The 57,671-nt window shown below is 40.2% G+C and carries 49 protein-coding genes and 2 pseudogenes (1 of these 51 running past the window's edge); 25 read left to right on the top strand and 26 right to left on the bottom strand.

The window, feature by feature from the left end:
* The 6 genes from ptsP to EHQ62_RS08170 form a co-directional block, all read right to left on the bottom strand.
* A protein-coding gene (gene ptsP / locus EHQ62_RS08195; RefSeq protein ID WP_135641767.1) for a phosphoenolpyruvate--protein phosphotransferase crosses the window boundary here: on the bottom strand, window positions 1–292 show its 5' end (the start). Its footprint begins 1,436 nt before the window's first position; the window shows 292 of its 1,728 coding nt (coding positions 1–292); its start codon is at window positions 290–292; its stop codon lies beyond the left edge, outside the window.
* Window positions 293–354: 62 nt separating this feature from the next.
* Window positions 355–1,263, bottom strand: coding sequence for a UDP-3-O-acyl-N-acetylglucosamine deacetylase (gene lpxC, locus EHQ62_RS08190; RefSeq protein ID WP_135641766.1), 909 nt, complete (start codon window positions 1,261–1,263; stop codon window positions 355–357).
* A gap of 177 nt (window positions 1,264–1,440) precedes the next feature.
* The gene (mce, locus tag EHQ62_RS08185) at window positions 1,441–2,214 is read right to left on the bottom strand and encodes a mammalian cell entry protein Mce (RefSeq protein ID WP_135641765.1); all 774 of its coding nucleotides are present in this window, start codon (window positions 2,212–2,214) and stop codon (window positions 1,441–1,443) included.
* 32 nt (window positions 2,215–2,246) lie between these two features.
* Window positions 2,247–3,035, bottom strand: a complete 789-nt coding sequence (locus EHQ62_RS08180; RefSeq protein WP_135641764.1) for an ABC transporter ATP-binding protein — start codon at window positions 3,033–3,035, stop codon at window positions 2,247–2,249.
* An 8-nt stretch (window positions 3,036–3,043) separates the two neighbouring features.
* Complete coding sequence (locus EHQ62_RS08175; RefSeq protein ID WP_135641763.1) at window positions 3,044–3,820, bottom strand: MlaE family ABC transporter permease; 777 nt, start codon at window positions 3,818–3,820, stop codon at window positions 3,044–3,046.
* Window positions 3,817–5,226 (bottom strand): hypothetical protein, encoded by a 1,410-nt coding sequence (locus EHQ62_RS08170; RefSeq protein WP_135641762.1) that lies wholly within the window; start codon window positions 5,224–5,226, stop codon window positions 3,817–3,819. The genes EHQ62_RS08175 and EHQ62_RS08170 overlap by 4 nt, the downstream gene beginning before the upstream one ends.
* A gap of 47 nt (window positions 5,227–5,273) precedes the next feature.
* On the opposite strand from EHQ62_RS08170, the gene EHQ62_RS08165 reads away from it, so the two are divergent.
* On the top strand, window positions 5,274–6,323 hold the full coding sequence (locus tag EHQ62_RS08165) for a D-alanine--D-alanine ligase (protein ID WP_135641761.1): 1,050 nt from the start codon (window positions 5,274–5,276) through the stop codon (window positions 6,321–6,323).
* Here EHQ62_RS08165 and EHQ62_RS08160 read toward each other — a convergent pair.
* The 5 genes and pseudogenes from EHQ62_RS08160 to EHQ62_RS08140 form a co-directional block, all read right to left on the bottom strand.
* Window positions 6,292–7,692: pseudogene (locus tag EHQ62_RS08160) on the bottom strand (high affinity choline transporter 1). The gene EHQ62_RS08165 and the pseudogene EHQ62_RS08160 overlap by 32 nt on opposite strands.
* A 3-nt stretch (window positions 7,693–7,695) precedes the next feature.
* Window positions 7,696–7,971: an exodeoxyribonuclease VII small subunit gene (locus tag EHQ62_RS08155; protein WP_135641760.1), complete on the bottom strand. Its 276-nt coding sequence runs from the start codon at window positions 7,969–7,971 to the stop codon at window positions 7,696–7,698.
* Window positions 7,972–7,979: 8 nt separating this feature from the next.
* Window positions 7,980–9,257: an exodeoxyribonuclease VII large subunit gene (gene xseA / locus EHQ62_RS08150; RefSeq protein WP_135641759.1), complete on the bottom strand. Its 1,278-nt coding sequence runs from the start codon at window positions 9,255–9,257 to the stop codon at window positions 7,980–7,982.
* Entirely contained in the window at window positions 9,258–10,367 is a 1,110-nt protein-coding gene (locus EHQ62_RS08145) for an AI-2E family transporter (protein WP_135641758.1), read from the bottom strand. It abuts the gene before it with no gap.
* Window positions 10,368–10,369: 2 nt separating this feature from the next.
* Window positions 10,370–10,798, bottom strand: coding sequence for a hypothetical protein (locus tag EHQ62_RS08140; protein WP_135641757.1), 429 nt, complete (start codon window positions 10,796–10,798; stop codon window positions 10,370–10,372).
* 90 nt (window positions 10,799–10,888) lie between these two features.
* Between EHQ62_RS08140 and EHQ62_RS08135 the strand changes: the two genes are divergently transcribed.
* Genes EHQ62_RS08135 through clpA form a run of 5 tightly spaced genes read left to right on the top strand, consistent with a single transcriptional unit; the run spans window position 10,889 to window position 18,490 of the window.
* Window positions 10,889–11,530, top strand: a complete 642-nt coding sequence (locus EHQ62_RS08135; protein ID WP_135641756.1) for a DedA family protein — start codon at window positions 10,889–10,891, stop codon at window positions 11,528–11,530.
* 27 nt (window positions 11,531–11,557) lie between these two features.
* A complete protein-coding gene (locus tag EHQ62_RS08130) occupies window positions 11,558–14,707 on the top strand; it encodes a SpoIIE family protein phosphatase (RefSeq protein ID WP_135641755.1) in 3,150 nt (1,049 codons plus the stop codon).
* 15 nt (window positions 14,708–14,722) lie between these two features.
* On the top strand, window positions 14,723–15,886 hold the full coding sequence (locus EHQ62_RS08125; RefSeq protein WP_135641754.1) for a GNAT family N-acetyltransferase: 1,164 nt from the start codon (window positions 14,723–14,725) through the stop codon (window positions 15,884–15,886).
* Window positions 15,886–16,221: an ATP-dependent Clp protease adapter ClpS gene (gene clpS / locus EHQ62_RS08120; RefSeq protein ID WP_015678154.1), complete on the top strand. Its 336-nt coding sequence runs from the start codon at window positions 15,886–15,888 to the stop codon at window positions 16,219–16,221. Before EHQ62_RS08125 ends, clpS begins: the two co-directional genes overlap by 1 nt.
* Before the next feature lies 1 nt (window position 16,222).
* Window positions 16,223–18,490 (top strand): ATP-dependent Clp protease ATP-binding subunit ClpA, encoded by a 2,268-nt coding sequence (gene clpA / locus EHQ62_RS08115; protein ID WP_135641753.1) that lies wholly within the window; start codon window positions 16,223–16,225, stop codon window positions 18,488–18,490.
* A gap of 58 nt (window positions 18,491–18,548) precedes the next feature.
* On the opposite strand, the gene EHQ62_RS08110 is transcribed toward clpA, so the two are convergent.
* Together EHQ62_RS08110 and EHQ62_RS08105 are read right to left on the bottom strand one after the other, a co-directional pair.
* Entirely contained in the window at window positions 18,549–19,100 is a 552-nt protein-coding gene (locus EHQ62_RS08110) for a hypothetical protein (protein ID WP_135641752.1), read from the bottom strand.
* Window positions 19,097–19,555, bottom strand: coding sequence for a RidA family protein (locus EHQ62_RS08105; protein WP_135641751.1), 459 nt, complete (start codon window positions 19,553–19,555; stop codon window positions 19,097–19,099). Before EHQ62_RS08105 ends, EHQ62_RS08110 begins: the two co-directional genes overlap by 4 nt.
* 153 nt (window positions 19,556–19,708) lie before the next feature.
* On the opposite strand from EHQ62_RS08105, the gene EHQ62_RS08100 reads away from it, so the two are divergent.
* Both EHQ62_RS08100 and EHQ62_RS08095 read left to right on the top strand, forming a co-directional pair.
* Window positions 19,709–20,152 carry an Hsp20/alpha crystallin family protein gene (locus tag EHQ62_RS08100; RefSeq protein WP_135641750.1) on the top strand — a complete coding sequence of 148 codons (444 nt, stop codon included), beginning with the start codon at window positions 19,709–19,711 and terminating at the stop codon, window positions 20,150–20,152.
* A gap of 12 nt (window positions 20,153–20,164) precedes the next feature.
* The gene (locus tag EHQ62_RS08095; RefSeq protein WP_135641749.1) at window positions 20,165–20,566 is read left to right on the top strand and encodes an Hsp20/alpha crystallin family protein; all 402 of its coding nucleotides are present in this window, start codon (window positions 20,165–20,167) and stop codon (window positions 20,564–20,566) included.
* 106 nt (window positions 20,567–20,672) lie between these two features.
* On the opposite strand, the gene hisC is transcribed toward EHQ62_RS08095, so the two are convergent.
* Genes hisC through EHQ62_RS08080 form a run of 3 tightly spaced genes read right to left on the bottom strand, consistent with a single transcriptional unit; the run spans window position 20,673 to window position 24,700 of the window.
* Complete coding sequence (gene hisC / locus EHQ62_RS08090; RefSeq protein ID WP_135641748.1) at window positions 20,673–21,767, bottom strand: histidinol-phosphate transaminase; 1,095 nt, start codon at window positions 21,765–21,767, stop codon at window positions 20,673–20,675.
* A gap of 3 nt (window positions 21,768–21,770) precedes the next feature.
* Window positions 21,771–23,288, bottom strand: a complete 1,518-nt coding sequence (locus EHQ62_RS08085) for a 2-isopropylmalate synthase (protein WP_135641747.1) — start codon at window positions 23,286–23,288, stop codon at window positions 21,771–21,773.
* 17 nt (window positions 23,289–23,305) lie between these two features.
* The gene (locus EHQ62_RS08080; RefSeq protein ID WP_244241692.1) at window positions 23,306–24,700 is read right to left on the bottom strand and encodes a hypothetical protein; all 1,395 of its coding nucleotides are present in this window, start codon (window positions 24,698–24,700) and stop codon (window positions 23,306–23,308) included.
* 3 nt (window positions 24,701–24,703) lie between these two features.
* On the opposite strand from EHQ62_RS08080, the gene EHQ62_RS08075 reads away from it, so the two are divergent.
* Window positions 24,704–25,072 (top strand): VOC family protein, encoded by a 369-nt coding sequence (locus tag EHQ62_RS08075; protein WP_341866972.1) that lies wholly within the window; start codon window positions 24,704–24,706, stop codon window positions 25,070–25,072.
* Here EHQ62_RS08075 and EHQ62_RS08070 read toward each other — a convergent pair.
* Together EHQ62_RS08070 and EHQ62_RS08065 are read right to left on the bottom strand one after the other, a co-directional pair.
* Window positions 25,057–25,821 (bottom strand): glycerophosphodiester phosphodiesterase, encoded by a 765-nt coding sequence (locus EHQ62_RS08070; protein WP_135641784.1) that lies wholly within the window; start codon window positions 25,819–25,821, stop codon window positions 25,057–25,059. The two genes, EHQ62_RS08075 and EHQ62_RS08070, sit on opposite strands and share 16 nt — an antisense overlap.
* Before the next feature lie 4 nt (window positions 25,822–25,825).
* Entirely contained in the window at window positions 25,826–26,536 is a 711-nt protein-coding gene (locus tag EHQ62_RS08065) for a queuosine precursor transporter (RefSeq protein WP_135641746.1), read from the bottom strand.
* Window positions 26,537–26,680: 144 nt separating this feature from the next.
* On the opposite strand from EHQ62_RS08065, the gene EHQ62_RS08060 reads away from it, so the two are divergent.
* On the top strand, window positions 26,681–28,267 hold the full coding sequence (locus tag EHQ62_RS08060) for a glycosyl hydrolase family 18 protein (protein ID WP_135641745.1): 1,587 nt from the start codon (window positions 26,681–26,683) through the stop codon (window positions 28,265–28,267).
* 1 nt (window position 28,268) lies between these two features.
* Window positions 28,269–29,267, top strand: coding sequence for an L-threonylcarbamoyladenylate synthase (locus tag EHQ62_RS08055; protein ID WP_135641783.1), 999 nt, complete (start codon window positions 28,269–28,271; stop codon window positions 29,265–29,267).
* Between the two features lie 125 nt (window positions 29,268–29,392).
* Here the strand turns inward: EHQ62_RS08055 and EHQ62_RS08050 are convergent, their stop codons facing one another.
* Window positions 29,393–31,024 (bottom strand): S49 family peptidase, encoded by a 1,632-nt coding sequence (locus EHQ62_RS08050; protein ID WP_135641744.1) that lies wholly within the window; start codon window positions 31,022–31,024, stop codon window positions 29,393–29,395.
* Window positions 31,025–31,065: 41 nt separating this feature from the next.
* Between EHQ62_RS08050 and uvrA the strand changes: the two genes are divergently transcribed.
* Both uvrA and EHQ62_RS08040 read left to right on the top strand, forming a co-directional pair.
* A complete protein-coding gene (gene uvrA / locus EHQ62_RS08045; protein ID WP_135641743.1) occupies window positions 31,066–33,957 on the top strand; it encodes an excinuclease ABC subunit UvrA in 2,892 nt (963 codons plus the stop codon).
* Window positions 33,958–33,962: 5 nt separating this feature from the next.
* Window positions 33,963–35,009, top strand: a complete 1,047-nt coding sequence (locus EHQ62_RS08040; RefSeq protein WP_135641742.1) for an acyl-CoA dehydrogenase — start codon at window positions 33,963–33,965, stop codon at window positions 35,007–35,009.
* A gap of 84 nt (window positions 35,010–35,093) precedes the next feature.
* On the opposite strand, the gene EHQ62_RS08035 is transcribed toward EHQ62_RS08040, so the two are convergent.
* From EHQ62_RS08035 to EHQ62_RS08025, 3 genes are read right to left on the bottom strand one after another with little or no spacing between them, the layout of a single operon-like run.
* Entirely contained in the window at window positions 35,094–36,077 is a 984-nt protein-coding gene (locus EHQ62_RS08035; RefSeq protein ID WP_135641741.1) for a cation diffusion facilitator family transporter, read from the bottom strand.
* A complete protein-coding gene (locus tag EHQ62_RS08030; RefSeq protein ID WP_135641740.1) occupies window positions 36,070–37,134 on the bottom strand; it encodes an OmpA family protein in 1,065 nt (354 codons plus the stop codon). The genes EHQ62_RS08035 and EHQ62_RS08030 overlap by 8 nt, the downstream gene beginning before the upstream one ends.
* Window positions 37,121–37,693, bottom strand: coding sequence for a hypothetical protein (locus EHQ62_RS08025; RefSeq protein ID WP_244241691.1), 573 nt, complete (start codon window positions 37,691–37,693; stop codon window positions 37,121–37,123). The genes EHQ62_RS08030 and EHQ62_RS08025 overlap by 14 nt, the downstream gene beginning before the upstream one ends.
* A 185-nt stretch (window positions 37,694–37,878) precedes the next feature.
* Here EHQ62_RS08025 and mgtE point away from each other — a divergent pair, with 185 nt between their 5' ends.
* Window positions 37,879–39,282: a magnesium transporter gene (gene mgtE, locus EHQ62_RS08020; RefSeq protein ID WP_135641738.1), complete on the top strand. Its 1,404-nt coding sequence runs from the start codon at window positions 37,879–37,881 to the stop codon at window positions 39,280–39,282.
* A 62-nt stretch (window positions 39,283–39,344) separates the two neighbouring features.
* Window positions 39,345–39,980, top strand: coding sequence for an LA_2219 family laminin/E-cadherin/plasminogen-binding protein (locus tag EHQ62_RS08015; protein WP_135641737.1), 636 nt, complete (start codon window positions 39,345–39,347; stop codon window positions 39,978–39,980).
* A 42-nt stretch (window positions 39,981–40,022) separates the two neighbouring features.
* Here the strand turns inward: EHQ62_RS08015 and EHQ62_RS08010 are convergent, their stop codons facing one another.
* Both EHQ62_RS08010 and EHQ62_RS08005 read right to left on the bottom strand, forming a co-directional pair.
* Window positions 40,023–40,997 carry an LEA/WHy family protein gene (locus EHQ62_RS08010; RefSeq protein ID WP_135641736.1) on the bottom strand — a complete coding sequence of 325 codons (975 nt, stop codon included), beginning with the start codon at window positions 40,995–40,997 and terminating at the stop codon, window positions 40,023–40,025.
* A 33-nt stretch (window positions 40,998–41,030) separates the two neighbouring features.
* Window positions 41,031–41,801, bottom strand: coding sequence for an exodeoxyribonuclease III (locus tag EHQ62_RS08005; protein ID WP_135641735.1), 771 nt, complete (start codon window positions 41,799–41,801; stop codon window positions 41,031–41,033).
* Between the two features lie 50 nt (window positions 41,802–41,851).
* On the opposite strand from EHQ62_RS08005, the gene EHQ62_RS08000 reads away from it, so the two are divergent.
* From EHQ62_RS08000 to EHQ62_RS07965, 8 genes are all read left to right on the top strand, one after another.
* Complete coding sequence (locus tag EHQ62_RS08000) at window positions 41,852–44,677, top strand: adenylate/guanylate cyclase domain-containing protein (RefSeq protein WP_135641733.1); 2,826 nt, start codon at window positions 41,852–41,854, stop codon at window positions 44,675–44,677.
* Between the two features lie 5 nt (window positions 44,678–44,682).
* Window positions 44,683–46,806, top strand: coding sequence for a FecR domain-containing protein (locus EHQ62_RS07995; protein WP_135641731.1), 2,124 nt, complete (start codon window positions 44,683–44,685; stop codon window positions 46,804–46,806).
* 19 nt (window positions 46,807–46,825) lie between these two features.
* Window positions 46,826–47,977, top strand: coding sequence for an LIC11435 family protein (locus tag EHQ62_RS07990; RefSeq protein ID WP_341866973.1), 1,152 nt, complete (start codon window positions 46,826–46,828; stop codon window positions 47,975–47,977).
* 43 nt (window positions 47,978–48,020) lie between these two features.
* A complete protein-coding gene (gene hisD / locus EHQ62_RS07985) occupies window positions 48,021–49,313 on the top strand; it encodes a histidinol dehydrogenase (RefSeq protein WP_135641727.1) in 1,293 nt (430 codons plus the stop codon).
* A complete protein-coding gene (gene panC, locus EHQ62_RS07980; RefSeq protein ID WP_135641725.1) occupies window positions 49,310–50,167 on the top strand; it encodes a pantoate--beta-alanine ligase in 858 nt (285 codons plus the stop codon). Before hisD ends, panC begins: the two co-directional genes overlap by 4 nt.
* A 3-nt stretch (window positions 50,168–50,170) precedes the next feature.
* A complete protein-coding gene (gene mfd, locus EHQ62_RS07975; protein WP_135641723.1) occupies window positions 50,171–53,593 on the top strand; it encodes a transcription-repair coupling factor in 3,423 nt (1,140 codons plus the stop codon).
* 100 nt (window positions 53,594–53,693) lie between these two features.
* Window positions 53,694–54,371 (top strand): lipoprotein LipL31, encoded by a 678-nt coding sequence (locus EHQ62_RS07970; RefSeq protein WP_135641721.1) that lies wholly within the window; start codon window positions 53,694–53,696, stop codon window positions 54,369–54,371.
* Between the two features lie 6 nt (window positions 54,372–54,377).
* On the top strand, window positions 54,378–55,217 hold the full coding sequence (locus tag EHQ62_RS07965) for an undecaprenyl-diphosphate phosphatase (RefSeq protein ID WP_135641719.1): 840 nt from the start codon (window positions 54,378–54,380) through the stop codon (window positions 55,215–55,217).
* Here the strand turns inward: EHQ62_RS07965 and EHQ62_RS07960 are convergent.
* Both EHQ62_RS07960 and EHQ62_RS07955 read right to left on the bottom strand, forming a co-directional pair.
* Window positions 55,150–56,721 (bottom strand): annotated as a pseudogene (locus EHQ62_RS07960) (SpoIIE family protein phosphatase); the annotation flags it as partial. The gene EHQ62_RS07965 and the pseudogene EHQ62_RS07960 overlap by 68 nt on opposite strands.
* Window positions 56,624–56,872, bottom strand: a complete 249-nt coding sequence (locus tag EHQ62_RS07955; RefSeq protein WP_244241690.1) for a hypothetical protein — start codon at window positions 56,870–56,872, stop codon at window positions 56,624–56,626. The pseudogene EHQ62_RS07960 and the gene EHQ62_RS07955, both read right to left, overlap by 98 nt.
* Before the next feature lie 57 nt (window positions 56,873–56,929).
* Between EHQ62_RS07955 and EHQ62_RS07950 the strand changes: the two genes are divergently transcribed.
* Both EHQ62_RS07950 and EHQ62_RS18700 read left to right on the top strand, forming a co-directional pair.
* Window positions 56,930–57,532: a hypothetical protein gene (locus EHQ62_RS07950; protein ID WP_208720648.1), complete on the top strand. Its 603-nt coding sequence runs from the start codon at window positions 56,930–56,932 to the stop codon at window positions 57,530–57,532.
* A 46-nt stretch (window positions 57,533–57,578) separates the two neighbouring features.
* On the top strand, window positions 57,579–57,671 hold a 93-nt coding region (locus tag EHQ62_RS18700; protein WP_244241696.1), incomplete at its 3' end, for a hypothetical protein.

Below are 57,671 nucleotides of genomic sequence, written 5' to 3'. Positions count from 1 at the left end.
CGATACGTTCAAAGACACGCGCGCGAAAGAGTGGGTCATTTAGGAAAACAATTTGGGATTCGAGGATCTGGGAGAGTTCTTCGTTTTGTTTTGATTTCTGGACCAGATCCGCCAAATCATCTTCTGTTTTTTGAAGGCCTTTTTTTAAGAGGTCCACTTCCTCTTTGATTTCCTCCGGGCTTAGGTCTGTACGGTCTTCTCGTTTCCTTTTGGTTTGTTTCCAACGGAATACTTTGCCGTAAACTGTTCCTGGGTAAGCAGAAATGCCTTTAAATGTGGTTTTTTCTTCCATCCGAACCTATGCCAAAAATACTTTTGTTTTGGCCTGGTTTGGAAAGTAAAAAACGGTTTTGTTTACTTTGCGGCTTCTTTTTTGGAGAAAAGAGGGATTCGTTTGCTTTTGTACTGGGTGAGTTCGTTCCCCGTAAACTGGCTCATGATGCACTTCGCAAGTGAAATGTCTAGGGCATGGCCTGCTTTCGATGCAATGAGATGGCCTCGGAACGGACGCCCCATGACCGCTAGGTCACCCACTAAGTCCAGGATCTTATGGCGGACACATTCGTTGTCATAACGCAGGTGGTCGTTTAGATACCCGTCGTCTGTGAGCACCACAGCATTGTCGAGAGACCCTCCCATGGCAAGTCCACGAGCCTGGAGCGCTTCTACATCCTTTAAAAACCCAAAGGTTCTCGCAGGTAAGATATCAGATCCCAAAATGGATTCATCTAGTGTCGTGGTGTAGGATTGTCCCCGAAGGAGTGGGTGGTTAAAATCAATGCTATACGTGACTTTTAATTCATCCGAAGGGAGCATCACTAGGTATTTGTCACCGTCTACCACCCAAATTGGGTTTGTGATGGTAATGGGCTCTATGGTTTCCTCAAGCACTCGAATGCCGGCGGAACGAATCCCTTCCCAAAAAGGGAGGGAGGACCCGTCCATAATGGGAACCTCAACCGAATCAATTTCAAAAATACAATCTGTTATGCCTAGGGTGTGCACCGCTGCGAGCAAATGCTCAATGGTTTGGACCCGGTTGGAACCGCCATCGCCGATGGTTGTGGCATTGCTTGTGTCGACGACATGGTCGAGAGAGACAGGAATTCTGATTTTTTGGATGCCTTTATAAAGATAGAAGATAAGTCCCGTATTCGCCTCGGCTGGATGGAGGCGGAGTGTCACCACTTTTCCAGAATGTACGCCAATACCCTTTAAAGTGACAGAGTTTTGGATCGTTTTTCGATGGATCACCGTTTGCATAATCAATTCCTACTTACAAATTTGTAGGAATCGGCCCATGGACAATTCCAAAACCGAAACCAGAAGTCAAAAAAATGTCTCTTTTTTACAACAGTGTGGTGGAATTGTGACGCTCAGGGAAAAGGGGTAATTTGAAGAAATTCCGCTACAAATGGGACCGTATTCTCCGTGTTAGCACTAAAAAGCACTCAGTGCAGAACGAATGAAACTCGTCACAGGGGCTTGTTCTCTGGTGTCTTCTAGACCCTCCCTCAGTTCCTTTAAGACCACTTGCGCATCCCCGAGGGTGGTGTTCACCGATTTGTGAACATCACTTTCATTGATGAGTTTTCCGAGGGTCCCTTGGCCTTCATTGATCTTTCCTGTGATACTTGCAATGTTTTGCACGGTCTTACGAATATCAGAACGGTTCTCGGCGATGAGCTCAGATAAGGAAACGAGTGGGTCTTGGGTGACCTTTCCTTGGATGGGGAGGAGTTTTCCTGACCTCGGAGCAATTTCAATTTGGCTCATCGGGGCTTCTGTCATCAGGTATTCTTTCGTTTTGGGATCGACTGGGAATTTAGAACCAGGATCGAGAGCCACTACGCGGCCTGATAACAAACTTTCGTTTTTGATCGTGATTTCGTAATTGGAGAACAGTTGGACTTTCCCTTTGAGGAGTAAGGTGAGTTCCACTTTGGTTCCAATCCCCGTTTCTCCTTCTGGCAAAAGATTTCCCATTTCATCAATCTGTACCAATCGGATTTTGGATACGTACCCAAAAGGAACTCCGTGGATGGTGACCTTATTTCCAATTTTAATCCCTTCCGCATCGGGAAAGTAAACTGGGAGTTGGTAACCTGTCTTTTGGAAAGGACCACCTTCTGTAACAATGGTGAAGTACCCAACTGCTACGAGAGAGAAAACAAATAATAAACCAACAATGAGAGCGCGACCTATGGTAGGCATTCTCTAAAATTCTCCTTGGATTGTGAACAAAGTCAATTTGATTTTCCTTTTTTTAATTCCGAGTGATCGAGGATCATTGGCCCTGCCGTATTCCCGTGGATGAACTGTTGGATGACAGGATCCTTGGAGGATTGGATCTCTTCTGAAGTGCCACAAAACTGCACTCGGCCTTCATACAAAAAACTGATCCGATCGGCGATCCGGTATGCTGAATTCATATCATGTGTGACCACAATGGAAGTTAGACCTAACTCCTTTTGCAATCGGATGACGAGGTCATTGATCACATTGGACATAACCGGGTCAAGGCCTGAGGTTGGTTCATCATACATCACAATTTTAGGTTGTGAGGTGAGAGCTCGCGCAAGGCCCACACGTTTTTTCATCCCCCCTGAAATATTACTGGGCAAAGTGTCTTTGGCAGGCACTAAGTCTAACCACTGTAATTTTTCCATTACGATCCGATCGAGTTCAGTCCCGTGTGCAATTTTATGTTCTCTCAGTGGTAAGGCTACATTTTCATACACAGTGAGCCAATTGATCAGGGCTCCTGATTGGAAGAGAACTCCTAACTTCGATCGTAGTTCTTCTCTTTTTTTTTCGTTCGCATGGACGATGGATTCCCCAAAGATAAAACAATCCCCTTCGTCAGGGTCAAGAAGGCCCGTGATGTGTTTGAGACTCACCGATTTTCCCGTACCTGAGGGTCCGAGGATGACCATGGTTTCCCCTTGTTTCACTTGTAAGTTCATACCACGTAAGATCTTACGTTTGCCGAAGGCTTTGTGAACATTTTTCATTTCAATGGCAAATGGTTCCATATTGTCCTTTATTTGTAAAAGAGTGCCGTGAGCACATAACCGGAAAAAATGACCATAAGGAATGAGGTCACAACAGCCTTTCTTGTCGTTTGGCCCACACCGATGGCACCACCTTCGGTTCGGAGTCCTTGGCTACAAGAGATGGTAGCAATCGACAATCCAAAAACATAACCTTTGAGTAAACCGACATATAAATCCTTTAGCCCAGGCACAGAGGAGATGCGGTAGTAAACATCTTGGAAATAACTGATCATATCAATTCCCAATTGGAAATGGCCAACAATCCCTCCACCTAATATCCCAAGTGCTGCCGAATACACACAAAGTACAGGCACCATAATCGAAAAACCTACGATACGAGGCATGACAAGGTAGCGAACAGGGCTTATGGACATGACTTCCAAGGCATCAATTTCTTCAGATACTTTCATGGTACCAATTTCAGCGGCCATCGCTGATCCAACAGATGCGGCAAGGATGAGAGAGGTCATAAAAGGTGACATCTCTCTTGTGAGTGTGATGGTGAGTAAGAGTCCAATTTGACCTTCCGCTCCAAAGTCTCGTAACCCAAGTCCAGTATTCAATCCAAGGATCATACCAGTGAAAATGGAAACGATGGAAACCACAAATAAAGAACCAACACCAGCGATAAACATCTGTTCTAAGATTTCACGCCTTTTGAAATACAAATGGTGGGATTGGCCTATGGCTCGAAACAGAAGTAAAACAGTATACCCAATGGCATAGAGGAATGGTTCCACGGTTTTACGATACAATCGGATCATATTTCCCACCAAAAGAATTTGTAATGATTGGTATCTTCCCTTGTATCGATCCCAAGTAAACCATAAGCAAATTCATACCGAAAACCTGATTTTGATTTTGAATATTCCATTAGAATAGGGATGTGGATATGTGTTTCATCCTCTGTCCATCTTTGTGTATAAAGTCTTGTAATTAGGTGCAATCGTTTTTCTCCATTAGATGACCTTTTGTATTCAATGAGAGAGAAGATTGGTTCCCAAACATCTTCCATCACTTCAAAACGAACCGGGATGATGGCTAAAGTATTCCATCCAAAATTCCCTTCTGGGTCTTTATGGTATCGAAAGAGTGGCCAAAGTTTCCAATAATAATCCTCTCGTCCGGTTTGGACATACTCATTTTTCATATGAGAATAAAATGGCAAAAGGAAATGGGATGTAGATTTTAAATGGGAAGTATTTTGCGATAAACGGATGTAAAACGGTGTGATGAACTCAGCTTCTTTATTGGCAAAATAGGAATACCCATACAAGGGAAAAAATACAAGTTTTTCAGTGTCTTTTTTTGTAGAAGTTGTGTATTGGAATAAAATGAAAAGGGCAGTGTAGTTGGTTTGTCCCGTTTTTTTGTCATACCCATAGGAAAATAGGGAATTGATCAATGGAAACCATAGGAAGGCTCTACTTTTCATATTCCCATCGAGGGAATCTTTTTGGTTGTAAAACGGAAAATAAATTTGGTAAGTAGTAGGTTCTTTTTTATCCAAACGTTCTTCTCCCCATTGGAAAAAAGGCCATAAGACCGAATAACGCCTGTACTTCCCTTCATGCTCTTTTTTAGAATAAAAAGGAAACACCCTAAAATCATCTCTAGTTTCTGATCCTCCCCACATCACGAATGGCCAGAGTATAGACTTTGCTTTGTAAGTTTTGTATTTCCATTCCGAGTAAATGGGAAAGAGTACGTAATTGAGTTCTTGGTAGGAAAGTTTGTTACGGATTTTTCCATAGATGGGAAAGATACTATAATAATTTTCTCGTTGTGATTCCCCTTTTCCCCATAAAAAAAGTGGAGTGATGAGTATGTCTTCGTCTTCATCCCCTTCCACATGTTTGAATCCAGTCCCACTGAAAAAAAATAAAGAGGACCAAGTGTACCAGTAATTGGTTTCTTCTTTGTAATAAATGGGTGAAAGGTAACTTCGGAATTGAAAGGCGTACGACCTATCGGTGAAACTCATATAAAATGGACGAAAGGCAAAAAAGTTTTGTCGTCCACGAGATTCCGCTTCATATAAAAACCAAAATTGTGAATATTTGGATTTGGTATCTTCGGTGAATGAATTTGGAATTTTGGCCTGTAAAGAGGAACAGAGAAAGAGGAAAGAAAAAACAATTCCGAATTGAATTTTAAAGCGGGAATCCACGTAATTTCAATATCGTTCACTTTCACGAAAAGGAATCAAGTGATTTCATGCCCAAAACCAAAATAGCATTGCTTTTCGGAGGAGTCTCCGGAGAACATATCATTTCTGTTCGTTCTTCCTCTTTTATTTTTGCTACGATTGATAGGGAAAAATACGATGTTTGTCCCATTTACATCGACTCCAATGGTAAATTTTGGATCCCTAAAAATGAAGGTCCCATTTATCCCGATCCTACTGGAAAAAATGAAACTGAATTTTCACAAGAATTTAATACTGCCAATGGGATTACCTCACATAGCCTCCCAGGTGAACTAGGGAAATTAGGTCTTTCTTCCGCCTTTCTTGGATTACACGGTGGTGCCGGAGAAGATGGCAGGATCCAAGGCTTTTTAGATATCATGGGTATCCCACATACAGGATCTGGGGTTCTTTCATCAGCCCTTGCCATGGATAAATATAGAGCCAATCTTTTGTTCCAGACAATTGGCATTCCTGTGGCACCTTTTTTGGAATTGGAAAAGGGAAAATCTGATTCCAGAAAAACCTTACTCAATTTACCATTTTCTTACCCCGTTTTCATAAAACCTACGTTAGGTGGATCTAGTGTAAACACTGGTATGGCAAAAACAGCCGAAGAAGCGATGACTTTAGTGGATAAAATCTTTGTTTCGGAAGACCGAGTGCTTGTGCAAAAATTAGTAACGGGAACGGAAGTATCGATTGGTGTCCTGGAAAAACCTGAAGGGAAAAAACGAAATCCTTTTGCCTTAGTGCCAACAGAAATCCGTCCGAAATCAGAATTTTTTGATTTTGAAGCCAAATACACAAAAGGTGCCAGTGAAGAAATCACACCCGCGCCAGTTGGGGAAACCATCACAAAGACCTTACAAGAATATAGTTTGTCTTGCCATCAGATACTTGGATGCAAGGGTTATTCCAGGACAGATTTTATCATCTCCGATGGAATTCCATATGTTTTGGAAACCAATACATTACCTGGCATGACTGGCACAAGCCTCATCCCTCAACAAGCCAAGGCACTTGGGATCGAGATGAAGGATGTATTTACGTGGTTACTTGAGATTTCTCTTTCTTAGGAAAAAGATACATCCCCACAAGGATCGCAATTAGGCTTGCGATGGTTCCATAGAAGTGGCTCGTCATATCATCACCATACACTTCTAAAACAAGCCATGTCCCAATACCAACAAATAACGAAAATAAAGCAGATCTTTCATCTGCACGTTTACTCATAAGGCCAAACACCATGGGGATAAACAAAGTGACGAGGGAGATCCCACCTGAGTCTTCAACAAGAGCATAAATGGATGGTTTACCTACTGCTAGGACAAACGATATACCGGCAATGATAAGAACAGAAACCCTTGAGAGGAGTAATAATTTTTTATCATTCATATTCTTAAATGCGTATTTTAGTATATTCTCAGATAAGATGGAGGAGGGCGCAAGGATGGCACCTGATGCCGTAGATAAAATCGCGGATATCAATGCAGAAAAAAATAAAACTTGGATCCATGGACTACAAAATTTTGAGATCATGGTTGGGATTAGCAGTTGCCCTGTTTCTGAATTTAAATCAAAATCGGGGATTAAACTTTTTGCATGTAACCCCAAAAACAAAGGGATCATCGCAAATAACAAGTACAAGATGGAGGAAAAGTAAGATGCTCTAATGGCAACTTTTTCTGATTTTGCAGACATCACCCTTTGGAAGATATCTTGTTGAGGCAAGGAACCAAATCCGACAACCATCCAGGCAGACAGGTAAAGGGTCCAGGCATGGTAATTGGATTCTGGAAAAAAGGAAAAAAATCCATCGGGTTTTTCCGAAATGGAATTCCAAATGGGTTTGATCCCATTTAGTTCAATGATGACGACAACAAGCCCAACAATGATGGAAATGGATTGGAAAAAATCGGTTAAGGAGACAGACCACATCCCACCTAAATAGGTATAAAATACCACAAGGCATGCACCAATCACAATGGCAGTAAATTGGTTCATTCCAAAGAGAATTTGCACCATAATTCCAAGAGCCACAAATTAAGCTGCCACCCATCCAAAATAGGAAAAGATAAGACAAATCCCGGCAATGAACTCCATTTTTTTGCCATACCGATTTTTGTAAAAATCCCCAAAGGTTAGGATTTGCATTCGGTACAAGTATTTTGCAAAAATAAGTCCTAGTAAAAAAAGACAGAGTGCACCACCAAACGGATCTTGTATGACGGCTAAAAAACCACCTTTTGCAAATTCCACTGAAGAACCGAGTATGGTTTCGCTCCCAAACCAAGTGGCAAACAATGCCGCAGTGGAAATCGGAAGGGGTAAACTCCTTCCCGCTAAAATAAAGTCTTTTGAGTTTTTAACTTTTTTTGCCGCGTAAATTCCAATGGCAATGGTGATGAGTAAATAACCGAGGATGAAAACGGCTTGGAAATTCATTCTTTAAAATAAATCTTCTTCCAATGGTTTCGAAGTTGTTTCTTCTTTCTTTTTTTTCACCGTAGATTTTACAACTTCTCCGCTTGGTGATTTCGTTAAAAATTCTATTTTTGCTTCCGCATCAACAAGTCGTTCCGAACAAATCTTTTTTAGTTCCATACCTCTTTCATAGGCTTTGATGGAATCTTCTAAGGACAAAGTGCCACGTTCTAATTTTTCAGCAATGTCTTCTAATTCGCGAATTGCCTCTTCAAAACTAATTGATTTTTTTTCTACCATGGTGTTTCCTAACCTTTTTCTTTCACTTCTACTTGGAGTTTTCCATCAAATAAAAAAACTTCCAAAGTTTCCTTTTCTTTTATTTGTTTTACCGATGAAATCACTTGTTTGTTTGCGTTTCGTAAAACAGAAAAACCACGTTTTAATGTCCCAAGTGGGGAAAAATGATCTAATCTTTGTTCTGCGAGTTTAAATTTGTTTTGGATTCTTTCTAAATACGATTTCCAATTGTTTGACAAAGTATCAATTTTTTGGAATTCACTTTGTTTTTTGACAAGGTAGTTTTTACCAAGTAAAGAAATTTTAGTCATCAATTCATCAAAATGGTTTTGTCTTGGTTCTAAAATTGATTCTGGATTTTGTAAGACAACACGTGTTGTCACACCTGTCATTTTTTCTTTTCCAATTCGAATGACGCCTGTTAGGGCAGACCTAAGTCTGTCTTCTATTTCATCTAATCGGATCAATGTATCTGATACATTGGGAATTGCTAATTTTGCAGCGGCAGTGGGAGTGGGTGTTGTTGCATCCGCCGCTAAATCAGTGAGCACACGGTCAATTTCATGGCCTACGGCAGAAATAATCGGAATCCGAGATTGGTAATAGGCCATCACCACCGATTCTTGGTTAAACGCCATTAGGTCTTCGAAGGAACCACCACCACGTCCTGCGATGATCACATCCACTTCCCATTTTGGGTCATTGATTTCTTTTATGGCTTCGATGATCGAATTTTCTGCTCCGTCTCCTTGGACTAGGCAGGGAGAAACTAAGATTTGTATGGAAGGGTTTAGGTCTGTGGCGATACGAATGATGTCTTCTACAGCGGCACCCTTTGGGGACGTGACAATTCCTAATCGTTTGGGAAATTTTGGTAATGGACGTTTGTGAGTGGCATCAAAAATACCTTTTTCAGCTAATTGTTTTTTTAATTTTTCAATTTTTAAAAGAATATCACCTTCACCAAGTTCTTCGATCTTTTGGACCGTTAAACTATAGTACCCACCAGGTTCATAAACAGAGACCGATCCATAAACTAGGATTTCCATACCATTTCGTAACGGTGTACCTCTGTAATTTTTTGCTTGGTATGAAAAAAAAGCACATTTGATGACACTGGCTGTATCCTTTAAAGAAAAATACATATGCCCTGAACTATTGGTTTGGCTGAAATTGGAAATCTCACCGCGAACCCAGAAATTTTTGAATTCGGGTGAATCTTGGAGTTTCGCTTTGATGCGGCGATTGACTTCGCTTACAGTAAGGGAGGAGTCAACAGTTTCCATTTATGTGGTTTTGAAGCGAGTTTCCCTAAAAATTTTCCAAAAGTCCCAAAGGATGATGACAAGGGTTAAGGCCATTGGTCCAATGATGATCCCTGCAACACCAAATTCTTGTAATCCGCCAATCAGTGAGAGGAAAATTAGGAAAGGATGGGTTTTTAGTTTTTTATCTAAAATTTTTGGTTTCACAAAATTTTCTAAAATGAGGTAACTTGCTCCACCTGCAATCATAAATAAAATACTTCCCGTCCAATTCTCTTGCACAAGGCCAATGTACAAACCGATGGGAAACCAAACAACAGATGTGCCTACAACAGGGATGAGTGAAAAGATAGTGGCGATACTTGAGAGTAAAAACTTATTTGAGACAGATGTAAAAAGTAACAGTACGTAAACGAGAGCCCCTTGGAGTAAGGAAATGAATAAATTTCCCATCATCACCGTACGAATGGCTTCCTCGATCCTACGACCAAGTCGTTCTTCAATTTCTGTAGGGAAAGGTAATAATAAAAACAAGGCATGTTCCATTCTGCTTCCTTCTTTATAGAGGAAAAAAAGTAAGATAAAGGTAAAAAATCCATTGAAGATGATGGCACCAGGTACTTCAAAACTACCAATCAAAAATCCAGAAGAATTTTTTAACAAACTATAGATGGAATCTAAATTCAGAATGTCCATATGTTGTCCCACATACTCGCGGTAGAGGATCGGAAGTTTGATCCAAAAAAATTCATTTTCCGTAAAAAAGTCAGTTAACATTGGACTATTGAGTAATAGGGATACAATGGATTCTTCAGTGAGTTGGTTTCTCACATAACTGACTAAGTTTAAAGATTCGCGGATCAAGGTGGAAACAATCAGATAAGAGGGAATAAAAACACAGGCCAACATTAAGATGACCATGATGTAAGGAGAAAGTCCGTGGAACTTAATGCCTAAAAAATTTTTTAAACGTTTGTGGAGTTTGCGAGTGGTCAAATAAAATAATAAAGACAAAAAACTAGCCCATAAAAAGGGTTTGAAAACAAAAAACAAAGTGAAACATGTCGCAAGGAAAATCCCTGCTAACAAGATATATACGATTGTTTCGTTTTTATTTTTAATCCAATTCATATTTAATAGGTACTATGTTTTTTGAAATAAAACCGCATTTGGTTTGTTTTGCCATGGCTCGTAATTGAAATCGAAAGGGATTTTTTGATATAACCTTCTAAAAGGTAAAACACCTCTGCATCCTTTGTGTTTTTTTCGATGAGTTTCCAGTCGCCTTGGCTTGCTCGTAAGTCAATTCGCTTCTGGAGATCGGCCAAAGGCTCATCGGTTTCCAATAGTAAAAATGCTTCTTTGGTGTGGATGTGGCTTGTTTTGAACTCACTGGATTGGATGAATTTTGCTGATTCGGGAAAAAATGACTGTGGAAAGGCAGGAGGAGCACTGATTGGGTATTGGCTCACTGTGATGGGGTCAAACCGGTAGGTTTCTGGGACTTGACTTGGTTGGCATTGCCAAAATAGGAAAATCAGAAAAAACGAAAATCGAAGCATTAGGGAAAGCAAATGTCCTACTAGGGATTCCTTCCATTCATTTTTTAAATTCTTAGTTGCTTATCAGGAGAAAGGTATATTCTTTCCACTGTGTTGGATTCCATCCCTTTTGAAACGATCCTTAATCGGATTTTGGAATTACCGCCGCTCGTACTATGGGCATTTTTTTGTTTTTCCAATTTTTTAGAGAATATTTTCCCACCTTGGCCTGGGGATACCGTAACTGTTTTTTCCGGTTTTATTTCTTCGAGTGAACATTCACCTATTTCTTTTATTGCCGTCATTTTTGCCACCTATGTGGGCAATCTCCTGGGTGCCCTTACCATGTACTATTTTGGGGAACGGTTTTTACTTTTTTTAAAAGAAACAAAAATTCCTTTTTTGTCTAAACTGTACCATGAAGAAAATCTACGAAAGACTTTGGTATGGTTTCGTAAATTTGAAATTGTAGTGGTTTTGGTTTCACGGTTTTCCGCAGGCATTCGTTTTTTTGTCTCGATTGTCGCTGGAATGTCCAAAATGAACATCATTAAATTTGTAATCCTGTATTCCATCGCCATTTCCCTTTGGTGTGGCATACTTTTATTTGCAGGATCTTTCGTTGGATCCAATTGGAACCAAATCATTGTTATACTATCTTACTACAATCGAACGATTGGTGTTATCCTCTTCATCATTTTTGTAACCATAATGGTCCAAATCTTACGGAAACGAAATACGAAGTTGACATGATTTGATAATCTGTTAGGGTTTTCATCCATGGAATCTTGGGGAAAGATAGCGTTTGATTTTTATACTTTTGGATCTTTAGTAGGAGTGATTTTCACTTTTTACAATGCACAATTATTTTTAACGGTGAAAGAAAAGTCGGAAGCCACCTATAATTTAGGAATGGCAACCTTATGGCTTGGCCTTTTCCATTTTGGATACCTTATCAACTTTTCCTTTATGGGCCCTGCCTCAGCTTATATGAGATGGTTTGTCATCATAGGGGCAATGGCTGGATCTGTATACCTCACGGGATTTTTCCTTAGTTACCCGGAAATTTATTTTCCCAGGTTAAAGAAAATCATCTTTCGCGTACTCAGTGCAGTTGTTGTATTTGTGACAGCGTATTTTGTATTCATTAGCCTAACGGCTGGCCGCCTCTTTTTTTTCAGTGGGCATTATTGGGATTTTCCACTCCCTGTTTTTTATAAAGCCTATGCCATCATTGTTTTAGTCTTTTTTGTTTCCTTTACTGTTGTTGCCATCATCCAGTTATTTAAAATTCCAAAAGAGTCGAAATTCACAATCATCAGTATCTTAATTTCGTTTGTTCTCATCACCATGATCCCTGGTTTTTTAAATGTGCTATCGAGGGATGGTGCCATCGGAAGGGGTCTTTACCAAACCATCACTGACTTAATTTTAGTGGTTGGTTTGTTTGTCGCAAACGTTGTCTACATCAATAATACAAAAGACAAAACAACTATCATCTCAAGGATCATTGGCATTTCCTTGGCTTCATTTTTACTCATTTTACAAGTTGTCGCTTATTCCGTGATCCAACAAACGGAATCTAATTATGACTTAGTGCATACGGCTCGGGCAAAAAATTTTATTGCAGGTTTGGAAACCGACCAAGTCCCAAGTTTCCATTATTCCTATGACACAAAGGAAAGGACCTTTCACCACCATTTAGGAAAGGAAGAAACTAAAATTGAACCAAATGCCTATGAGGCTGAGTTTTGGAATGTTTGGGCCTTAGAGATGGTTCTCTCATACGAAAATGATCCGAATTGGAAAGAAAAAACAATTAGTTTGGTGAATTCTTTACCAAAAACAAGTCGTGGTTATGCGAAAGAGATACTCCGATTGACGAGTGAAGGTGATGTCCAAAGTGCAAAAGAACTCATTGCAAGGATAGAGTCTGAAAAACGAAAAATTTTATACACACGAAACAAATTAAGGGAGATCCCTGTTTCCGGTTTCCAAGAAAAAGCGATGGGCCTTGTCAAAAAAGAAGAAGGGGCTTTGTCTGGATTTTACACAGAAGCACGCAGTGTCTTAAATTCAAGTTTGTCAGAAAAAGAGAAATGGGAAACCTTGGAAAAACTTTTTTCGCCCATGCCAAATCATGGAGAACGAAATTATAGGGGGCAAGTTAAGTTTGAATCAAACCTTCCCGAACATTCGTTTTTTGTCAGTTACTTGATCGTTGATAAAAAAAATGGAATCGTACACGAGGTAGGTTATCCTTATGGTGACTACCGAGAATTCCAACACGAAGTCACTTTACCTTGGATCATCGGTCTTTTGGCTCTAGCAATGCTTGTGATTTTTGGTTATCGGTTGTTTTTCTTAATCGCTCTCATTCGGCCTATTGAACAGATCATTGAGGGACTCACAGAGGTGAATTCCGGGAATTTGGAGCACCGCCTAACAGTTCATGTTGAAGATGATATTGGATTTATGGCACGTTCCTTTAACCGTATGGTTCGTTCCATCCAAGCCGCTCGGAAAAAATTACAACAATACGCAGAACAATTAGAGGAAAAAGTCCAAGAACGAACAAAGGAATTGGAAAATACCTTAAAAGAAGTACAATCCTTAAAACACCAACAAGATGGAGACTATTTTTTAACATCATTATTATTACAACCATTTAACGTAAATCATGCGATGCATGAAAACGTACATGTTGATTTTCTTTTAGAACAAAAGAAAAAATTTACCTTCAAACAATATGAAAAAGAGATAGGTGGCGATTTAAATATCGCAAACCAAATCGTTTTAAATAACAGGTCGTATACGGTTTTTTTAAATGCAGATGCGATGGGAAAATCAATGCAAGGGGCGGGTGGAGCACTGGTTTTAGGGTCAGTTTTTGAATCGATCATTACAAGGACTCAGTTACTCAGTGAGGCAAGGAACACCTACCCAGAACGTTGGATCAAAAATACCTTTTTGGAACTTCATAAAATTTTTGAAGGCTTTGATGGTTCGATGCTTGTTTCTTTGGTTCTCGGAGTCATTGATAATGAAACGGGTTTACTTTATTTTATCAATGCGGAACATCCATGGATTGTGTTGTACCGCGATGGGATCGCAAGTTTTATCGAAAACGAACTCATGTTTCGAAAACTCGGAACATCTGGTGTACAAGGGAATTTGTACATTAAAACTTTCCAACTCGAAGCAGGTGATATTTTAATCGCTGGATCTGATGGCCGAGATGATTTGCTTATTTCCCATACAGAAGATGGAAAACGTGTCATCAATGAAGACGAAAGGTTATTCCTTAAAATGGTAGAAGCAGGGAAAGGTGAGCTTGATGCCATTTATGATGAGATGTCAAAATTTGGGGCACTAACGGACGACTTATCACTCATCCGTGTATCCTTTATTGAAGAAAAAGAAAAACATAAAATCGAAAAGGATAAACTAAGGGAAATCCAATCTTTACTGGCGAAAGCAAAAGAGGCAAGTGATTCGTCTGATTTGCAGGAAGCTGTGACTTATTTAGAGAAGGCACATTCCTTGGAAGAAAACATACCAGAGATCAAAAAGAAATTCATTCAGTTATATCTGAAATTAAAAGATTATGGAAAAGCGAAAAAAATGGCAAAGGACTATAGTTTGCTCCGGCCTATGGACACAGAAATCATGTACATCACAGCCTTTTGTGCAAGGAAGGTTGCCGATATCAAAACCGCTATTGACTTTGGGGAACGGGTGAGGTTACGAGATCCAAACCATGTAAAAAACCTAATCAATTTGGGGCAAACTTACTTGGCCGATAAAAACTACGCACGTGCCGAAAATATATTGAGTTCTGCCAGTGAGTTGGATCCCGAAAATCCAAGCCTCACTCGTTTGATCGATCACATTCGGAAAAAACAAATCAAACAAGAAGAATCTCGTTAGAGTCTAAGATTGTGAGTGGAACCCAACATCAAAATAGAGATATCCCATAGTTTTTTAGATTGGGACAAGGATGAGTGGAATCGGCTTGTTCCAGCTGATTCCCTTTTCCAAGAACATGAATTTTTGGTCGGTCTGGAAGCTACAGGTTGTATCGCAAAATCCGATTGGGTTCCTGTTATCGTCACAGCCAAAAAAGAAAATACTCTTGTTGGCATTTTACCTGCCTATTTGCGGAAAGATTCCTATGGGGAATATATTTTTGATTTCCAATGGGCCAATGCATTCCATAGGGCAGGCATCCCATACTACCCAAAACTCACTGTTGCTGTTCCCTTTACACCCGTGACAGGTTCTCGGTTTTTACTAGATCCAAGTTTAGATAATGGCGATAAACAAGTATTATGCGATCTGCTACTAACAAAATTAAAAGAATTTGGAAAACAGGAAAATGTATCATCGGTGCACATCCTTTTTTGTAAAGAAGAAGAACAAGGTTTCAGTGAACCCGCAGGTTTTGCACCAAGACTGTCTCACCAATACCACTGGTTCAATAGAGGATTTCAGAGTTTTGAAGACTTCCTTGCCACCCTAGTCAAAGAAAGACGAAAATCAATCCGCAGTGAAAGGAAAAAAATAGGGGAAACTGGCCTTAAGATCCAAACACTCACAGGAGACCTCATTGAATCAAAACACGCGTCCATTTTTTATGAATTCTATAAGGACACTCACAGTAAAAAATGGGGCCAAGCCTATTTGAATCGGCGGTTCTTTGAACAGATGGTGGAAACATTCAAACATCGTTTGCTTTTGGTGATCGCGTTTCATCCCAATGGAGATCCTATTGGAGGCAGTTGGAATTTTTTTCGCGATGGTTATTTATTCGGTCGCTATTGGGGAGCCACGGAATATGTACCCAATTTGCATTTTGAATGTTGTTATTACCGATTGATTGATTATGCAATTGAACATAAAATGGAAAGGGTGGAGGCAGGGGCCCAAGGGGAACATAAATTCCTTCGAGGGTATGAGACAGTGCCGATGTACAGTTCCCATTATATTTACCATGAACAAGGTAGGGATGCCATTACATCCTATTTAGAAAAAGAAATCCAAATGGAGAGAGAAAACATTGCCGCTTACAATTCACACTCTCCCATCAAATCCTTGAGGGAGGGCTAATGTCAGAAACAAAACGGAAATCCTATACTGATTTTAATGTAGAACTTTTAGAGAAAGAGAAACAGAAAAAACAGGTTAAAAAACCAAATCGTTACCAAGTCATCCTGATTAACGATGATTACACCCCTCAGGAATTTGTTGTTTATGTACTCGCTATAGTATTTCGTAAATCAATGGAAGAATCTCGTCAGATTATGTGGAAAGCTCACACAGAAGGTTCTGCTGTTTGTGGAGTGTATTCTTTAGACATCGCAAGAACCAAGGTTCAGGATGTACACCGCTTAGCAGATGAGGCGGGTCATCCATTACAATGCCAATTGGCAAAGGAAGAATGATATGAATTTTTCACAAGACTTAGAAAAAACCTTAGAACTCGCACAAACCGAAGCAAGTAAATTCCACCATGAATTTATTACGTTAGAACATTTGTTATATGGACTTACTTTTAATGAAAAAACAAAGGATGTTCTCATCAATGTAGGGTGTGATTTGGATTTACTCCGAGAAGAACTATTAGATTATTTTGAAGATGACTTGTCGTCCATTGCCGTCCCAAATTTAAAAGTCCAACCTAAGTATACCGTTGGGGTTCAGTTTGTCATTCAGTTTGCCGCCTTTCACGTACAAAACTCTGGGAAAGACGAAGTTGATGGGAATAATGTGCTTGTTGCTTTATTTCGAGAGGAAGATAGCCAAGCTTGTTACCTACTCGCCAAACAAGACATCAAACGACTTGATGTGATCAAATACATCTCTCATGGGGTGAAAAAAGAGAAAGACGATTCTGATTTTGATTTTTCGGAATCATCGGAAGGACTCGATGAGGAAAATGAAGACCGGTCAAAACAATCCGCTTTAGAGAAATTTTGTGTGAACTTAACCGAAAAAGCGAAATTGGGAAAACTTGACCCTTGTATCGGCAGGGACACAGAAATCCAAAGGACAATCCATATCTTGTCTAGGCGTAGGAAAAATAACCCAATATTTGTGGGGGAAGCAGGTGTCGGTAAAACTTCCATCGTGGAAGGAATTGCGGAGCGAGTGGTAAGTGGAAATGTTCCCAAAAGTTTGTTAGGGCTAGAAATTTACTCACTAGACATGGGTCTAGTGATGGCAGGCACTAAGTTCCGAGGTGAATTTGAGGAACGTCTAAAAGCCATTTTACAAGAATTAGTTGGTAAACCAGAAAAAGTTATTTTTATAGATGAGATTCATACCATTGTCGGAGCAGGAGCAGTGTCTGGTGGGAGCCTCGATGCTTCCAACCTAATGAAACCAGCACTTGCCAATGGTGAACTCAAATGCATTGGAACCACAACTTACAAGGAATACAAATCGATATTTGAGAAAGACCATGCCCTTTCCAGAAGATTCCAAAAAATTGAAGTTACAGAGCCGAGTCGAGAAGACGCCATACAGATATTAAATGGTCTTAAACCTAAATACGAATCCTTTCATGGTGTTACCTATAGCACAAAGGCAATGGAAGCCTGTGTGGACCTTTCAAGTTTGCATTTACGAGACAGGTTTTTGCCTGACAAAGCCATTGATTTGATGGATGAGGCAGGTGCTTTTGTAAAGTTGAGAGACGAAAATAAAGAAAAAGCAAAAAAATCAGTTGGGATTTTAGAAATTGAAACCCTTGTCGCAAAGATTGCCAAAATCCCTGAAAAAACGGTAAAAGCTGACGATAAAAAGAAATTAGAAACGTTAGATACAGAAATCAAATCCGTAGTTTTCGGGCAAAACCATGCCATTGACCAAATTGTGGATGCCATTCATTACTCTAGGTCTGGGCTTGGTGATGAAGGAAAACCCATAGGCAGTTTTTTATTTGTGGGGCCAACTGGTGTTGGAAAAACAGAAGTAGCAAAAACCCTCGCAGAAAAAATGGGAATCGAATTTTTACGTTTCGATATGAGTGAATACATGGAGAAACATTCTGTTTCCCGTTTGATTGGTAGTCCTCCTGGATATGTGGGTTATGACCAAGGGGGCCAACTCACAGACGCCATCGCAAAATCACCCCATTGTGTTTTGTTATTCGATGAAATCGAAAAGGCACATGAAGACATTTACAACATCCTATTACAGGTGATGGACCATGCAACCCTCACAGATAGCACTGGGAAAAAAGCCGATTTTAAAAATGTAATTTTGATTCTAACGACAAACACAGGTGCTCAGGAAAGTTCCAAACCGATGCTTGGTTTTGATACAGACCGTTATGATGATCGTTCATTAAAAGCAATTGAACGTACATTTACTCCAGAATTTCGGAATCGTTTAACGGCCGTCATAGAATTCAATCCACTTTCAGTTTCCATTGTGGAACAAGTGGTGAAACGAATGTTTAAAACCTTACAATGGAAAGCCAAAGAAAAGGGAATCCAATTGGAAATTTCTGATAAAGCAGTAACTTACCTAGCAGAATCGGGATACGACAGGGCAATGGGTGCAAGGCCCATCCAAAGGATTATCAATTCAGAAATCGGAAAACCACTTTCAAAAAAGATCCTTTTCCACAAAGAAAAGGTAAAATCCTACTTGGTTGACGCGGTACCTTCGGAAGGGAAAACCAAATTGGAAATCTTAGAATCGTAGATTGCATATTGATCCTTAGCGATTGTAAGTTTTTCCTGCATTTGCCTTTAGGAAAAGGTTAAGGGTTCTGCAAAAAAACTTCGTCTTCTTTTTTGAAACTTAAATACCCGAATACAAAAGAGAGTCCTAAAGAGACGAGAAAGAAATAATATGTGATTTGGGTATCCACTTCCTTCGCATCCACAAAATCATAATAGGTGCGCTTTGGATCCAAATAACCCCAAAGGACGATGATGAGGCAAACCATTTCGGTTGCAAAAAACCAAATCCTTGTCCATGTGGATTTCCAAAATCCTAAAAAGAAAAAGTTGAGTAAACTAATCAAAATGAAAATTGAATTGAGTTTGGGGCTAAGAGAAACGGATTCCTTGCCCTCAAAAAAACTGATTTCGTAACGAAACCAAGGCAATACAGAAAATAATAATTGTAAAAACAAAAAAACAAAAAAGATTTTATCAAAAAAAAGTTTTGTATTCCAATACCTGTATAAAGACAAAAATATTTTTTGGCCTAAATGCCACCAAACTTTAATTAAATCAGGAATGAGTTTAAGAGTTTCTTTTAAAAACAAAATACTTTCTTGGAAAAAATTCAGGATGGATCCGGTCATTCTACTTCCACTGTCATTTCTAATTCCACACAAGCATCCAATGGAAGAGAACTTACCCCAATGGCAAAACGTGCATGTTTACCCTTTTCACCAAAGATTTGTACGACAAGCTCCGATGCACCATTGGCAACTAAATGTTGTTCGGTGAACGATTCATCACATGCAACATACACTCCCAGTTTCACAACCGATTTCACTTGGTCCAAGGATTCGATGTGTAAGAGGAGGGTGGAGAGTGCATTGAGTAGGCATTGTTTTGCTTCCGCTTGTGCTTCTGGAAGTGTGATGCCTTTGCCAACTTTTCCTGTTTTGGTTAATTTTCCTGCCACTAGGGGCAATTGGCCTGATGTAAAAACTAAGTTCCCGGAACGTTTGGAGGGGATGTAGGCCGCGAGGGCTTGGGGAACTGGAGGGATTTGGATCCCAAGGGTTTGCAATTGTTCAGTGATGGCCATTGCGATCCAAACTATGGATTCAGCCCCTTGGAGACAAAATTTTTTTTTCGGACTGCAAAAAAACCATTTTTGGATTGACATTTGGCAGTCAAAGATGTAGAGTGCTAATGAAAATAGCAGGCTACGAATAAGAGTGCCAAAAGGAGATTTTGCATGTTATTTCGAATTTTAGACCCACAAACGAAAGCAAACCAGTTTTGGAGAGATTTTGATCGTTTGAACGATGAGTTGACTCGATCCATCTTGGATGACCAATTCGGAAGTTCCTCGCATTTTCCTCCAGTGAATGTGTACACAAAAGAAGACGAAGCCCTTGTGACTTGTCTTTTGCCAGGAGTGGACACGGACCAAATTGATATCAGCGTGAAAGACCATATCTTATCTATCCATGGAAAGAAAAAAATGGAAGAACTAGCAGAAGGGACTGAAGTTCATAGAAGGGAAATTTTCCATGGAGAATTCCATAGAAGGTTAGAACTCCCATTCCGAGTGAACCAAGACCAAGTTTCAGCAAAGTATGTGAATGGAATATTGAACATTCACCTACCAAGAAGAGAAGAAGACAAACCGAAAAAAGTTTCCATCAGTTTAGGATAAGGAGAATCGGACATGAATGCATTAACAAAAGAAACCAAACAAGAAGTAGATGGAAAAAGAGAAGTTACAGAAGTAAAACCACAAGTAAAAGTATATTCTCCTAATGTTGATGTTTACGAAACCGAAAACTCGTTACTCTTTCGAGTGGAAATGCCAGGTGTAGATGAAACATCTGTTGGAATCACCATCGAAAAGGACCAACTGCTCCTCGAAGGAAAGTTCCAAATCCCAACCGTGGAAAGAGGACAAGTTCGGTTGGCGGAATACAGAGAAGGGAATTACCAAAGAAGGTTTACGATAGGCAAAGCGGTAGATTCAGAAAACGCGATCGCAAAAATCAAAAACGGAATTCTGGAACTAACCCTTCCTAAGGTTGAACCGAAAAAAACAAAAATAGAAATTCGAACTTCTTAAGTATTGGATCAAAAATATAAAAAAGTTCCAATAAAAAAAATTAAAGAAAAAACTATGAACCCGAAATCAAAAACCCAAGAGAACAAAAGTTTTCTTGGGTTTTGTTTTAGAGAAACGTTTGGATGGTTTGGAACAGAGTATCGTTTTCTTCCTTTGTACCGATGGTGATCCGGATGTAGTCCTTACAGATACCGTAAGAAAAATAACGAATCAGGATGTTTTTTTCCTTTAAGGAAAGGTACAAATGTTCTGGTGACACACCTGGTTTGGGTTTGCAAAATAAAAAATTCGTAGAAGAATCAGGTATCGTAAATCCAAGGGATTCCAAATTTGATTTGAGTCTCGATCTTTCTTGGATCACAAGATTTCTTTTTTCTAGGAAATAATCCTTATCAGCATAAGATGTTTCTGCAATCACTTGGTCAAGGATACCAACATTATAGGAATCTTTGAGTTTTCGTATCCAGGCGATGGTTTCCAATGATCCCACAATGTATCCAACTCGGAGTCCTGCGAGAGCATATGATTTCGAAAAGGTTCTGGAAACTAGTAGATTGGGATGGTCTTTGGTATGTGGAATCAAACTTGTATCTGGGGCCGCAAAATCAATGTAAGCCTCATCGGAAAGGACAAGTCCATTGAAGGATTTCACAAGTGCGAGTAATTCCTCTTTTGGTTCTGCAATCCCAGTGGGAGCGTTGGGGTGTGCAAAACAAAGTAATTTGCCTTTACTTTTTTTTAATGCTTCCAAATCAAAATGCAGATTTTCTAAAACAGGGATTGCTAGGTACTTTGCACCTACCATCATTTGTTCCGTTAGGACCGGATAATAAGAATAGGTGGGATCCGGAGCCACAACCACATCCCCTGGACCTACAAACGTTTGGAATAACAAACGTAAGGCTTCGTCCGAACCATTCGTCACAAGGATTTGGTTTGGGTCTAAATCAAAATCCTTGGCAATGAGTTCTTGTAATTTTCGAGAATGGTAATTGGGATACTTTCGAAGTAATCCCTTTTCCAAAACTCCTTCTACCGCCTTACCGATTTTAGGGGAAGGAGGGTATGGGTTTTCATTGGTATTGAGTTTGATGGTGGATGTTGTGAGTCCTGGTTGTTCCCCTGGAGTGTAAGGTAAAAAAGAATAAAGTTCCTTTCGAATGTAAGACTCGGGGTTAAAGTTTTTGTTTTCTGAATCCATACATCACAACCGGTTCAGTGCATTGATGTATGCTTTGGCACAAGCTTCAATGATATCAGTGGAATCACCTTTACCCACGACACGCCTTTCGCCTTCTTCCAAAGTGACAGAGGCTTCTGCCATGGCATCCGTTCCTTCAGTAACGGGGGATATCACAAGACGAGAAAGCAAAGGAGAAAGACCTGTCAGAGAAGAAATCGCTTTGAAGATACTATCGACTGGACCATCCCCTTTTGCTTCTCCTGTCTTTGTTTCACCTTTTATTTGTAAGGTGACCTTCGCAAAAGGAGTTTTGTCAGAACCGGTATTTTGTTCAAAGGAAGATAACCTGTAGGTTTCATCCACTTGGGATCGGCTGATTTCAGATTGGAACAGGGCAGCGATGTCTTCATCGAAAACTTCCTTTTTTTTGTCTGCGATTTCCAAAAACCGATTGTAAGCATTATCGATTTCTTCTGGTTTAGGATCAAATCCCATGCGGATGATCCGATCTTTGAATCCAGCCCTTCCTGAGTGGCGGCCAAGCACCATTCGATTGGATTTTAAGCCGACGGATTCTGGGGTCATGATTTCATAGGTTTGTCGGTTTTTGATCACACCGTCTTGGTGGATGCCTGATTCATGAGCAAATGCATTGGCACCCACTATGGCTTTGTTCGGTTGGACAACCATCCCCGTAATGGTTTTTACCAAATGGGAACCACGTGTGATGAGAGTAGAGTCTATTTTTGTTTCTACCCCAAAGGTATCTTTTCTTGTTTTAAGGGCCATCACCACTTCTTCCATGGCGGTATTCCCAGCTCGTTCGCCAATCCCATTGATGGTACATTCAATTTGGCGTCCACCTGCAAGCACTGTGGCAAGGGAATTGGCAACCGCGAGACCTAAGTCATTATGGCAATGGGCTGAGAAGATTACTTTGTCAGCTCCCTTTACCTTGGTTTTTAGAAACCGAAAGAGGTCCATGTATTCTTGTGGTGTTGTGTAACCAACGGTATCTGGGATATTAATGGTAGTGGCACCTTCTTCGATCACGGCTTCGACTAACTCGCGTAAGAACTCCCATTCGGAACGAGTGGCATCTTCTGGTGAAAATTCCACATCGGGTACAAAGTCTTTTGCCATCCGAACCGCAATCCTTGCCATTTCAAGCACCTCAGATGGTGACTTACCCAATTTGTGTTTCATATGGATGGGAGAGGAAGCAATGAAGGTATGGATTCGTTTGGACTTGGCAGGTTTCAGTGCATCTCTTGCGGCTTCTAAATCCGGCCTTAGGGCACGGGCTAAACCACAAATGGTGGGTCCTTCGATTTCACGGGCAATCCGTTCCACAGCCTTAAACTGTACGGGTGAGGAGACAGGGAAACCAGCTTCGATGATATCAACTTTCATCCGAGCGAGGTGCCCGGCAATTTCTACCTTCTCATCCTCACTCATGGCAGCACCTGGGCACTGCTCTCCGTCGCGCAAAGTGGTATCAAAAATCCGTACGTAATCTTCCATCTCCTTCCAGATCATAGTTTCCCCGAACTCTGTCAAGGAGTATGGAAAGCACCTGTGATCCAGCGGTATGGTTTCCCTTCATGATCGACAGGGATTGGCTTTTTTTCCCCCTCCGACCAAAACCGTATGGGTTTTTCCAAGTCATAGGAAACTTCCTGCTTGGTTTCTTTCAGTAGAGACTCTTTTACCGTTTGCCTTGGTTTCGGAAAAAAAGAGAGGAAAAGGATGCAAAAGGCAAACCAAACATACCAAAGGCTAATGGGGAAGCGGTGCATCGTGATTTGAAAGTACCAACTGATCCCAAGGAAACAAAAAAACCAGATCGGGAACAAATAGCGGATGGGGTACGGGTGGAGGTAGGTGAACCTTCCCACAACAATGAGTAACAGAAGGAGCACTGGGAAGAGAACCAAAACTAAAATCCGAATGCGAACAGGAAATTTGAAACTCGTAAAAAGGCTGAGGGATATGAGGAAGAGTAAGGAACCATTCTGATAGAATAGGTGTTTGGAAACATCCAAAAGATAGGTGCCCGATAGAAATAGAATCCTTTCTCCTGATTTTTGCGAGAGGGAATTGAATAATATCCCAAAACTATTGGGTATTTGGAGTGATTGTTTGATTCCGTAAAAAAGGAATTCATTGACGAGAAAAAAAAGTAAGATAAGAGTTGTGAGTCTCCATCCATGAAGTTTGGTGATACCAATTTCATTTTTCTTTCTGATTTCCAATAGGTAAATGGTCATAAAACAAATGAACCCAATACAAAAAGAATACCGATCAGAAAGGTATAAAACGGTAAACCCAATCCAGTAAAGGCATAAACGAAAAACCAAATCACGATTTTTTCCTTCGTGGCCCAAACTTCTTTTTCGTAGATTGAATCCAAGGACACTCACTAAAAATAAACTAAAAAAGAAACCCGTGTTATGGTGGGCATTTGTAAAAAAGAACACAAATGGAAACGGGTTGTCCTTAAGAAGGTGGCTCAAAAAGGAAAAAAGAATGAGTAAGGTTTGGAAATAAAACAAATACAACAGTGATTCGTGTTTGGAAAGGAATTCATTTAACACCCAATAGATGCCAAGGGTGACGAAAACCATTTGGATCACTCCATAAAAGCTCGGTAAATACAAAAATGGTAGAACGAGATACAAAACCGACATAAGCACAAGGTCAGGGAAAAAATAAGGGGAAGGTGGTAAGTACCAGTGTGTGATCCCTTTCCCAGAGAAGAAATCCAATACCACCAAAGGGCTATAAAGTTGGTCCGCTGAATGTAAGGGTTGGAAGTAGATTGTTTCGCATAACAAAAAATTGATGGTACTTGCTAAGATGAGAAAAACGATAAGTGAAAACTTTGAGTGTTTTCCTTGGTTACTTCGTATTTCTTCAAAATTTGATTGGAAAATTTTGTCTAAGATCACAAGATGAAACCTATGTTGGAACAAATTCCCGATGGGAGCAGATCACTTTCTTTTTATTCCGTCAATTTGGATGGTGGCGAAAATTGTTCCGAACCACTCCACTTCTACCAATCCATTGTAGGGGGCGAAGTTCTGAAAGAAAGTTTTGGCCATTCGGAACTCCTTGTCTTTGGTACATTAAGGATGGTATTTTCCAAACCAACTGATGGATGCCCTGTTCGCCCTGGAACCATCACTTTGGAATGGGAAAGAGGTATGGAAAACGATCCCAAATTACAAAAATTTAAAACCCTTCAGTCCCACCCAACGAAAGCCTATTCCCTCTATGAAGACCCTTGGGGGAACTGGGTTTGGGTTTACTTCTCTAAATAAAGAAGCAGTCTGTCCGGGTAGTCAGTGATGATCCCGGAAACACCAACTTCCATTAAGGTTTTCCATTCCTCTTCCGTATTGGGTGTGTATGGGATGACAAGTAACCCTTCGTTTTTGCAAATTTCCACAAACTCTTTTGAACAAAGGGAGTGGTGTGGCAAAATCAAATCTGGTTCATATTCCATGTAATTGTTTCGAAGGATATCTCCTTTTTCAATGAGTAGACCCCGAAGCACTTCTGGTTCTTCCTTTCGCACAAGGTCCACAAGGTCCCAATCAAAACTACTCACCCAAATCCGATTTTGCAAATTGTACTTACGAATGAGTTTGACAACTGCCTTCGCAAGAGACTCCCTCTCTTCCGTTTTCCCTTCACTTTTGAGTTCTATGTCAAACACTGTGTTTTCAGGAAGGGTTTGGACCACTTGGGATAGGGTGGGAATTTGTTCTCCCTCAAATGCCTCTCCAAAAAAACTACCAGCATCCAGTTCCGCTAATTTGCGATAGGTGAAATCAGATACCTTTCCTTTCCCATCGGTTGTTCGGTCGACAGTAAAGTCATGGATCACAACCAAGTCCCCTGAACCACATAACATGGTATCAAGTTCAAAAAAATGAGTGGATTCCGATCCGACAAGAAAGGACACAAGTGTGTTTTCAGGCGCAAGGCCTCTTGCCCCACGGTGGCCAATGTTTGCGGGGATTTTTCCAAGAAGTGTTCGTAACCTTTCGGTCCTTGGTTTCCACATGGGTTTACCCTGGTTGGATGGTGGATTCATACCCTTCTTCTTCCATCGCCTGTTTGAACATCTGCTGCTTTAAGGTTTCACCCAAATAACGATCGATGTAAATATGGATCGCATATAGGATCGGTGTGATGAGAATGGCCACTCCCATTTTGTATAAAAAATTGGTACTGGCAATGGCAACGAGTTTAGGAACGGGGTGGTACTTGCCAAGGGCAATGAAGATCACCACATAAGAATCAATGAGTTGGGAGATGACGGTGGAACCGGTCGCACGCAACCAAATGTGTTTTCCTTTCGTTTTTTTTCGTAAAAAGTGAAAGGTATGTAAGTCAATCATCTGCCCAATCACATACGCAATGATGGAACCTAGGATGACAAGCCCTGAGTTCGCAAACACCCTTTCGAACGAGGCATCATCAATGGGCGAATCGGGACTTGCCGGGATTTGGATGTCAATGACAATGAGGAGGTAAGCAAATCCAATCATCACCATCCCAAGAAAGGTTGTGGCACGCACCACTTTCCTTCCATAGTATTCGTTCAGTAAATCAGTGATGATAAAGGTCACAGGGAAAGGGATAACCCCCATGGTCATGGTAAACCCGAAGGCAAAAAATAATTTACTACCTGTGAGTTCTGCGAGCAGTAAAAAGGTTAGGAAAAAACTCAATAATACAGTATAAAGGATCACTGGTTTTTGTTTTAAAGCGTGCATGGATTTCTTTTCCTCCCATTCTAATTTTCACTAGGAGAGAATCCCTCCTAAAAAATCATGGGTAACAGATAGATAGGGTGAGATTTGATTATTCTCTACTCTTTTTTTCTCACAAGTTCGATAATCAATCTAGAAGAAACGTATATGTCTGAATCACAATCCCCTAATCACCCCAAACGCCCCCTTACGAATGTGGCCAAGTATTCGTTATTATTTGCCTCTTGGTTCTTTTTATCCGCCATTTCGTTTTATTTGGGAATGAATCTCATGCAAAATTCGGGTTCCACTTTGGTGTTAAAAGACGTTCCTAAAACGGGGAACACCAACCCAAGTGTTGTGGAAGCATCCACTCCCTCCCTTGGCACCCCCTCCGAAATGGAGACTTCTGAACAAATGGAAGCAAAGCCAACAACTTCTGTAGAAGAAGAAGTGATGGAAACCCCAAACTTTTTACCCGATGAAAATGTGAGTTTCCGGTCGTCTGCTTGGTCAACAGATTGGACCGCGATGAAAAAAACGGTCCATCTCTACAATGAAATCCATCCCTTTATTTATACCATGAAGGGTGGGCTTTCGAATAATGGGGAACTCATTTCAAGTTGGTCCTCCACTTCACGTAAGGAACGTGTTGCAGAACTTCGTGCGTTAAATCCGAAAGTAAAAATCATCCCTACCATCTTTCGTTGGGAAAACCCAAAAGAAAAGATCCAAGAAAACATTGGGATGGGCGGGCGTAATGATATCCGTGACCACCACATCCAAGTGATTGTAAACGAAATCATGACCTATGGGTATGATGGGATTGACATCGATTACGAAGGGATGTCTTGCGATAAAAAAGAAAAGTTTGAAGAATTTTTTGCACTCCTTGCCAAAGAAGTCCACAAAAAAGGAAAACTCATTTCAGTTGCTGTCCATCCGAAAACTCCTGCAGAAAAATCAAAAAAGAAAGAACTACAATGCCGTGGTCTTTCCAAACCCATCCATTTGGACTTTCGGGAAAATTGGAGGGGACCAACCACACATGATTACGAATTCCTCGCCAAACATGCAGACCGCGTTAAAATCATGGCTTATGAACTCCATCCAAGGAAGTACCATAACCCAGGCCCAGGTCCCCAAGCACCAAACGTCTGGTTGAAGGACATCATCACTTACGCGAAAAAAAGAGTTCCCACTCATAAACTCTATATGGCAATCCCAACTTATGGTTACGACTGGGCACTCAATTGTAAAGCCTCTGCCAAAGCCATTTACCATTCTGATGCACAGAGGATCAAAGCAGGCACACATAAAAACCGCCAACCCACAGACATCAACCGCATCTTAAATGAAGAGAACAAAGTTGCCAATTGGAAAAATCTTTCCAAGTTTTCTGACATTCACAAAAACCGCGCTTATGAGGACCCTTCCTTGTGGTATACGAGTGGTGGATGTGACCGAGTGGCATTCTATATGAATAGACGTGCCTTTGAAGAAAAGATGAACCTTTTACGGAAATATGACTTAGGTGGATTCTCGTTTTGGCAACTGGTCACAGACAACGACCCTGAAATCAATGTGTACTTAAGCAAACTGGTACAAGGGAAAATTCCTCCCGTTGAAAAAGCAAAAGAGGAAGAAGAACCAAAAGAAGAAACCACCATCCAAAATATGGAAGCAAAAGAAACACTGAAAGTTTCTGATGCAAAAACAAAACAAAAGTCCAGTCCAAAAACCAAACAGTTCTAATATGAAAACCCTTATCTCTTCGGATGTTCGTTTGCTTGCGGACCTCATCCGAAAGGGAGGGGTGGTTGTATTTCCCACAGAAACTGTTTATGGAATTGGTGCCTCGAGTAAAAACGAAGAGGCCTGCAAACGCATTTACCAAATCAAAGGCAGACCAAGTGATAACCCACTGATTGCCCATTTTGATTCGATTGGTTCCATTGAAAAAGTCTGTAAAGTGAATGAATTCGCAAAACGATTGCTTGGTGAGTTTTCACCAGGCCCTTTGACACTTGTCCTTCCAAAACTTGACACTTCAATTTTCCCAAAAGATTCAGAGACTTTGGCCGTTCGCATTCCCAAAAACCCGGTCATCCGTGAATGGATTGGGCTTTGTGGGAGTCCCATTTCTGCCCCCTCAGCCAATCTTTCCGGTAGGCCATCCCTTACTCGCATGACAGATGTTGTGCGATACTTTGACGGCATTGTCGACGGGATATTTCTCACAGACGAACCTAGTTTAGGCATTGAGTCAACTGTTGTGGGAATGCACCTCGATCCGCCAGTCCTCTTTCGCCCTGGCTCCATTGAATCAAAGGACCTCCGCCGGTTTTTGCCCCATTTAATGGTTCCGAAATCCTTTCAGGTGCAAGGAGAGATGACTCCGGCAAGCCCTGGTATGAAGTACAAACACTATGCGCCGAAGGCGAAGGTATACCTTTGCCATGCAACAGAGTTCCATTCCAATTTTCAGAAGGAAGGTGAAAATCCAAGTTTTGCATGGATCGGATTTTCATTTGATGGAAAGGAAATTGTCGAGGGAGGGTTTCGGATTGGTTTGGACTCTCCAGAGCGAATCAAACTTGTTTCTTCTAACCGAGAGTATAGTTCTTTCTTATATGCTTTTTTTGAGTTTTGTGACCAAATGGGAATGGAACGGATCTACTGCGAAGAACCGGCCTTAGGTGAAGGTAGGGAAGCCCTTCTCAACCGATTGGAAAAGGCTTCCGAATCAGAATGAATTCGATTCCATTTTTAGAATCGGATTGATAGGGACAAGTTCACTTCAGTATTCTTTCGTTCAGAGTGGTGGTATTTGTAAAACTCTTCTGATGGTTCCCCGTTTCGTTCCCACCTTTTTTTTCCTTACCGATTTTTCCAATGAAGTTTTGTATGGGAGAGAAGGGATACTTCTCCAAGGGATTCCAAAAGCTGTAACTCAGACAATAACCCACCTAGGAGGGGGATTTTATTTTTGAGATTGTAAGCTGGGAGTTCTTCTGTTAGGTAGATGGCTTTCCCACCTAATTTTTCTTTGACGAAACTGATGGCATCGAGTAGGCCCCCAAGCGAATCTACAATTTGATTTTCTGTACTAGGGAGATATACTCGACCCATTCCAATTTTCGGAAGATCGGATAATGGGATATTTCTTCCCTCTGACACTCGTTTGTAAAACAATGCTTCAATCTTTTTGATTTGGGATTCTAAATACTGGACACTCTGTTTGGAGAGGGGTTGGAACTCAGAATGAATGTCTCGAAAGGGATAAAACCCCACGGCTTCTTTATTCAAATGGAACTTTTTATAGAGTTTTTGTAAGTTCGCTCGGATGCTCACAGCTCCAATGGAACCTGTGATGCAAACAGGGGATGCTGTGATGTAATCAGCCGCAGTGGCTATGTAGTAGCCACCACTTGCGACAGTGTCTTTAAAATAAGCAGTAACCAACTTTGATTTTTTTAATTCCAAAATTTCCTGGTGGATTTGTTCGGAATAAAAGGCGGACCCACCTGGTGAAGAAATTTCCAAGATGACTGCTTTGATTTTTTTATCCTCACCTAATGCTTTTAATGTGGGAATAAGAGAAAATGCTTCAATTTTTCCGTTTTCTCTATTTTTATGTAGGTAGTCCCCACCCGTTATCCCACCATCAATGGGAAGGATGACCACTTCTTGTTTGCGTTTGGGGAAAAGTGAAAATTCCTGAATCGTTTGGTAAAGTGCAGGGAAATTCGGTGAAAATAGCTTTCGATCAGAAGAAAAAAATTCCGTTTCTGTTTTGATTCCTTGGACCACAGCTTCAGTAAGTAAGTCATCTGCAGATAACATCGGTTTGTAAAAGAGTGGCTCTAGGTTCTTATTCCCATTGGTTAGGGCATCTAGAATTTTTTTGCGAAGGTCAATCACGAGTGTTTCTAAATTTTTCTTTGCTTCTTTTGAGAACTCACCTCGTGTAAAACTTTCCGCAAAGGATTTGTAGGGACCCGAGGCAAAGGCTTGCACTTCAATCCCCCAGGTTTTTAAGAATTTGCCATAAAACATGGGTTCGGCGCTCGGAAGTAGGACCATAAATTCTGATTCGGGAGCGAGGTATGCTTCACTCGAGGCTGTGAGTAAAAGTAAACTTCCAAGACCTCCTTCTTTGGCAAACATGCGAATGGTTTTCCCAGCGTTTCGGATGTTTATCAGTTCGTTTCTAATTTCATAAAATTCCGAAAGTGTCCATTCCAAAGGAGGTAAACTGATATCTAGGGTTTTGATTTTTGGATTTTTCTCTATGGTTTTCAGTAATACAAGGAGCTCTAATCTTGTGATGGTTTCTTCTTTGCCTTGGAGTTTTTTGACGAAAAAGGATTTATAAGAATCCTCAAAAGTCGGTGGCATTTCCAATTCATAAACTTCACGCCCTCGTTGCAAGAGGAGGCTTAGACGTAGGTAAATCAGGTACAAAACTCGAAATGGTAAAAAAAGGATGAAAAAAAGAATTCGAAACACGGGATGTCCTCTTCCCTCCATTCCTTAAAATTCTTTCCAGAATGAAAGAGGAAAACAAGCTATCCGATGTGGATTCCTTTATTCGTATTCGTGGCGCCCGTGAACATAACCTAAAAAACCTAAACCTAGACATTCCGAGGGACAAACTAGTGGTCATCACTGGATTGTCTGGATCGGGAAAGTCGTCCCTTGCCTTTGATACCATTTATGCAGAAGGGCAACGGCGGTATGTGGAATCTCTTTCCAGTTACGCTCGGCAATTCCTTGGCCAAATGGAAAAACCAGAAGTGGACCAAATTGAGGGATTAAGCCCCGCAATTTCCATCGAACAAAAAACCACACACCGTAACCCTCGTTCTACTGTTGGAACTGTCACAGAAATTTATGACTACTTGCGATTGTTATACGCTCGTGTCGGAAAACCACATTGCCCTAAGTGTGGGACAGCAATTTCAAGTTTGTCTGTCGACCAAATCACTGATCGGATCAATGTTTTTCCAGAAGGGACCAAATTACAAATCCTAGCCCCTGTCATCCAAGGGAAAAAAGGAGAACACAAGGAGGTCCTCGAACGATTCAAAAAAGAAGGATTCAACCGAGTCCGTGTGAATGGAGAAGTGTACTCACTAGAGGATGAAATCCCTTTGAAAAAAAATTTCAAAGCAGACATTGATATCGTTGTGGACCGGATTGTGATGAAACCGGGAATCCAATCTCGGTTGTCCGACTCTGTGGAAACAGCTTTAAAAACGGCAGATGGGATTGTCGTCGTGGAGGACGGAGAAAAAGACCATTTGTTTTCCCAAAAACTATCCTGTCCCAAATGTGATGATGTGAGTATCCCTGAACTCACACCGAGGTTATTTTCCTTTAATTCGCCATTTGGTGCCTGCTCCAATTGTGATGGACTTGGTGCACTACTGGAGTTTGACGAAGCACTCCTCGTTACCGATCGAGAGGCTTCTCTTGCCGAAGGTTGTATCGAAGCATGGGGAGGATCCAAATCCAATTCGTATTGGTATATGGCCACCATACAAGCGTTATCGAAAAAATTAAAATTTAATTTAAATACATCTTGGAAGGACTTACCTGAGAAAGTTAGAAATACAATTTTGCATGGAGATGCATCCATTCATATTGATTATGATTTCCGGGGGGCCAATTCCCATTATGAATTTTCTAGAAATTATGAAGGAGTGATCCCCAATCTAAAACGCCGTTACAAGGAAACCAAATCAGATTCGATGCGCCAATGGTTTGAATCCTTTATGACGAACCACGATTGTGAGGAGTGCAATGGAAAACGTTTGCGAAAGGAAGCCCTCGCCGTCAAAGTACAAGGCATAGGGATTGATGCATATACTGGTTTTTCCATTGAAAAGGCCTTAGAGTTCACAAAAAAATCCGAATACAAAGGGGCTGAAGATACAATTTCGAAACCCATTTTAAAAGAAATTTTGCAAAGGCTCCACTTCTTAAATGATGTAGGAGTTGGGTACTTGAATTTAAGTCGATCGGCTGGCACACTTTCTGGTGGTGAAATGCAACGCATTCGGCTTGCCACTCAAATTGGATCTAGGCTTATGGGAGTGCTTTATATCCTAGATGAACCATCCATTGGACTCCACCAAAGGGACAATACGAAACTTGTCCAAACCTTAAAAGGTTTAAGGAACTTAGGGAATACGGTACTTGTCGTGGAACATGACAAAGAGACCATGGAAGAAGCAGATTACATTGTGGACATGGGTCCTGGTGCTGGAGTCCATGGCGGCGAAATTGTGGCCTTCGGAACCCCCGAACAAATCAAAAAAGACAAACACTCTGTGACAGGTAAATTTTTGTCTGGAGAAAAACGTATCTCAAAACCTGATACCAGGCGAGTGGGGAATGGGAAATTTTTAAAGATTACAGGCGCAACACATAACAACCTAAAGAATGTAGACGTTTCCATCCCACTTGGAACGTTAACAGTCGTTACGGGAGTCTCTGGGTCTGGTAAGTCCACTCTTATCAACGAAATTTTGTACAAGGAACTGGCAAGTTCTGTGATGGGTATGAAACTGGTCCCAGGCAAACACAAAAAAATCCTTGGCAAAGACCAAATCGATAAGGTCATCAATATTGACCAATCTGCTATCGGAAGGACCCCTCGTTCGAACCCAGCAACTTACACTGGATTGTTTACATTTATAAGGGATCTTTATAGTGGACTGGAAGAAGCGAAGGTGCGCGGCTATGGGCCTGGGCGTTTCAGTTTCAATGTGGCTGGTGGAAGGTGTGAGAAATGTGAAGGTGATGGGATCTTAAAAATCGAAATGCATTTTTTGCCTGACATCTATGTGGAATGTGAGGTTTGCAAAGGCAAACGATACAATCGTGAGACCCTAGAGGTAAAGTACAAAGGGAAAAATATTTCGGATGTACTTGGGATGACTGTAGAGGAAGCCGTTGTATTCTTTGAAAATATCCCGAATCTCAAACGGAAATTGGATACACTGATGGATGTTGGTTTAGGGTACATCAAACTCGGACAAGCTGCCACAACCTTTTCTGGTGGGGAAGCACAAAGGATCAAACTCTCCACAGAACTTTCCAAACGACCAACGGGAAAAACACTTTATATTTTGGATGAGCCGACGACAGGCCTACATTTTGAGGACATTGAAAAATTATTATCCGTTTTACAGGTATTAGTGGAGAAAGGGAATTCAATGGTGATCATTGAACATAACTTAGATGTCATCAAAGCTGCGGATTACATCATCGACATCGGGCCGGAAGGCGGAGATGGTGGGGGAGAAGTCATTGCCACAGGGACTCCAGAAGAGGTTTCTGCAGTGAAAGCATCCTTTACAGGACAATACTTGAAGAAAGTCTTACAAGAGGAAAAAGAATTGGATGCCAAAATGGCGAAACGAAAGGGAAAATAAAATTTGTGAATGGAACTAACGATCCTTCCCCATTTCATTTATTTTCCAAATGGGGTGACAACGATTCGATTTACCCAAAAGGTTATTTGAGAAATCTGGGAGATAGTCCTCCCTTAAACTTTTACCGCAGTTGGAAACCCTACTTACATTCAGCCGGTTTTTATGATTTTATCTTAGGGAAAGAGAGTTATTACGAGTTTCAAAAAAAGCTTTCTTCCTTAGCCGAGGAACCGTTTGGAGTTTCCTTGGCGCTTGCTTGTATGGTGGAAGTGAATGTAGCCGGTGGAATTTTAAATGCGTCTCGGTACAAAGAACCAGGATCCCATTTTTTATGGAATGCATTTTTAGGAAAAGATCCTATCCTCATCCTGGCAGTTGGTGTGAGTGAGCCAGGGTTTGACGGAAAATTAAAAAAACTCCAATCAGGTATAGATGATAACCAATTAACGGGCATTAAATCTTTTATTACCAATGGTGGTGAAGCAGACTTTATCTTTTGGGTTACGAAAAAAGAAGAGGTTTACCCTCTCTATTTCGTTTCCATTCCGAAAGAGTCTGATCATCCGAATCTCATCGAAAAAAGAATCTTTTATACTGAATTTACACCACAAGTGAGCCATTTACGTATCCAATTTAGTGGATTACCCATTCCAGAAGAGAATCTCCTCCTTGCAAACTATGGAAGTTTGGGATTGGAACTCCGCTTAAAAGAGTTGTGTTCCCTCGTTTCCTTACTCATCGGCAAAACAAAACCACTCAGTGAAAGGGACAAAGGGATCAAAGGAGAAAGGGATCGTTTGGTGGATTGGCAAGAGGGGTTTTTAAGAGGTTTGGTTGGAAACCCCACAACCGAACCATTATTGGAAGCGGTTCCCTATCCCATTTCACCACTTATCAGTTCCGTCACAAAACATTTTGGGTTAGAATCAGGAGAGGATTTAAAATCCAATGACCCTGATTGGCAACTTTTCCTTTGGGAAGATAGTTTGACCAAGTACTTAGTCCAAAAGAAAAAGCGAACCACAACTAACCAAATGGATAGAAAATCCTAAAATTTGCATTTTCTTTTCCAATGGCGGACATTTGGTCCAAAACCTTCCTCTCTCCATTGGTGGAAGGAACATTGCCTACGGAACTCAATGGTGGGCGTGGTGGTGGGAGTGTTTTCCTTTATGATCGTGGGCATGACCATGTTCATGGCCATGGTGTCCAAATTCTCGTTCTGATTCTCGGATCGTAAGGGAATCCAATTTTTGTAAAATGGCTGCAGAGATGATTTCAACCGACACAAATGGCACACCGAATTCTTCCTTTAGTACTTTATGAATTTCAAATGTGATTCTATCTCTATTTGCATTCTCTTTGACAGCCACTTGTATTTCCACTGAAAACACACCAGATGTAAGTTTACGAACAGTAATTTTAGGCACGGAATGGATTCCATCCAAAACCTTGGTATGAGCGAGCAAATGTTCTTTATCAAACTCACTGGTATCTGCTTCAATTAGGATTTGGATTGATTCTTTGACAATTCCATAAGAGGTTTTTAAAATAAAAAGTCCAAGTAAGATACTGAGGATGCTGTCCACCTGTTTGATCCCGGTGAATCGAATGAGAAGGGCACCAAATATCACCGCTAAAGTTCCCAGTAAATCACTCAGGACATGCAAATAGGCTGACTTTAAATTGAGGCTTGTTTTGCTTACGCCCACAAGTAGTCCCGCGGAAATCAAATTGATTCCAAAACCAATCAGGGAATAGACAAGCATGGTTTCAGCTTCTACATCCGCGTTTCCATAATAACGCATATAACTTTCATATAAAATAAAAACGGAGATGGCAATGAGAAGTAAGCCATTTAAAAACGCGGCGATCACTTCGAATCGATGGAAACCAAACGGATACTTTGCATTTGGTTTTTTTGACGCAACGAGAAGGGCAAAAAGGGAAATGAGGTGAGCAAATATGTCGGCAAAGATATGACCTGCATCTGCAAATAAAGCCAAACTCCCACTTTCTTTAGATCCAACCCATTCGATAAAAAATATCATGATGGATAAAAGTCCAGAAAGACTTAAGTAGAAGATTAGTTTTTTCCGTTTGGGTCGTTTGTTAGTCATGATTATTACCGAGTGAATTTGCCGCTCTTGGAATCACAACAATGTCTACCCTTCGGTTCAGTGCTTTGTTTTCTTTGGTGCTATTGGGGACAATGGGTTGGTATTCTCCATAACCAGCACTGGAAAAGTTTTTTGGGTTTAAACTTTTATTTTGCAAAATGAATTCGAGAACTGCTAATGCCCGTTCGCTGGAAAGATGCCAGTTGTTGCGAAATTTTGTTTTGATGGGAACATTGTCCGTATGCCCTTCCACAACGATGTAGTTTTCAGGGTACGAGGCCAAAATATCCCGAATTTTTTCGATGGCAGGGAGGATGGCGGGCTTCAATTCCGAAGAACCACTATCAAAAGAAATTTTATCATCGATATTGATGATGAGTTTGTTGTGGAATCGTTTCAGACGGATTTGCCCTGAAGTGATTTCTTTTGCAAGTTTCTCTTCAAATTCTTTGGTTTGTTCGGATAACCTTTCCAGTTCTCGTTTTTGTTCTTTTGTTAGTTTACGAAGGTTTGCTAACTCTTCTTCTAAGTTACGAATCCTTTCTTTTAGTTCATCCATTTTGGATTCGTAAGATTCACGGAGTTTTTGTTCTTTTTGCAAACACTCTCGTTCTTTTTCTTCTAACTTTCGTTTCAGACTATCAATTTCTGCTCTGTCTTTCTCTTCACGTTTTCTGTTTTCGTCCGCAAGCGTACGTTCTTTATCCGTACCTTTTTTTTCAATGCTTCGGAGTCGCATGTCGTAATCTCTGAGTTTATCGGAATACTCATCTTGTTCTTTGGCACGATTTCGTTTTTCGAGTTCTAAATCTTCTGTAAGATTACGGATCTGGGATTGGAGTTCCTTTTTTTCTTCTTCTAAACGGATCAGTTCATTCTGGTGTTGTTTGCGGATATCAGCGAGTTCCAATTCCAAGGCATATTTTTCTTTGTAAATTTGGTTGTACTCGTAAGGGAAGTAGACCCAATCTGCATGGACCGAAGAAGGGGAAAGGAAACCAAAAAAGAGGAGGCAAATGGAAAGGAGAAGCTGGAAAAAATTTTTATTTTGAGTCATCAAAACTATCCTCTAAATTGACTTTCGGTAAACTTGGTGCTTCCGATTTCACACGTTCCCAATTCGAGAGTCGCCTTCTGGCATCCGACTTTTTTTCGGCGTATTGGGTTTCGTATATTTCTTTTTTGATGTATTCGGGATCTGCTGGAGTTTTTCCTTGGGATTCTTGGAATTTTACAGCGATCTCGGAACGTACTAACTCTAGTTCTGCGATAAGCTCACCCAAAGCTGCTTCTTTCATTTCCAAATAAGCTTTGTCTTCTTTTTCTTTTTGTACCCAGGTTTTGTATCTGGTTTCTTCTTTCGCTCTTTCCAATTCAACCGTTTGGCTTTCCTCTAGGTATCGTTTCGCAGACACTAGGTCTTCTTTTAAGGTAAAGTAGGATTCCTTCGTACGTTTTAAATCCCTTTCAGCAGCATGTTTGTTTACTTTGGCCGATGAAATTTTGATGGCCTGGCTTGTGAGAGCATTTGCTTTTCTTTGGTTTGCAACTTCGTTATTCAATTTGATGATTTTTTCGGTGAGGATCTTCGTTGCATTTTTTTGCTCCGAATTCATCACTTCTTCCCGCACATAGGCATCTGGGACTTTGCTGATTTTTGGTTCAAAGAGAACACATTGTGAAAAAACTAGCAGAAGAAAAAGATTCGTTTTCAAAAAAGGAACTCGTGCCGACATAGGATATAGCCTATGGTTCACGTGACATAACCGTCAATTGGAAAATTCAGGAAATCCGCTGATTTATGGAAGAAGAAAGAAAGAAAGAGTCCGAATTCCGAATCAAAATCGATAGAGACAGTGATTCCTATGAAGACTTTGTCGACCAAATCAAAACTTCTATAGAGGCCAAAGACCAAACAAGTCTTAAATCGATGCTTGATGGGGCTCACCCCGCAGACGTGGTCACCCTTTTCAAAGACCTAGAAAAAGAAGAGGAACTCTACTTATTCCGTCTCCTTTCCTATGAAGACCAAGCATACTCTCTCATCAAAATGGAAGAGGAGACACTCGAGTCCTTTTTGGAAGAACTTTCCGTGGATGAGATTTCCAAAACCATTGGGCATATTGAAACCGATGAGACCACCTACTTGCTTTCGTATTTGCCAAGTGCAAAAAGGGAACTCGTACTTGCGAACCTAAGTAAAACAGATAGTTTTGAAATTAGATCCCAACTTGGCTTCCGTGAATACTCGGCGGGACGACTCATGTCAAAAGACTTTGCCACAGTCACCATCACGGATAATGTCAGAAAAGGGATCATCAATGTCCGAAAAAAGGCCAAGGAAATCGAAGACATCTACCAAGTGTATGTTACCAATGAAGACGGTGTTTTAGAAGGTTTTATCCCTTTAAAAGATTTGTTCCTCACTCCCATTAATACAAAGGTTTCTAAGATCACAAACTTTTCTGTTTTTGCATTCCACTATGATGTGGACCAAGAGGAAGTTGCCAATACCTTTAAAAAGTACGATTTGGTGAGTGCCGCCGTAACAGATGATTTAGGCCGTATCATTGGCCGGATCACTGTGGATGATGTATTAGAAATCGTGGAAGAAGAAGCATCAGAGGACATCCTCCTTATGGCAGGGGTATCAGAAGATGAAAGGTTGTCTACACCCATCTTACAATCTGTCAAAAGAAGGATTGTTTGGCTGAATGTGAACTTACTCACAGCCTTTGTGAGTTCGACTGTGGTTGCTTTTTTTGAAGATACCATTTCTCAAATTGTTGTACTGGCAACACTAATGCCAATTGTGGCAGGCCTTGGTGGGAATGCAGGAACACAGTCTGTAACAGTTGTAATACGAAACATTGCAACAGGGGATTTATCTTTTTCCAATTGGTGGGACGCCGTGCGAAAGGAGTTCACCATCGGGGTTTTAAATGGGCTCGCCCTAGGAGCCGTTACCTTCACCATGATTTATTTGGTAAAGGGAAACCTAACCCTAGGCCTAGTCGTCGGAACGGCAATGTTTGTGAATATGATGGTTGCTTCCCTCGTAGGTTCCCTTGTTCCCATTCTCTTAAAGAGTATGAAAATTGACCCAGCCATTGCATCTTCGATTTTTGTCACAGCCACAACAGATGTTTGTGGTTTTTTCTTCTTCTTAGGACTTGCCACGGTCTTCGCAAAATATTTGGTTTAGGGATTGTCCTTTTTCTTTAAATTTCTTGCCAGTGGAAGAAACCGCCAAATACTGATGACCAAATGAAATCTTTGTTTCACTCTGTCCTTTTTGTTTTCCTATTTTCCCTTGTTTCTTGCCAAACCACAAAAGAACCTTCGGTCCAAACGACAGACGAAACGAAAACCGATAACCTAGCCCCAAAAGACATCCTCCCACCACCCGGTGGCGAAGGGGAAATCATCTTAAATGAAAAAGGGGAAGAGGTGCAAAACCATACAGGCGAAATTCCATTTTTCCAAAAGAAAAGTGACCTCCCACAAGAAGTTTTCCGCGTTTATATCGCCTCTGATTCCTATATGGTGAGGCAAATCCGCCACACAGATAAAATCCGAAGGAAACCAGATGCCGGTGGGGATGAACTTTCGAAAGAGGAAATGAAAAAGTACGACCTACTCAGTTTTGTGGATGATGGGATCATTTCAATTGGATTAAACACGGTGACGGGAAAATTGGAATCCATTGCTTTTGATAGAAGGGTTCCCCGCATCAATGACATTGCCAAAATCATCCAAAATGATGCTTCCCGTTTTAATTATGAACATTCTTCTAAAGATGGTAGTCCACTCATCACACGATTCCTCGTGACCTACCAAATCCGATTGTATCCTGGTAAAACGCGGGATGAAATCAAACAGATGTTACAGAAGAAAAAATAAATTTTTCCTTCTGCTTCTATTTCCTTTTAGGAAAGGTAACCATCATTGCCATTGGAACTTTCCTTTTTTCTCATAAGAGAAAGGAATGTTCTCTAATAAATTTGGTACTTTGAGCCCCGAATCCCCTTGTAATTGGTAAAGTGCTTCTTTGGATTGGATCGTTTTGTAAAGAGAGGTGCCAATCGATGCCAAAGGGAATTGGTTTTCCACTTTTACAGTCGATTCCTTTCCACCATTTACGATTTCTTTGGGAGTTCCATTTAAAAAATTTTCACCGGCTAATTGTAAGTTGTATTTCAAATCGGTAAGTCCAAGGGCAGAAGCAGCTTGGTTTGTGAAAACAAAATCGAATTCTGTTTTTAAATTGAGATTTAGACCAGCTAACCCTGCTTTGGCGGCAGATGTCACAGGAGTTTTGGAACCACCGAGTAAACCTTTTAGAAAATTGGTTGTGGTACCTGCAAGTGATTCCGTATTGGAAACACTTAGGATTTCCGATTCACTTGGCATAAGGATTTTAAAATTTCGAATTTCCACATCCGGTAATACAGCAGGGATTTCTCTTTTTTGGACAAATGGAAAGGTCAATGAGTCTTTTCCAAGCAATTGCCATTGTTTTGGGATCGGAACTTTCATATTTCCTTCGGCACTCACCTCTAATAATGGTTTTGTGGGAAATTTTTTGTACAATTGCAAAAGATCTGTATATTTCAGTTTCACATCAAGTGGTAAGGACTTGGTTTTTTTTCCTTCGATCACTCCTAAATCTGTTTTGATATGGGATAATTTCATTCCTTCAATTTTGATATCCATATCCAAAAGAGAACTTGGAAGGGAAACGGGATAAGGATTGGTAAAGGAAGTTTCCACTCCTAAGGTAATGTCTGTGAAGGTGATTTGTTTGATATGGAGGGATTTAAAGGAAAATTCTGGAGTTGGGATTTTGTCTTGCAAAACACCAAGAACAGAACATTGGAACGAAAACAAAAAGGCTAGGGAAACTAGGAGACGACTCATGACAGAAGACTTGATCCGAAAAATTCGAATCTGTCAAGAGAATTGGATTTCGAGCACCACGGGGGCATGATCGGAGAGTATGGGTTCCTTGGCGATTTTTGCATTTTGGATTTTCAAAGCCTTGGATTTGGTCACAAAAAAATAATCGATCCGCCAACCTTTATTGTTCTTCCTTGCTTGGAACCGGTAGGTCCACCAGGAATATTCCTCTTTCACTTCTGGGTGGACGAACCGAAAGCAGTCAAAAAATCCCAAGTCTAAAAATTCGGTTAACCATTTCCGTTCCTCAGGCAAAAACCCTGAGTTCTTCTCATTCCCCTTGGGATTGTGGATGTCCTTTTCTGTGTGGGCGATGTTCACATCCCCACAAACAAGGAGTGGTTTTTTCTTTTTTAAAAATGGTCTGGCAAGTTCAGTAAAGGCATCTAAAAACTGGTATTTGACCTTTTGGCGCTCTTCTCCGCTCGTTCCCGAAGGAAAATACAAATTCCAAAGGTAAAAATCGGAAAACTCAAGGAAAACAGACCTTCCTTCCGACGTAAAAATCCCGTCTCCATAACCAATCTTTGTTTCCTTGGGTTTGATTTTTGTAAGGACCGCTGTCCCACTGTAGCCAGCTTTTTCGGCCAAACAAAAATGGACTTCATATCCCAGTTTGTGGAATTCTTCTTTGTCAATTTCTTTCGCCGGGGCCTTCGTTTCTTGGAAACAGATAATGTCAGGATTTTCGTGACGTATAAATTCGAGTAAACCTTTGCTCAGACTGGAACGAATTCCGTTGCAATTTAACGTGATGATTTTCATCTAGAAATCAGATCGATTCAAAGTCATTTTAAGTCGATACTAAAAACAGTATGTTAGAAATTTCTGCCGAAATTCCCTTCTTAAAAACGTCCAAACTCATCTTACTTGTTTGGGATGAGACCCTTCCTAGTTTGGAATCTTGGAAAGGGGAGGAAGGCATCACTATATTTTTCCAAACACGGAGGACAAGGGAACTTGAATTCCGATTTGGGCCTCCTCCTTGGGGGATTCGTTTCCAAAACAATCACTTTGAATATCCTTTTTTATCCATTCATAATATTTCAGCAAACAAGTATTTGGCGAAAGAACTTACACAAGCAAGTGAAGGCAAAAATCTCTTTGTCATTTATCCGAAAAACGTTGAGGTGGAAGTACGGTCTGTTTTTGCAAGGCTTGAATACCTTTTTGATGATAGGATATCACCCGACCGCATCACTCACAGGTTTGGTCTCACGGGAAAAACAAGTTCTATACCAGAAGCAGTTGTAAAAACAAAGGAAATCGAAACAAAAAGTTTATCTTACCCGCCTTTGGAGCTGATTGGTGAGAGTGGGAAAACAAAACTCCGCCAAATGGAATTGGTTACGGTTCCTTTTGAAAACGAAACAACCGTCCCAAACAAATCCACCGATTCACCTAAAATCCAAACAATAGAAAGTTTGGGAAATGATACGGATGGAATGGGAAAAGAAGAAGATCCGAACCATCCCTATGATATGATTGAATCTTCCTTTGCCACAAGTGATGGTATAATGCATACAAACGGGCATCAGGTGAATGGCAAACAATCATTACCTGAGGGTGGCGAAACTACAAAAGAAAAAATCTCAGATAATACCAGATCTGAAAAAGATAAAATCGATGAAGCTAAAGTACCCGACACCATCGACTCCACAGTCAATACCAAATTTTCTTTGCAGTTGAAAATGATGGGGGTCATTAGTTTACTTTTTATCCTCTCAGTTGCCACCATCATTATCATTGCCTCCTTTTATTTTAAACAATCCATTGAACTACAGTTACGTGATAATAATTTACGGATTGCTGAGATCATTGGATCAAAAGTTAAGTCCGATATTTTGGGTGTTGTGGAAAAGGGGCGTCAAATCGCAATCACTCTCACAACACAAGGTTTGCCTGAAGATGACAGAAAACTTTTACTCAAAACATTTTTCAAAAATGATAAGGAATTCATTTACTTAGGAATTTTTGAAAAAAGAGGGGATACCCTTGTGAAAAAACGAGAGGTATTCAATGAAGAAGAACTGAAAAAAAGTTCCGTCACGGAAGATGACTTCCACGCAGTTGTGGAAAGGAACAGGGACGCCCTGGCAGAGGCCTTCAATGGACAAACCGTTCTCCTCAATTCGAGTCCTGGGTTTGTCGAACCTTCCTTTGCGATTGCCATTCCCACAGCGGAAAATGGGGAATTAGACAATGCCCTTGTAATCATTGTCAAATTAGAAAAAATCATCGGTGCCTTTTCCAAAAAGGGAATTGAAACCACATTTATGGTAAACGGCTCGGGTACTGTACTTGCCCATCCGAAAGAAGACTTAGTTTTAGCGGCCACTGATTTAACTGGTATGCCCATTGTCAAAACGATGCTTACCAGTGCGCCAAGTACGGGTCAGATGAGTTATTTGGATGAAGAATTGGGAGGGAATTATTTAGGTTCTTTCCAAAAGATTGGGTTTGCCGATGCGGGTGTCATCACCATTGTTTCGGAAGAAAAAGCATTTGCGGCTGTTTACAAAAGCCAAAGAACCAATCTTTATATTGCCGGGATTGGTTTGTGTTCTGCTCTTATCTTTGTATTTTTCTTTTCCAAAACAATCACAAAGCCAGTATTACAGCTATTAAGTGCTACTCTTGAAATTGCGAAGGGTAATTTTAAAATCGGAATCAAACCCACAACCCAAGATGAGGTGGGACTTCTAACCAAATACTTCATTGATATGGGACAGGGTTTGGAAGAAAGGGAAAAGGTAAAAAACATCTTAGGGAGTATGATCGATCCTGTGGTGGTCCAAGAAGCCATGGTCGACCTTGCCGCCTTAAAACGAGGATCGGAAACTCATATTACAGCGTTTTTCTCGGATGTTGCGAGTTTTTCCACGATTTCAGAACAGCTAAAGAGTGCGGACCTTGCCTCCCTTCTCAATGAATACCTTTCCGCGATGACTATCATCTTGAAACAACACGAAGGTGTTTTGGACAAATACATTGGTGATGCCATCGTTGGAATTTTCAATGCACCAGTACCTGTGATCGACCACGAATTAAAGGCTGCGAGAGCCAGTGTGGATATGGTGAAAAAACTAAAGGAACTGAGAGAGTACTGGACCAAAAATAATTTATACTCAAAAGAAGCACAAGCAATGGATGCAAGGATTGGTCTCAATTCTGGCCCAGCTAAGGTTGGTTTTATGGGTACAGATGCCCTCGCATCTTACACCATGATGGGCGATACGGTTAACCTAGCTGCAAGGCTTGAAGCAGCAGGTAAGGATTACGGAGTGAATATCCTCATTACAGATCCAATTCGTGATAAAATCAAGGACGAGATGCTCACACGATTCGTGGATTTAGTAAGAGTGAAGGGAAAAAATGAACCCGTTCGAATCCATGAACTGATTGGCTACAGAACAGAGTTAGAATCAAATTTGTTAGAAGCTGCATCTTTGTATGAATTGGGATTTGAGGAATACCTCAAACAAAATTGGAAAAAGGCAATCCAATACTTCCAAGATTCAGAGAAAGTAAAAGGTACAAAAGACAAATCAGGTCGGATGCTCATTGAGCGATGTGAAGAATACAATTTGAATTCTCCAGGCAAAGATTGGGATGGGGTTTTCACAAGGACTCATAAATAATCACCATGCGTTTGTTAAATGATACAAAATTTGTGGTAACGGGACTAATCTTACTCATCCTGTTATTTTCTATTTTATTGTATCGGAATCTCAATTCTAAAGCCAATGATTCTACGGAACCAACAATTGGTGTCATCACTTTCAAAAATAAAACGGTACTTAGAAAATACAATGATGCAGTTGTTTGGGATTTGATTGAATCAAGAACTGAGGTGAAAAATCGCGATACAATTCGTACAGAAGGTTTGTCTGATGCCATTTTAACCTTGAATGATGGTACAAAAATCAATATTTCCGAAAACTCGATGATTTTACTCGATATCTCAGATAAAAACATCAATATTAATTTTGCATATGGATCTTTTGAGGCAGCAAGAGAGGCTAGCTCTTCTGGCGAAATCAAAATGAACATCACTGCCGGAGACAAAACGGTCGAAGTATCCAATGGAGATATCAAACTCGACAAAACAAAAACAGAATTGAATATCAAAGTTGACCAAGGGGAAGCAAAACTCACTTCTAATGGGAAAGAAGAAACCATTGGAAAAGACCAAATTGCCAATGTCTCTGAGTCTGGTGTAAAAGTTGCGAAACAATTGTTTCGTTTGGTAAGTCCTGAGGATAGAAAAAATATTTTATCAGATTCTGGTTCTGAAAAGGTCAATTTTGCCTTGGCTGGTTGGAATGTTGATTCCTTAAAAAAAGCAAATCCTACACTAGAAATTTCTTTTTTTCCAGATTTTTCAAAATCCTTGGTCCGAGAAAAGTTAACATCCGCTACTGTTACAAAAAAATTGGAATCAGGATCTTATTATTGGAGGGTGTCCTATACAGATCCATCAAACCAATCCAAAGCAGTCACAGAAGTGTTTCAGTTCCGTATCTTAAATGACCCTTCTTTAAAAATAGTATCTCCTAAAAATGGGGAAGTGATTTCTTTTTCCAACGAAATCCCCATCATTCGGTTTGTTTGGAATCAATTGGAATTGTATTCTTCCTATACTGTGTTGATTGCGCGAGACAGTTCCTTTTCCGAAATCGTAGCAACAAAACAAACCCAGAACCAATCATTGGCATTTGATACCCTAAGGGAAGGAACCTACTATGCAAAAGTCCAAGCAAAATCAAACCTGCCTGGAATCACCGATAAAATCACTTCCATAACCTCGTTTCAAATCCAAAAGAAAACGAACACGAGCCCACCAGAATTATTAGAGCCTAATAGAGGTAAGGTGATCGCAGAAGAACTCACAAAATCACAATTATTTTTTTCCTGGAAGGATGATAAAGATTTCGAATCGTACATTTGGGAAATTTCAAATGATCAAAATTTTGTAAATGTAGTCGATTCCGCAAAGGTAAAAAACAATTTCTATAAATTGACAACGGGACTTAAGGTTGGCACATACTATTGGCGAGTGAAAGGGATTGGAAATGGGGGGATAAGTTTTGATTCCAAACCGTTTCCACTTGTAGTCATCGCCAAAGAAGAGATGGAATTAGTGAGCCCAAACCAAGGTGCAGAAGTAGAAGTGGATGAAAGGAATCTTGTTGTTCTCAAATGGAAAAAACTCACTTCAAAGTCGACTTATGAAATTGAAATTGCAAGGCAGGCTGATTTCTCTCAAACCATTGTGAAAGAATCGGTAGATGGAAATTATTTTGAATTCAGATCAAAGGAATTAGGGAAGTTTTATTGGAGAGTGAAGTCTTCGGGTGATGAATCCAATGTGAGTGTGACTCGGAATTTTCAAATGGCATCCAATGTAGAACCACCTAATTTATTATCACCTTCGCGAAATGAAACAATCGACCTGTTTACGAAAAATTACATTAGTTTCAATTGGAAACCTGCTGAAAAAGTTACTGGTTACCGCTTAAAGCTCATCGATGTGTCTGGTATCCGTGAGAAAATCATTTTGAATGAAAGGATAAATTCCAATAAATTCCAAATGAATGAAATCCAAAAATTAAATGTAGGGCGGTTTCGTTGGGAAGTGAGTTCTATTTATAAAGCGAATGATGGATCGGAACGTGAGTCTGCGGCAAACAAACAAGATTTTTTCATTTCAGTTCCAGAACTAAAAGTTCCTAAAATTTTAACCCCAGGGACGATTTATGTGGAATAAGATTTTTTACAGTTCCCTTATGGTCTTCTGTGTCACTACAACTCTGTATTCTGAGCCTGAGGTAGAGGAGTCCACCCAACACCAGTTACGTTGGATGGAAGTGGAAGGGGCAACAGGTTATGTATTAGAAATCAAAAATTCGAGTGGTTATCTCGTTTTATCCGAGAAAGTAAAAGGGACCACATATGATTTGGTGAACTATACCTCGGGGGTTTATGAACACAGGGTAGCTGTGATCAATAAACTTGGGAAAGTGGGGAGTTATTCTGATTGGGTAAAATTTGAAGTGGTTGTGTCACGAGTTCCTACCCTTACAAAAGATTCAGTGTATTCCGTATCTAAGGAAGAAAAGGAAAAAGTATTTTTGTTAGAAGGGAAAGACTTCATCCATCCCATGAAGGTGTACATGGTGACTGGTGGCAAACGCATTGCTGCCAAAAAAGTGGTCATCGAATCTGATTCGGTTGCCAAAGCAACCTTTGCAGTAGATCCCGATTCGGATACTGGGATTTATGATCTTGTTTTAGAAAACCCAAGAAACAAAACTTTAACCGTCAAACAACGTGTTGTATTGTCGGATTCAAAAGAAAGAGCCGCAAATTTTGCCAAACGCCAAGAACGCATCATCAAAAAGGAAATTCCAGAAGATTATTACGAAACACCGTATTGGTCGACATTATGGCGTTCGTCTGTTTTGCCTGGCTGGGGACAAAAGTACATCGATGGGAAAAATTGGAAACTGTATGTTTACCCTGTTGTGGCAGCTTCTGCACTAGGTTTGTATGCCAATTCTTATAACCGATTTTTAGCGGCAAGGTCAGATTACCAATCGGCAGTATTACTCGGAGCCATCCTTGCAGAAAATCCAGATACGCAAGTGTTATGGTTTTTAAATCGCAGCAATGCAGAATCAAGTTTTAATCGCGCAAAATCAGAGTTAGGTGTAATTCAGGTAGGTGCTGGAATCCTTGGTGCCTTTTTGGTATACAATTTAGTAGATTCGTATTTCTCAGCGAAACGCAACGTGGCCATGAAAGAACCAGGGATTCGTATCGGTAGCGAAAACCAAAGAGTTTTTGCATCCCTTATACAGGAATCTGGTTTCTCCCAAACAAGGCCGGGGATGGAAGTTGGTTCACGTTACCAAATCGAATTCTCATCTCGTTTTTGACAAAAAGCTTGTTTAGGAAGGCACTTCCTACCAAGATGAAATTATGCCAATTCCCATCCTTTATTGTGATCGAAGTTCCAAAGAGTTAACCTCTCGTTTCCTCCAAGGGGCAAGGGAAGATCTCACCACTGCCACCAATCGAATTTTGCCAATTTTAGAGGATGTGCGAACCAAAGGAGATTCGGCTTTATACTCTTATACAGAAATGTTTGATGGGATCAAACTAAATGGGCTCACCATTGATCCGAAATCCATCAAAACCAATATCGATCCAAAAACCAAAGAAGCATTCTTACGAGCCAAGGAAAATATTGAAACCTTCCATAAGGAACAAAAACGAGAGGCTTGGTCTAAGACCATCGATGGGAATCGGTTAGGTGTGAAGTACACTCCCATTCCTTCTCTTGCTGTGTATGCTCCTGGGGGAAAGGCTTTGTATCCCTCAAGTGTATTAATGGGAATCATTCCAGCAAAAATTGCAGGGGTTCCAAGAATCCAACTCATCACACCACCCCAAAAAGAGGGGATTCCAGAAATTTTAATCTGGTTAGCACAAATTTTAGAAATTGATCGGATTGTGACGGTTGGAGGGGCTCAAGGGATTGCCGCTTGTGCGTATGGGACAGAGTCGGTTCCCAAATCAGAATTCATTGTAGGTCCTGGCAATGCCTATGTTGCCGCCGCCAAATCTTACTTAAGCGGACAAGGACTGATTGGAATTGATAGCCCAGCGGGTCCAAGTGAAGTTTGCATCATTGCGGATAAAGAGGCAAACCCGCATTGGATCGCCTGTGATATGTTATCCCAAGCAGAACATGGAGAAGATTCTTCAGCAATTTTACTCACAACCGATGTTACCCTTGCTAAACGTGTCCAAGAAGAATTGGAAATTGCTTTTGTAGAACGTCCCAAACGTCTGGCAATGAAACAAAAAGCAATTTATGAAAACTCAGGGATCCTTGTCTTCCCATCGATGGAAGATTGCATTTGGTTTTCGAATGAACTTGCACCTGAACATTTAGAAATCCAAACGACTGACAACGAGGCTGTTTTCTCTCAAATTGAACATGCGGGGAGTGTTTTCCTTGGTGCCTATTCCCCAGTGGCGATGGGAGATTACATATCCGGAACAAATCATATCCTTCCGACAGCACGTGGAAGCAGGATTTATTCCTCTCTTGGTGTGGATACCTTTCTCAAACGAGTGACCTTCCAAGAAGTGACAAAGGAATCTTTAGAAACCTTATACCCATTTGTCAAACTCATGTCAGAATTGGAAGGCCTGGATGAAGAACATGGTACAAGTGTGAAAGTGAGAACAAAGGGTTTTCGATGATCGTTGCCAGTGAGATTTCAGAACTAAAAAAAATACTCTCTACCTGGAAACAAAATGGAGATAGCATTGGTTTTTGTCCAACGATGGGAACACTACACGCTGGCCATATGGACCTCGTCGAAACTTCTAAAAAACAATGTTCCAAAACCATCGTTTCTATTTTTATCAATCCAACCCAATTCAATGATCCAAAAGACTTTGCTGCTTATCCAAAGAATACGGACGCCGATTTAAAGTTATGCGAAGAAAAAGGTGTCGATTTGGTATTTTTACCAAATGTGGATGTGATGTATCCAAAAACATCCACACCGATCCAGATGAGCATTCCCAGTTTACAATCAAGCCTATGCGGTCGGACTAGGCCAGGGCATTTTGAAGGTGTACTACAAATTGTAGCAAAACTCTTTCATTTAACAGAGCCAAATTTTGCTTTTTTTGGCCTAAAGGATTACCAACAATTCCGGGTCATTTCTGCGATGGTAGAGGAATTAAATTTTCCAATCCAAGTGGTTGGTGTTCCAACCAAACGCGAATCAGACGGTCTTGCTATGAGTTCACGAAATCTACGGTTAACTCCAAAAGACAGAGAAACTGCTAGCTTAATCCCAAGGATGTTCCAGTTGGCAAAAAAAACAATAATGGGTGGGGAGAGGGATCTCAAAGTTTGGAAGGAAATCCTAACTGATTTTTTACTCACTGGGATGAATGTAAAAATTGATTATTTAGAAGTGGTAGATCCCATAACCTTACAACCAGTAACAAATCTTTCTGGGAAGATACTTCTTGCGACCGCAGTCTTTGTTGGTGAAGTCCGCCTCATAGACAACGAAATATTAAATTGTCCACCTACTTAAACAATGTCTAAAGATCTCCAACTCCGACCTTACCATCCGAAACTTGTATTCTCTGAAGCAAAACAGACCTTGGTCAATTTGAGTGGAATCCCAGAGTCTGCGTTTTCATTTGTAACAAGTGAACTCTACAAAACAACCAATCCTAACCAAACATTTGTTGTGGTGTTACCAACAAACCAAGAAGCTGAAAGTTTTTCACGGGAACTCTTAAGTTTTTTAAATAAAGAAGAAATTTATTTTTTCCCAGGGCCAGAAAACATTCCCTATGAATACACGAAATGGCAAGCAGAATGGAAACGTGATCGGATTTTAGCCATCAATCAGATATTGGCAGGGAATCGTAGCCTTGTCATTACCTCTGTTGCCGCAATCCTTAGAAAGTTACCTGAAAAACAAAGTTTACAAGGAAAATCCGTCACACTTAAGTTAGGTGTTGATTTTCCTCTGGAATTATTACTTTCGGAGCTCGTCCAACTTGGTTATCACAGAGAAGAAGTTTGTGAACAATTTGGCCACTTTAGTTTGAAGGGTGGGATTTTAGATATTTATACTCCCTTTTTAACAAACCCAGTTCGTATCGATTTTTTTGGAGATACAGTTGATGAAATACGAACATTTGATCCCAATACTCAAAAGTCAATTGCGAAGATCGATGAGGTTGTCATCACAGCAGCCAATGAAACGATCGTATCTAAGAAAGAAATAGAAGCGTATCAAAATCGGATAAAAGAATCTGTTGGGAAACGACTTCCCATTGACCAAGAAACAGAAATCATCGAAGAACATTTACCACTCGTAAGGAAACAAGAAGGGTTCTTAGAGTTCTTTAAAGAAGATCCAATTTTAATTTTCCCCAAATTCCATGAAACAAAGGAAAGAAGTTTTGGAATGGAAAGGGAATACAAAACTCTTTTTGAAAAGAAAAAGGATGAATCCCTTTGTTTGCCCCCGGAAGAATTATTGTCCTTTGGAAGGGAATGGAAGGCTCTGACAAGTGAAGGTACACCAGGGATTCAGTTTTCCCTATTGCCAAGCACGGAACACAATTTTTCGTATGCGCCGATCACAGAAGTAAAAGGATTCCGAGGTAAAATCCGAGAAGCCAAGGAATATTTTTTAGAATTACTCTCGGAAAACCCAGGGCATACCATCTTCATCACATCTTCGTTTTCTGCACAAATGCTCAGGTTAAAAAGTTTGTTCTCCGAAACAGAAGTGACAACGATTGGGGAAAACTCAGAAGAACCGACCCCATTTCCTTTTGCGACTGTCAAACCTGGCATCCATTTGATTGTATCTGAATTGAAACGTGGATTCCAATTGGTCGAAAAAGGAATTTTTGTTTTTACAGACAACGATCTCTTTGGTCGCCAATACAAACGAAAAACTCGTTATAAAAAACAATCTTCCCAGATGATTGAATCCTTCATAGATTTAAAAGAAGGAGATTACATTGTTCATGTGAACCATGGTGTGGGCCGTTTTATCAAAATGGAACGAACCAAGGCAGATGGAAAGGAAAGGGACTTTTTAAAATTAGAATATGCTGGTGGAGATAGTTTATTTGTACCACTCGATCAAATCTCTCTTGTCCAAAAGTACATCGGAGGGACCGATTCACCTAAACTTGATACCTTAGGCAAAAATTCCTGGAAAAAAGCAAAAGAACGAGTCCAGGAATCCGTAGATAAGCTAGCCGAAGAACTGGTGTTATTGTATTCAAATCGAATGAAGTTAAATGGTTTTGCCTTTCCTCCCGATACCATTTGGCAAGAAGAGTTTGAAGCTGCTTTTGAATTCGAAGAGACACCGGATCAAATTTCTGCCATTGAAGCAGTAAAACAGGATTTGGAATCACAAAGGCCTATGGACCGTTTGGTTTGTGGGGATGTGGGTTATGGTAAAACGGAAGTCGCCATTCGAGCTGCCTTTAAAGTGATCATGGCTGGAAAACAAGTGATGTTACTCACACCAACTACCATCCTTTCTCTTCAACATTTTAATACATTCAAACAACGTTATGAAAATTATCCCATTAAAATTGCTTTTGTTTCGAGGTTTCGTTCTGCTTCGGAAATAAAGGAAGATTTGAAGAATTTTACAGAAGGGAAAATTGACATGCTCATCGGAACACATGCCATTTTATCTTCCAAAGTGAAACCAAAAAATTTAGGATTACTCATAATCGACGAAGAACAAAAGTTTGGTGTGACGCATAAAGAATCCATCAAAAAATTTAAGAACTTGGTGGATGTTTTAACATTAACAGCCACACCCATTCCACGTACCTTACATATGGCACTCACGGGAATTAGAGAATTATCAATCATTTCTACTGCTCCTAAAAATCGACAAAGTGTCGAAACATATGTTTTAGAAGAAGATGATACCCTTATCCAAGAAGCGATTCGTAAAGAAATCGAAAGGGGTGGTCAGGTTTTCTATTTGTACAACCGAGTTGAATCCATTGAAGAAGAAGCATCCTATGTGAGGAGTCTTGTTCCAGAAGTGTCTGTTGGTATCCTACATGGCCAATTGACAGAAGACGAAATCGAAGAAACCTTGGTGGATTTTTATGAAAGGAAATATGATATCCTTGTCACCACAACCATCATTGAATCCGGAATTGATATGCCCAATGTGAATACCTTGATTGTCAAAAGAGCGGATATGTTTGGTCTGTCGCAGCTTTACCAAATCCGAGGCCGTGTGGGCCGCTCTGATCGAAAGGCATATGCGTATATGTTTTATCCTTCCAAAAAACTGATGACTGAGCTTGCGGAAAAACGTCTGAATACCATTTTCGAATACCAAGAGTTAGGTTCTGGTTTTAAAGTTGCGATGCGAGATCTTGAAATTCGAGGGGCAGGGAACTTACTTGGCAAGGAGCAGTCGGGAGACATTATGGAGGTTGGATTTGATCTCTATGTGAAAATGTTAGAAGAAGCAATTTCACGAATCAAAGGAGAAGAAGTCCGAGTGGAAGTAAGGACTGCAGTCAACCTAAAAACCAATTTTTATCTCCCAGATGATTACATTCCAGACACCAAACAAAAAATCGAGTTTTACAAACGGTTTGAAGGTTCTGCCAACTTGGATGAAATTGAAGAACTGTCTTTGGAGATGGAAGACCGATTTGGAGAATTACCACAAATTGCAAAAACCTTCGTGGAACTTGAGAAAATTCGAACTTTATCATCCAATTTGGGTTTTGAATTTGTGACTGAAAAACCTGATGAAATTTTATTTAAGTGCGGAACGTACTTCAGAGGAAATCCGGACCGGGTCATCCAAGCGATGAGCCAATTCAAAGGCCTAACCATAGCGCCTTCTGAACCATCTGTATTACGTTATACGAATATTGAAAAAGAGGATCTTAAAAAAATCAAAAAACTACTGGGTATTTTAGAATTCCTTGCCGCTTAAATTTTAAGCAAAGGAATCAATCCCTTTCTCTCAAAAAAAGATAGACATTGAGGGAATTGGCGAAACCATCATCTCAAATCTATTTTGGCACTAAAATAATATGAAAAAAATCCTCCCATTATTTGTTTTTTTGGCATCCTTGGCCTTTGTTCAGTGTTCTGACTCTTCCCCGGTCATCGAAACCTTAGACAACCACAAAATCACCGTAAAAGATTTTGAAGCAGCTTACGACACTGCTCTCGATTCCATTAGCCGTTTGCAAAACATCGAGAAAAAGACACTCTTGGAATTCATTGAAAAAGACATAAATGAAGTCCCTCCAAACTTCCAAGACCTTAACTACCAACTCCAAAAGAAAAATTTCTACCAAACTTATAGGCAGATGATCATGACGCGTTTGGTTGCTGAAAAAAATGGGTACATTTCAAGACCGGATGTCGCAGAAGTGATCAAACAAGTTGAGATGCAAACAATTGCCCAGATGTATGTATCTGAACAAGTTGAGAAAAAAATTCAAATCACTGACGAGCAGGCACTTGCTGAATGTGAGAGAATGAGAAAAATTGACCGTAACCTAAATCTCACAATCGACAAATGTAAAATGTTTGCAAAAGCAAACTTAAAACAAATGCAAACGAGAGAGTACCTTCCTTTGGTTGTAGAAAGGATCAAAGAGGAAGTAAGCATCAAACGAAATGAAAAGTTTGATTTAGATGCTTACCTTGCACCTAAGAAAAAAACGGAAGAACAAACACCCGCACCAGCACCAAATAACTAAGGTTCAATGGATAATACATTAAACGCGTTTTTACGTGGCATCATCGAAGCTGCCACGGAATTTTTGCCAGTGTCATCCACTGGCCATTTATTTTTATTTAGTTATTTTTTCCCGTTTAAAAATCTATCTGTCCCTCACGAAGCGTTTGAAGATTTGTTTGATATCTTCATTCAAACTGGTGCCATTCTTTCCGTTGTGGTCCTCTATTTTAGAACTCTTTGGACCCATTTAAAATCAGCCATCTTATACAGTTTCAAAAAAACTGAGGATGCCGCGGGCTTACATTTTTATTTAAACCTTTTCATTGGAATTTTACCGATTTTAATCCTCGGTTTTGTATTTAAATCCTGGCTTGACCAAGTGAAAATGAGATCAGACCTTCTTTTGATCCTCGGGGGATCCTGGCTTGTCGGCGGACTTGTCATGGTCTTTGTTGAAAAAAAACATTTAGATGATAGCAGTGGCCAAAAGATAGGTTGGAAAGAATCACTGATCGTTGGGTTTTTGCAATGTTTTGCATTGATCCCTGGTGTTTCTAGGTCGGCGGCAACAATTATCTCTGCTAGGACCTTAGGAGTTTCCAAAAAAGACAGTGCTGAATTTTCTTTTTTCCTTGCGATTCCTGTTTTGACCTTGGCTGGACTTTATAAATTGTACAAACACCGTGCCATTTTAAATTCAGAAACCATTGGGTTACTTATTTTTGGAAGCATTGTATCCTTTATCATTTGTTTTTTTATCATCAAACTTTTTATGGCCTTCATTAGAAGAAGGAGTTTCATATCATTTGGTGTTTATCGGATTGCATTAGGGATTCTAGTAATTCTTTATTTTCTACGTGGTTAAGAAATTCTAAATAAAAACTCTTTTTATCCTGATTTTGCGAGATGTCTAAAAGATGGAAAAATAGTTTTGTATTCCTTTTGTTTTCTTTGTTTCGTAGAAAGTCTCGTTCGCTCCATAGGATGGCTTCCTGGAAATTTCCCAATTGGAATTCCGATTTAGCAATCATATAAAACAAAGTTTCCTTGGTTGGATTTTCATTGACCGCAATTTTTAGGTGTGTGATGGATTCGTTCCAAAGTTTCTTTTGGAAATAGATTTTTCCCGCAAAAGAATGGAAATTGGGATGCGGGTTTGTTTCGATCAGACGTAATAAATCACCTAAAGCTTGATCCAAATGGCCCGCTTTGGCGTTTGATTGGATTTCTAAAAATTGTTTTCGGATATCTTCCGAAATCATTTTTTTATCAGTTTTGTCCCGGTAGGCGATTCTGATAAATGAAATATCATCGGTAATCTCTCCGTTCTCGTTAATTTCACGAACAAGGGGTAATAATTCTCCTTCTGACCTTTCTACAAATCGTAAAATTAAAGTTTCATCTTCGTTGATGTAACGTTCGCCTGTTGTTTGTTTGATACTGATATCATCCCGACCATCGGATCCGATGAGCAAAACGTCTCCATCCAATAGAGAAAATGTTTTGATTTGGAACTGAGAATTGTTTTTTGGAAACCCTAATTTCCTCATCGATAATTCTGTTTCAATAAAGGAAGCTACACCGTCTCGGTAAAGGATACTCCATGGGTGTTCTGCGTTGGTATAGTAAACAAATCCATCCCTTCCAACCATACCAAGCACAACACTCGATAACATGGAACCATCAAAACTAGCAAAGACTGCTTGCAGTTCAACATACAAATCTTTGAGCCACAATTCAGGTGGTCTTTTTTTCGTATAACTGGATTTAGATCTAGATAAAACTGCTTGGAATACAACTCCGAGTACAAGGGCACCACCTGCACCTTGGATTGATTTGCCCATAGCATCTGCATTGGCAAATACAGTATAATCACCTGATTCCAGTTGGATGTTGCCTACAATGCAAATATCACCACCAATTTCGCCAGTTTTCCCTCGAAAAAGGAACTTTTTATACTGATTGACATAAGACTCAATGCTTAATTCTGGAATCTTATTTTCGATCCTTGCTAAAGGTTGTATGAGAAGAGATGTTAGAAAATAATCACCATCTTGTTTTTCTTTTAGGTTTTGCAATTGGAATAAGGAATCATGGAGTGCAACAGTTCTATCTTCTACTTTTCTCTCTAAGTTTCGATTCAGATCCTCAACCTGTTCATTTAACTTAACAAAGGAATTTGCAAGGATGATCGCAAGTGATCCATTAAAAAATAGAAACGCATAGCCCATGATACGAGGAAACACCCAAAAATTACGATTGGTAGCAGTGTCAATGAGTGCAGCAATGAGTACAATGATCAGTCCAAACGTAATAGAAATTGCCTTTTTTTCCTTTTTCTTCCAATTCCGAAAGAGGATCATAAAAACCCCAGGCCAAAGAAGAACCATCATGTGCTTGTACTTCGACAATATCCCCCGCACTTGTTCCCTCTGCGACAGATTCGATGGCTCCTGAAAATACCCAAGGATGAAAATTTAATACTGCCTTTTCTTTATTCTTCTTTAAACGAATGACCATTTTTCATCCAATTGCATTTACGAATTGTTCTCTAGAAGAAATTATCCCCTCGATATTATGATAAAAAAGTTCATCATCCTTCTTGTCGTTTCTTTTTCCCAAATGGACGCCGAACCCATTTTGGATTTTAACATCCAAACAGATCCGAAATCCAATTTGTCTCTCGACTCTTCCTCTTCAGACCCGAGTTCAAATTGGTACTTTTTGGATCATCAAATGAGTGAATCCGATATCCAAAATCTAAGTGAAGAAAATTTTTTTAACTACCAGTGGAAACGGATAAAGATTCCAGGTAACCTGCCACCAAATCAAAAAAATGAAACCAATCAAAGGACTGTTTTCCTTGCAAAATGGGTTCAATTCCATGAAAATCCAAACGAACAATACAGCCTTCGGCTAGGAATCATCAATGACAGGGACCGAACTTTTTTAAATGGAAATTTGATTGGAAAAACTGGAGAATGGAATTCGCCACTGCCACAATACTATGATAAGGTGAGAATTTATCCGATTCCTGCGTCCTTAGTCCAATCAGGTAAAAAAAATCTGATTTTGATTCAAATCCAACTCTACTTTCAAAAATCAGGAGGAATCGAACAAGATAAAATCATACTCGGACCATCTAACCTAATCCAATCCCAATTCTTTAAAGAAGAATAAAGAAAAGGCAGTATTAAATTTTCATCCTTGGGTATTTTCAGGAGCCATCGAATCTGTCGCAGAGGGAACAAGTGCGGGGGATATTGTCGAAGTACAAGCACATGATGGTTCTTCTTTGGCCTGGGGTTTTTTTGATCCT

It is taken from the genome of Leptospira jelokensis (assembly GCF_004769635.1).
Lineage (GTDB): Bacteria > Spirochaetota > Leptospiria > Leptospirales > Leptospiraceae > Leptospira_A > Leptospira_A jelokensis.
Note: the sequence above shows the minus strand (reverse complement) of the source record. Positions and strands in the feature narration are given on the sequence as shown.

What these genes read in the sequence shown, in the direction of transcription:
- lpxC (WP_135641766.1), bottom strand. Translation starts at nt 1,263, where the DNA reads ATGCAAACGGTGATCCATCGAAAAACGATCCAAAACTCTGTCACTTTA.
- mce (WP_135641765.1), bottom strand. Translation starts at nt 2,214, where the DNA reads ATGCCTACCATAGGTCGCGCTCTCATTGTTGGTTTATTATTTGTTTTC.
- EHQ62_RS08180 (WP_135641764.1), bottom strand. Translation starts at nt 3,035, where the DNA reads ATGGAACCATTTGCCATTGAAATGAAAAATGTTCACAAAGCCTTCGGC.
- EHQ62_RS08175 (WP_135641763.1), bottom strand. Translation starts at nt 3,820, where the DNA reads ATGATCCGATTGTATCGTAAAACCGTGGAACCATTCCTCTATGCCATT.
- EHQ62_RS08165 (WP_135641761.1), top strand. Translation starts at nt 5,274, where the DNA reads ATGCCCAAAACCAAAATAGCATTGCTTTTCGGAGGAGTCTCCGGAGAA.
- EHQ62_RS08155 (WP_135641760.1), bottom strand. Translation starts at nt 7,971, where the DNA reads ATGGTAGAAAAAAAATCAATTAGTTTTGAAGAGGCAATTCGCGAATTA.
- xseA (WP_135641759.1), bottom strand. Translation starts at nt 9,257, where the DNA reads ATGGAAACTGTTGACTCCTCCCTTACTGTAAGCGAAGTCAATCGCCGC.
- EHQ62_RS08145 (WP_135641758.1), bottom strand. Translation starts at nt 10,367, where the DNA reads ATGAATTGGATTAAAAATAAAAACGAAACAATCGTATATATCTTGTTA.
- EHQ62_RS08140 (WP_135641757.1), bottom strand. Translation starts at nt 10,798, where the DNA reads ATGCTTCGATTTTCGTTTTTTCTGATTTTCCTATTTTGGCAATGCCAA.
- EHQ62_RS08130 (WP_135641755.1), top strand. Translation starts at nt 11,558, where the DNA reads ATGGAATCTTGGGGAAAGATAGCGTTTGATTTTTATACTTTTGGATCT.
- clpS (WP_015678154.1), top strand. Translation starts at nt 15,886, where the DNA reads ATGTCAGAAACAAAACGGAAATCCTATACTGATTTTAATGTAGAACTT.
- clpA (WP_135641753.1), top strand. Translation starts at nt 16,223, where the DNA reads ATGAATTTTTCACAAGACTTAGAAAAAACCTTAGAACTCGCACAAACC.
- EHQ62_RS08110 (WP_135641752.1), bottom strand. Translation starts at nt 19,100, where the DNA reads ATGACCGGATCCATCCTGAATTTTTTCCAAGAAAGTATTTTGTTTTTA.
- EHQ62_RS08105 (WP_135641751.1), bottom strand. Translation starts at nt 19,555, where the DNA reads ATGGCCATCACTGAACAATTGCAAACCCTTGGGATCCAAATCCCTCCA.
- EHQ62_RS08100 (WP_135641750.1), top strand. Translation starts at nt 19,709, where the DNA reads ATGTTATTTCGAATTTTAGACCCACAAACGAAAGCAAACCAGTTTTGG.
- EHQ62_RS08095 (WP_135641749.1), top strand. Translation starts at nt 20,165, where the DNA reads ATGAATGCATTAACAAAAGAAACCAAACAAGAAGTAGATGGAAAAAGA.
- hisC (WP_135641748.1), bottom strand. Translation starts at nt 21,767, where the DNA reads ATGGATTCAGAAAACAAAAACTTTAACCCCGAGTCTTACATTCGAAAG.
- EHQ62_RS08085 (WP_135641747.1), bottom strand. Translation starts at nt 23,288, where the DNA reads ATGATCTGGAAGGAGATGGAAGATTACGTACGGATTTTTGATACCACT.
- EHQ62_RS08075 (WP_341866972.1), top strand. Translation starts at nt 24,704, where the DNA reads ATGAAACCTATGTTGGAACAAATTCCCGATGGGAGCAGATCACTTTCT.
- EHQ62_RS08070 (WP_135641784.1), bottom strand. Translation starts at nt 25,821, where the DNA reads ATGTGGAAACCAAGGACCGAAAGGTTACGAACACTTCTTGGAAAAATC.
- EHQ62_RS08065 (WP_135641746.1), bottom strand. Translation starts at nt 26,536, where the DNA reads ATGCACGCTTTAAAACAAAAACCAGTGATCCTTTATACTGTATTATTG.
- EHQ62_RS08060 (WP_135641745.1), top strand. Translation starts at nt 26,681, where the DNA reads ATGTCTGAATCACAATCCCCTAATCACCCCAAACGCCCCCTTACGAAT.
- EHQ62_RS08055 (WP_135641783.1), top strand. Translation starts at nt 28,269, where the DNA reads ATGAAAACCCTTATCTCTTCGGATGTTCGTTTGCTTGCGGACCTCATC.
- uvrA (WP_135641743.1), top strand. Translation starts at nt 31,066, where the DNA reads ATGAAAGAGGAAAACAAGCTATCCGATGTGGATTCCTTTATTCGTATT.
- EHQ62_RS08035 (WP_135641741.1), bottom strand. Translation starts at nt 36,077, where the DNA reads ATGACTAACAAACGACCCAAACGGAAAAAACTAATCTTCTACTTAAGT.
- EHQ62_RS08030 (WP_135641740.1), bottom strand. Translation starts at nt 37,134, where the DNA reads ATGACTCAAAATAAAAATTTTTTCCAGCTTCTCCTTTCCATTTGCCTC.
- EHQ62_RS08025 (WP_244241691.1), bottom strand. Translation starts at nt 37,693, where the DNA reads ATGAATTCGGAGCAAAAAAATGCAACGAAGATCCTCACCGAAAAAATC.
- mgtE (WP_135641738.1), top strand. Translation starts at nt 37,879, where the DNA reads ATGGAAGAAGAAAGAAAGAAAGAGTCCGAATTCCGAATCAAAATCGAT.
- EHQ62_RS08015 (WP_135641737.1), top strand. Translation starts at nt 39,345, where the DNA reads ATGAAATCTTTGTTTCACTCTGTCCTTTTTGTTTTCCTATTTTCCCTT.
- EHQ62_RS08010 (WP_135641736.1), bottom strand. Translation starts at nt 40,997, where the DNA reads ATGAGTCGTCTCCTAGTTTCCCTAGCCTTTTTGTTTTCGTTCCAATGT.
- EHQ62_RS08005 (WP_135641735.1), bottom strand. Translation starts at nt 41,801, where the DNA reads ATGAAAATCATCACGTTAAATTGCAACGGAATTCGTTCCAGTCTGAGC.
- EHQ62_RS08000 (WP_135641733.1), top strand. Translation starts at nt 41,852, where the DNA reads ATGTTAGAAATTTCTGCCGAAATTCCCTTCTTAAAAACGTCCAAACTC.
- EHQ62_RS07995 (WP_135641731.1), top strand. Translation starts at nt 44,683, where the DNA reads ATGCGTTTGTTAAATGATACAAAATTTGTGGTAACGGGACTAATCTTA.
- EHQ62_RS07990 (WP_341866973.1), top strand. Translation starts at nt 46,826, where the DNA reads ATGGTCTTCTGTGTCACTACAACTCTGTATTCTGAGCCTGAGGTAGAG.
- hisD (WP_135641727.1), top strand. Translation starts at nt 48,021, where the DNA reads ATGCCAATTCCCATCCTTTATTGTGATCGAAGTTCCAAAGAGTTAACC.
- panC (WP_135641725.1), top strand. Translation starts at nt 49,310, where the DNA reads ATGATCGTTGCCAGTGAGATTTCAGAACTAAAAAAAATACTCTCTACC.
- mfd (WP_135641723.1), top strand. Translation starts at nt 50,171, where the DNA reads ATGTCTAAAGATCTCCAACTCCGACCTTACCATCCGAAACTTGTATTC.
- EHQ62_RS07970 (WP_135641721.1), top strand. Translation starts at nt 53,694, where the DNA reads ATGAAAAAAATCCTCCCATTATTTGTTTTTTTGGCATCCTTGGCCTTT.
- EHQ62_RS07965 (WP_135641719.1), top strand. Translation starts at nt 54,378, where the DNA reads ATGGATAATACATTAAACGCGTTTTTACGTGGCATCATCGAAGCTGCC.
- EHQ62_RS07955 (WP_244241690.1), bottom strand. Translation starts at nt 56,872, where the DNA reads ATGGTCATTCGTTTAAAGAAGAATAAAGAAAAGGCAGTATTAAATTTT.
- EHQ62_RS07950 (WP_208720648.1), top strand. Translation starts at nt 56,930, where the DNA reads ATGATAAAAAAGTTCATCATCCTTCTTGTCGTTTCTTTTTCCCAAATG.